Annotated in this window: 56 protein-coding genes and 4 tRNA genes (1 of these 60 cut by a window edge); 34 read left to right on the forward strand and 26 right to left on the reverse strand. The window is 66.8% G+C overall.

The genetic code is table 11. The annotated features are described in order from the left end of the window. Window positions 1-152 precede the first annotated feature (152 nt). The 10 genes from ACMZ91_RS18760 to ACMZ91_RS18805 form a co-directional block, all read right to left on the reverse strand. Window positions 153-229 (reverse strand) — tRNA-Arg (locus ACMZ91_RS18760). Between the two features lie 32 nt (window positions 230-261). Next, window positions 262-338 (reverse strand) — tRNA-Arg (locus tag ACMZ91_RS18765). A 69-nt stretch (window positions 339-407) separates the two neighbouring features. Continuing rightward, window positions 408-484, reverse strand: a tRNA-Arg gene (locus tag ACMZ91_RS18770). Next, window positions 475-1401, reverse strand: a complete 927-nt coding sequence (locus ACMZ91_RS18775) for an alpha/beta hydrolase family protein (RefSeq protein WP_049463691.1) — start codon at window positions 1399-1401, stop codon at window positions 475-477. The genes ACMZ91_RS18770 and ACMZ91_RS18775 overlap by 10 nt, the downstream gene beginning before the upstream one ends. Beyond that, complete coding sequence (gene thiD, locus ACMZ91_RS18780) at window positions 1398-2207, reverse strand: bifunctional hydroxymethylpyrimidine kinase/phosphomethylpyrimidine kinase (protein ID WP_049423499.1); 810 nt, start codon at window positions 2205-2207, stop codon at window positions 1398-1400. Before thiD ends, ACMZ91_RS18775 begins: the two co-directional genes overlap by 4 nt. A 64-nt stretch (window positions 2208-2271) precedes the next feature. Further along, entirely contained in the window at window positions 2272-2940 is a 669-nt protein-coding gene (locus ACMZ91_RS18785) for a YoaK family protein (protein WP_032128844.1), read from the reverse strand. A 12-nt stretch (window positions 2941-2952) separates the two neighbouring features. Continuing rightward, window positions 2953-3459, reverse strand: coding sequence for a hypothetical protein (locus ACMZ91_RS18790; protein ID WP_049463693.1), 507 nt, complete (start codon window positions 3457-3459; stop codon window positions 2953-2955). Next, entirely contained in the window at window positions 3456-4856 is a 1401-nt protein-coding gene (locus ACMZ91_RS18795; protein WP_010484287.1) for a PhoH family protein, read from the reverse strand. The genes ACMZ91_RS18790 and ACMZ91_RS18795 overlap by 4 nt, the downstream gene beginning before the upstream one ends. A gap of 84 nt (window positions 4857-4940) precedes the next feature. Further along, window positions 4941-5420: a peroxiredoxin gene (locus ACMZ91_RS18800; RefSeq protein ID WP_182267592.1), complete on the reverse strand. Its 480-nt coding sequence runs from the start codon at window positions 5418-5420 to the stop codon at window positions 4941-4943. Between the two features lie 79 nt (window positions 5421-5499). After that, window positions 5500-6060 (reverse strand): glycine cleavage system transcriptional repressor, encoded by a 561-nt coding sequence (locus ACMZ91_RS18805; RefSeq protein WP_005409051.1) that lies wholly within the window; start codon window positions 6058-6060, stop codon window positions 5500-5502. Window positions 6061-6224: 164 nt separating this feature from the next. On the opposite strand from ACMZ91_RS18805, the gene dapA reads away from it, so the two are divergent. Next, a complete protein-coding gene (dapA, locus tag ACMZ91_RS18810; protein ID WP_049423505.1) occupies window positions 6225-7118 on the forward strand; it encodes a 4-hydroxy-tetrahydrodipicolinate synthase in 894 nt (297 codons plus the stop codon). Window positions 7119-7150: 32 nt separating this feature from the next. Further along, a complete protein-coding gene (locus ACMZ91_RS18815) occupies window positions 7151-7666 on the forward strand; it encodes a hypothetical protein (RefSeq protein WP_006432432.1) in 516 nt (171 codons plus the stop codon). 266 nt (window positions 7667-7932) lie between these two features. Here the strand turns inward: ACMZ91_RS18815 and fdxA are convergent, their stop codons facing one another. Further along, a complete protein-coding gene (fdxA, locus tag ACMZ91_RS18820) occupies window positions 7933-8256 on the reverse strand; it encodes a ferredoxin FdxA (protein ID WP_004153066.1) in 324 nt (107 codons plus the stop codon). 192 nt (window positions 8257-8448) lie between these two features. On the opposite strand from fdxA, the gene ACMZ91_RS18825 reads away from it, so the two are divergent. Continuing rightward, the gene (locus tag ACMZ91_RS18825; RefSeq protein WP_071229267.1) at window positions 8449-9873 is read left to right on the forward strand and encodes a sugar porter family MFS transporter; all 1425 of its coding nucleotides are present in this window, start codon (window positions 8449-8451) and stop codon (window positions 9871-9873) included. A 518-nt stretch (window positions 9874-10391) separates the two neighbouring features. Here the strand turns inward: ACMZ91_RS18825 and ACMZ91_RS18830 are convergent. Further along, window positions 10392-10466, reverse strand: a tRNA-Glu gene (locus tag ACMZ91_RS18830). A gap of 52 nt (window positions 10467-10518) precedes the next feature. Between ACMZ91_RS18830 and pcnB the strand changes: the two genes are divergently transcribed. The 9 genes from pcnB to ACMZ91_RS18875 all read left to right on the forward strand — a co-directional run bounded on the left by pcnB (window position 10519) and on the right by ACMZ91_RS18875 (window position 20118). After that, on the forward strand, window positions 10519-11898 hold the full coding sequence (gene pcnB / locus ACMZ91_RS18835) for a polynucleotide adenylyltransferase PcnB (RefSeq protein ID WP_032128849.1): 1380 nt from the start codon (window positions 10519-10521) through the stop codon (window positions 11896-11898). A gap of 3 nt (window positions 11899-11901) precedes the next feature. After that, on the forward strand, window positions 11902-12387 hold the full coding sequence (folK, locus tag ACMZ91_RS18840) for a 2-amino-4-hydroxy-6-hydroxymethyldihydropteridine diphosphokinase (protein ID WP_414577837.1): 486 nt from the start codon (window positions 11902-11904) through the stop codon (window positions 12385-12387). 34 nt (window positions 12388-12421) lie between these two features. After that, complete coding sequence (gene panB / locus ACMZ91_RS18845) at window positions 12422-13237, forward strand: 3-methyl-2-oxobutanoate hydroxymethyltransferase (RefSeq protein WP_005416119.1); 816 nt, start codon at window positions 12422-12424, stop codon at window positions 13235-13237. Next, window positions 13234-14073 carry a pantoate--beta-alanine ligase gene (gene panC, locus ACMZ91_RS18850; protein WP_049463673.1) on the forward strand — a complete coding sequence of 280 codons (840 nt, stop codon included), beginning with the start codon at window positions 13234-13236 and terminating at the stop codon, window positions 14071-14073. Before panB ends, panC begins: the two co-directional genes overlap by 4 nt. Window positions 14074-14139: 66 nt before the next feature. Continuing rightward, a complete protein-coding gene (locus ACMZ91_RS18855; RefSeq protein ID WP_049463672.1) occupies window positions 14140-14637 on the forward strand; it encodes a hypothetical protein in 498 nt (165 codons plus the stop codon). A gap of 87 nt (window positions 14638-14724) precedes the next feature. Further along, the gene (panD, locus tag ACMZ91_RS18860; RefSeq protein WP_032128853.1) at window positions 14725-15105 is read left to right on the forward strand and encodes an aspartate 1-decarboxylase; all 381 of its coding nucleotides are present in this window, start codon (window positions 14725-14727) and stop codon (window positions 15103-15105) included. Further along, the gene (gene pgi, locus ACMZ91_RS18865; protein ID WP_414577840.1) at window positions 15102-16616 is read left to right on the forward strand and encodes a glucose-6-phosphate isomerase; all 1515 of its coding nucleotides are present in this window, start codon (window positions 15102-15104) and stop codon (window positions 16614-16616) included. The genes panD and pgi overlap by 4 nt, the downstream gene beginning before the upstream one ends. 316 nt (window positions 16617-16932) lie before the next feature. After that, a complete protein-coding gene (locus tag ACMZ91_RS18870; protein WP_010484314.1) occupies window positions 16933-17139 on the forward strand; it encodes a DUF6229 family protein in 207 nt (68 codons plus the stop codon). 81 nt (window positions 17140-17220) lie between these two features. Next, window positions 17221-20118 (forward strand): type 2 lanthipeptide synthetase LanM family protein, encoded by a 2898-nt coding sequence (locus ACMZ91_RS18875; RefSeq protein WP_414577842.1) that lies wholly within the window; start codon window positions 17221-17223, stop codon window positions 20116-20118. A gap of 18 nt (window positions 20119-20136) precedes the next feature. On the opposite strand, the gene ACMZ91_RS18880 is transcribed toward ACMZ91_RS18875, so the two are convergent. Then, window positions 20137-20706 carry a response regulator transcription factor gene (locus ACMZ91_RS18880; protein WP_012510702.1) on the reverse strand — a complete coding sequence of 190 codons (570 nt, stop codon included), beginning with the start codon at window positions 20704-20706 and terminating at the stop codon, window positions 20137-20139. Beyond that, on the reverse strand, window positions 20703-21929 hold the full coding sequence (locus tag ACMZ91_RS18885; RefSeq protein WP_032128856.1) for an ATP-binding protein: 1227 nt from the start codon (window positions 21927-21929) through the stop codon (window positions 20703-20705). The genes ACMZ91_RS18880 and ACMZ91_RS18885 overlap by 4 nt, the downstream gene beginning before the upstream one ends. A 114-nt stretch (window positions 21930-22043) precedes the next feature. On the opposite strand from ACMZ91_RS18885, the gene ispG reads away from it, so the two are divergent. From ispG to ACMZ91_RS18900, 3 genes are all read left to right on the forward strand, one after another. Continuing rightward, on the forward strand, window positions 22044-23309 hold the full coding sequence (gene ispG, locus ACMZ91_RS18890; protein ID WP_032128857.1) for a flavodoxin-dependent (E)-4-hydroxy-3-methylbut-2-enyl-diphosphate synthase: 1266 nt from the start codon (window positions 22044-22046) through the stop codon (window positions 23307-23309). Continuing rightward, window positions 23290-24039 (forward strand): phosphatase PAP2 family protein, encoded by a 750-nt coding sequence (locus tag ACMZ91_RS18895; RefSeq protein WP_032128858.1) that lies wholly within the window; start codon window positions 23290-23292, stop codon window positions 24037-24039. The genes ispG and ACMZ91_RS18895 overlap by 20 nt, the downstream gene beginning before the upstream one ends. A gap of 201 nt (window positions 24040-24240) precedes the next feature. Next, window positions 24241-24888: a response regulator gene (locus ACMZ91_RS18900; RefSeq protein ID WP_004153112.1), complete on the forward strand. Its 648-nt coding sequence runs from the start codon at window positions 24241-24243 to the stop codon at window positions 24886-24888. A gap of 330 nt (window positions 24889-25218) precedes the next feature. On the opposite strand, the gene eda is transcribed toward ACMZ91_RS18900, so the two are convergent. From eda to zwf, 5 genes are all read right to left on the reverse strand, one after another. After that, window positions 25219-25878, reverse strand: a complete 660-nt coding sequence (eda, locus tag ACMZ91_RS18905) for a bifunctional 4-hydroxy-2-oxoglutarate aldolase/2-dehydro-3-deoxy-phosphogluconate aldolase (RefSeq protein ID WP_032128859.1) — start codon at window positions 25876-25878, stop codon at window positions 25219-25221. Window positions 25879-26083: 205 nt separating this feature from the next. Further along, on the reverse strand, window positions 26084-28000 hold the full coding sequence (gene edd, locus ACMZ91_RS18910) for a phosphogluconate dehydratase (RefSeq protein WP_049460642.1): 1917 nt from the start codon (window positions 27998-28000) through the stop codon (window positions 26084-26086). Between the two features lie 58 nt (window positions 28001-28058). After that, complete coding sequence (gene pgl, locus ACMZ91_RS18915) at window positions 28059-28784, reverse strand: 6-phosphogluconolactonase (RefSeq protein WP_012510707.1); 726 nt, start codon at window positions 28782-28784, stop codon at window positions 28059-28061. Then, window positions 28781-29788 (reverse strand): glucokinase, encoded by a 1008-nt coding sequence (gene glk, locus ACMZ91_RS18920; protein ID WP_049400948.1) that lies wholly within the window; start codon window positions 29786-29788, stop codon window positions 28781-28783. The genes pgl and glk overlap by 4 nt, the downstream gene beginning before the upstream one ends. Next, window positions 29785-31221: a glucose-6-phosphate dehydrogenase gene (gene zwf, locus ACMZ91_RS18925; RefSeq protein ID WP_132809814.1), complete on the reverse strand. Its 1437-nt coding sequence runs from the start codon at window positions 31219-31221 to the stop codon at window positions 29785-29787. The genes glk and zwf overlap by 4 nt, the downstream gene beginning before the upstream one ends. 352 nt (window positions 31222-31573) lie before the next feature. Here zwf and ACMZ91_RS18930 point away from each other — a divergent pair, with 352 nt between their 5' ends. Further along, a complete protein-coding gene (locus ACMZ91_RS18930; RefSeq protein WP_414577848.1) occupies window positions 31574-32656 on the forward strand; it encodes an ABC transporter ATP-binding protein in 1083 nt (360 codons plus the stop codon). A gap of 87 nt (window positions 32657-32743) precedes the next feature. Here ACMZ91_RS18930 and ygfZ read toward each other — a convergent pair whose 3' ends face one another. Further along, entirely contained in the window at window positions 32744-33619 is an 876-nt protein-coding gene (gene ygfZ, locus ACMZ91_RS18935; protein ID WP_414577850.1) for a CAF17-like 4Fe-4S cluster assembly/insertion protein YgfZ, read from the reverse strand. Window positions 33620-33658: 39 nt separating this feature from the next. Between ygfZ and ACMZ91_RS18940 the strand changes: the two genes are divergently transcribed. From ACMZ91_RS18940 to ACMZ91_RS18985, 10 genes are all read left to right on the forward strand, one after another. Beyond that, window positions 33659-33829, forward strand: a complete 171-nt coding sequence (locus tag ACMZ91_RS18940) for a DUF1674 domain-containing protein (protein WP_005409075.1) — start codon at window positions 33659-33661, stop codon at window positions 33827-33829. Between the two features lie 56 nt (window positions 33830-33885). Further along, window positions 33886-34278 (forward strand): succinate dehydrogenase, cytochrome b556 subunit, encoded by a 393-nt coding sequence (gene sdhC / locus ACMZ91_RS18945; RefSeq protein ID WP_005409076.1) that lies wholly within the window; start codon window positions 33886-33888, stop codon window positions 34276-34278. Further along, window positions 34275-34661, forward strand: coding sequence for a succinate dehydrogenase, hydrophobic membrane anchor protein (gene sdhD / locus ACMZ91_RS18950; protein WP_005409077.1), 387 nt, complete (start codon window positions 34275-34277; stop codon window positions 34659-34661). Before sdhC ends, sdhD begins: the two co-directional genes overlap by 4 nt. A gap of 31 nt (window positions 34662-34692) precedes the next feature. Continuing rightward, window positions 34693-36483, forward strand: a complete 1791-nt coding sequence (gene sdhA, locus ACMZ91_RS18955) for a succinate dehydrogenase flavoprotein subunit (RefSeq protein WP_005409078.1) — start codon at window positions 34693-34695, stop codon at window positions 36481-36483. 66 nt (window positions 36484-36549) lie between these two features. Further along, window positions 36550-37335 carry a succinate dehydrogenase iron-sulfur subunit gene (locus ACMZ91_RS18960; RefSeq protein ID WP_005409079.1) on the forward strand — a complete coding sequence of 262 codons (786 nt, stop codon included), beginning with the start codon at window positions 36550-36552 and terminating at the stop codon, window positions 37333-37335. Window positions 37336-37433: 98 nt separating this feature from the next. Then, a complete protein-coding gene (locus tag ACMZ91_RS18965) occupies window positions 37434-37682 on the forward strand; it encodes an FAD assembly factor SdhE (protein WP_414577852.1) in 249 nt (82 codons plus the stop codon). Further along, window positions 37633-38082: a hypothetical protein gene (locus tag ACMZ91_RS18970; protein WP_414577854.1), complete on the forward strand. Its 450-nt coding sequence runs from the start codon at window positions 37633-37635 to the stop codon at window positions 38080-38082. The genes ACMZ91_RS18965 and ACMZ91_RS18970 overlap by 50 nt, the downstream gene beginning before the upstream one ends. 23 nt (window positions 38083-38105) lie before the next feature. Next, on the forward strand, window positions 38106-39347 hold the full coding sequence (locus ACMZ91_RS18975; protein ID WP_032128868.1) for a lipoprotein-releasing ABC transporter permease subunit: 1242 nt from the start codon (window positions 38106-38108) through the stop codon (window positions 39345-39347). Continuing rightward, complete coding sequence (gene lolD, locus ACMZ91_RS18980; protein ID WP_005409083.1) at window positions 39340-40053, forward strand: lipoprotein-releasing ABC transporter ATP-binding protein LolD; 714 nt, start codon at window positions 39340-39342, stop codon at window positions 40051-40053. The genes ACMZ91_RS18975 and lolD overlap by 8 nt, the downstream gene beginning before the upstream one ends. Before the next feature lie 204 nt (window positions 40054-40257). Next, window positions 40258-40707, forward strand: a complete 450-nt coding sequence (locus tag ACMZ91_RS18985) for a DUF6491 family protein (RefSeq protein WP_049460626.1) — start codon at window positions 40258-40260, stop codon at window positions 40705-40707. Between the two features lie 74 nt (window positions 40708-40781). Here the strand turns inward: ACMZ91_RS18985 and ACMZ91_RS18990 are convergent, their stop codons facing one another. The 3 genes from ACMZ91_RS18990 to ftsY all read right to left on the reverse strand — a co-directional run bounded on the left by ACMZ91_RS18990 (window position 40782) and on the right by ftsY (window position 43592). Beyond that, complete coding sequence (locus ACMZ91_RS18990) at window positions 40782-41051, reverse strand: oxidative damage protection protein (protein WP_049460624.1); 270 nt, start codon at window positions 41049-41051, stop codon at window positions 40782-40784. 5 nt (window positions 41052-41056) lie between these two features. Beyond that, window positions 41057-42181 carry an A/G-specific adenine glycosylase gene (gene mutY / locus ACMZ91_RS18995; protein ID WP_049460622.1) on the reverse strand — a complete coding sequence of 375 codons (1125 nt, stop codon included), beginning with the start codon at window positions 42179-42181 and terminating at the stop codon, window positions 41057-41059. A gap of 82 nt (window positions 42182-42263) precedes the next feature. Beyond that, the gene (ftsY, locus tag ACMZ91_RS19000; RefSeq protein ID WP_049463708.1) at window positions 42264-43592 is read right to left on the reverse strand and encodes a signal recognition particle-docking protein FtsY; all 1329 of its coding nucleotides are present in this window, start codon (window positions 43590-43592) and stop codon (window positions 42264-42266) included. A 129-nt stretch (window positions 43593-43721) separates the two neighbouring features. On the opposite strand from ftsY, the gene ACMZ91_RS19005 reads away from it, so the two are divergent. Beyond that, the gene (locus tag ACMZ91_RS19005) at window positions 43722-44021 is read left to right on the forward strand and encodes a hypothetical protein (RefSeq protein WP_049462304.1); all 300 of its coding nucleotides are present in this window, start codon (window positions 43722-43724) and stop codon (window positions 44019-44021) included. A gap of 325 nt (window positions 44022-44346) precedes the next feature. On the opposite strand, the gene htpG is transcribed toward ACMZ91_RS19005, so the two are convergent. Further along, window positions 44347-46236 (reverse strand): molecular chaperone HtpG, encoded by a 1890-nt coding sequence (gene htpG, locus ACMZ91_RS19010; RefSeq protein WP_049462305.1) that lies wholly within the window; start codon window positions 46234-46236, stop codon window positions 44347-44349. Window positions 46237-46972: 736 nt separating this feature from the next. Between htpG and rsmD the strand changes: the two genes are divergently transcribed. From rsmD to ACMZ91_RS19040, 6 genes are all read left to right on the forward strand, one after another. Beyond that, the gene (gene rsmD / locus ACMZ91_RS19015) at window positions 46973-47551 is read left to right on the forward strand and encodes a 16S rRNA (guanine(966)-N(2))-methyltransferase RsmD (protein WP_049400409.1); all 579 of its coding nucleotides are present in this window, start codon (window positions 46973-46975) and stop codon (window positions 47549-47551) included. 26 nt (window positions 47552-47577) lie between these two features. After that, window positions 47578-48087 carry a pantetheine-phosphate adenylyltransferase gene (coaD, locus tag ACMZ91_RS19020; protein WP_049463242.1) on the forward strand — a complete coding sequence of 170 codons (510 nt, stop codon included), beginning with the start codon at window positions 47578-47580 and terminating at the stop codon, window positions 48085-48087. Window positions 48088-48147: 60 nt separating this feature from the next. Beyond that, window positions 48148-48639, forward strand: coding sequence for a hypothetical protein (locus ACMZ91_RS19025; RefSeq protein ID WP_004153167.1), 492 nt, complete (start codon window positions 48148-48150; stop codon window positions 48637-48639). A gap of 132 nt (window positions 48640-48771) precedes the next feature. Then, on the forward strand, window positions 48772-49053 hold the full coding sequence (locus tag ACMZ91_RS19030; RefSeq protein ID WP_004153175.1) for a YfhL family 4Fe-4S dicluster ferredoxin: 282 nt from the start codon (window positions 48772-48774) through the stop codon (window positions 49051-49053). Beyond that, the gene (ggt, locus tag ACMZ91_RS19035; RefSeq protein WP_049463241.1) at window positions 49050-50780 is read left to right on the forward strand and encodes a gamma-glutamyltransferase; all 1731 of its coding nucleotides are present in this window, start codon (window positions 49050-49052) and stop codon (window positions 50778-50780) included. The genes ACMZ91_RS19030 and ggt overlap by 4 nt, the downstream gene beginning before the upstream one ends. A gap of 120 nt (window positions 50781-50900) precedes the next feature. Continuing rightward, complete coding sequence (locus ACMZ91_RS19040; RefSeq protein WP_049400411.1) at window positions 50901-51788, forward strand: MBL fold metallo-hydrolase; 888 nt, start codon at window positions 50901-50903, stop codon at window positions 51786-51788. 85 nt (window positions 51789-51873) lie between these two features. Here ACMZ91_RS19040 and ACMZ91_RS19045 read toward each other — a convergent pair whose 3' ends face one another. Both ACMZ91_RS19045 and upp read right to left on the reverse strand, forming a co-directional pair. Beyond that, window positions 51874-52167, reverse strand: a complete 294-nt coding sequence (locus ACMZ91_RS19045) for a PsiF family protein (protein ID WP_049463240.1) — start codon at window positions 52165-52167, stop codon at window positions 51874-51876. A 146-nt stretch (window positions 52168-52313) separates the two neighbouring features. After that, window positions 52314-52946: a uracil phosphoribosyltransferase gene (gene upp, locus ACMZ91_RS19050; protein WP_005409099.1), complete on the reverse strand. Its 633-nt coding sequence runs from the start codon at window positions 52944-52946 to the stop codon at window positions 52314-52316. 215 nt (window positions 52947-53161) lie between these two features. On the opposite strand from upp, the gene ACMZ91_RS19055 reads away from it, so the two are divergent. Next, window positions 53162-54685, forward strand: the 5' portion of a protein-coding gene (locus tag ACMZ91_RS19055; protein ID WP_414578464.1) for a TonB-dependent receptor. Its footprint extends 990 nt past the window's final position; only the first 1524 of its 2514 coding nucleotides appear in the window; its start codon is at window positions 53162-53164; its stop codon lies off the right edge, out of view.

Raw genomic sequence — 54685 nt, forward strand, 5'->3', positions numbered from 1 at the left:
GCCCCGCCAACCCACGGAATGCCAGCTTTTGCTTTTGCTTTTGCCGTTGAGGTTGCCGGCCAGCGGCCGGCACTACCAGGGTGCAGGGCGCAGCCCTGCCGAAAAACACACATAAAAAAAACAGCAGGCCGGGGCCTGCTGTTTCGGTGTAATGGTGCGCCCGGAGAGATTCGAACTCCCGACCGCCTGGTTCGTAGCCAGGTACTCTATCCAACTGAGCTACGGGCGCCAATTACATAAACTTGTTGTGCTGACTGTGTATGGTGCGCCCGGAGAGATTCGAACTCCCGACCGCCTGGTTCGTAGCCAGGTACTCTATCCAACTGAGCTACGGGCGCGCGGTACACAATCAAGTTACTGCTAAATTTTACTGCATTTCCAGCGGCGGATGCTGAAAACCTGTCGAGTGGTGCGCCCGGAGAGATTCGAACTCCCGACCGCCTGGTTCGTAGCCAGGTACTCTATCCAACTGAGCTACGGGCGCCCTGCGACAGGAGCGGAATTATGCGGATGTCGGCGCGTACCGTCAACAGTTTTGTGAAAATTTTCATCCAACTGAATGAAAAAGCTGTCAGCTACGGCCTCCGGCGCCTTCAGCCACGCGAAATGATCGGCGCGCGTGCCCAATTCCTGCACGGACAGCACGCGCAGCTGCGCGTCCACATTCGGCAGCTTCGCCAGCAGCGTCTGCATCGATCCGGTCGGTGCCAACCAGTCGTGCTCCATCAATACGGCCTGTGCGCTGCCATGCACGCGCGCCATCTGCGCATCGAGGTCTTCGTTCATGCCGGCCGCGGCGTAGTGGTTGTTCAGGCCAACGCGTGCCCAGTCGGCAATCAGCCCGCGCGCTTCGGTGCCACCAAAGCCGAGGCGCCGCCCATGCAGCACGCCCTGGCGTTGCGCGATCCACGGCAGGAAACGATAGACCAGTGGCAGCAGCCAGCCACGCGGTGGCGGGAAGCCGCGCCAGAACGGTGAGCCGCTGGCGGCCAGCCACAGCCGGTTGAAGTGCTGCGGGTTGCGGCCGGCATGCACGCAGGCCAGCTGCCCGCCCAGACTGTGTCCACCGATGATCCAGGGCAGGGCGTCGGTGGCGTCATCGGCTGCGGCCAGGACGGCCTGGCTGGCCGGCAGATCCTGTTCGAGTACCTCGCGATAGCCCCAGTCCTGCGTGCGCGAGGGGCGCAGTGAGCTGCTGCCGTTGCCGCGCCACTCATGCAGGTAGACCGCCACGCCCTTCGCCGCCAGCGCCAATGCCAGTGGCAGGTAGTGACGCGCGGCCACGCCCAGCGCTGGCAGCCACAGCAGGCGCGCGATGGGCTGTGCGGGCACGCAGGCGATCACTTCGTAGAGATGGCCGTCGTCGCACTGCACGGCGAGGACGCTCGACGTCAGGCTCATGCGTGCGGTGCCGCGCCGAAGTGATCGAGTACCAGCACCTCGCTGCGGCCAGGCGCGTAGCCCTGCTGCAGGCCGCGCGCAACGTAGTCGATGCCGGCTTCGCAGGCATTGGCCAGGCTCAGGCCGTTGCACAGCTGCGCGGCGATGGCCGAGGCGAGCGTGCAGCCTGTGCCATGTGCGTCCAGCGGCAGGCGGGCGTGGATGAATTCTTCGCTGCTGACGCCGTCGAAGTAGCGATCGATCACGCGGTTGCCTTCCTGCAGGTGGCCGCCTTTCAGCAGCACCGCACCGGCACCGAGATCGAGCAGGGCAGAGGCAGCCTGTTCGGCGTCATCGCCGTTGCCGATCTTCCGGCCGATCAGGAGTTCTGCTTCCGGGGTATTGGGTGTAACCAGCGTCGCCAACGGCAGCAGGCGTTCGCGCATGGCCTTGAGCGCACTTTCCTCCAGCAGGCGCGCGCCGCTGGTGGCGACCATCACCGGGTCCAGCACCACGTGCGGCGGGCGATGCTTTTCCAGTGCGTCGGCGACCGCATGGATCACCTCGGCGTTGGCCAGCATGCCGAGTTTCACGGCATGGATGTCGAAGTCATCGAAGCAGGCTTCGATCTGCGCCTGCAGGAATGCGATCGGTGGCACATGCACGGCGGTGACGCCACGGGTGTTCTGTGCAGTCAGCGCGGCGAACACGGCCAGGCCATGCACGCGGTGCGCGGCGAAGGCCTTGAGATCGGCAGGGACACCGGCGCCACCGCCGGAGTCGGAGCCGGCGATGGTGAGGGCGGAAACGGGAGTGGTCGGGCTCATCAGTTGATTGTGCCGTGGTCCCGCAGGGGAAGGTAGATCCACGCCATGCGTGGATGTCCTTGATTCAATGCCGCCAACGCGCCCACTGCTGGTACACCACATAACCCAGCCCGGTCAGGCCGGTCAGCAGGGCGGGGGCGAGCAGGGCGTCGTATTGCCAGCGCATGAACAACCAGGCGCCGAGGATGCCGCCGCCGAGGAAGCCGCTGATGATCAGGCCGCTGAGGGTCAGCCGTCGAACCTGCAGCGGCAGTCCACGCAGCAGGTGGCCCAGGCCGATGCCGAGGTCGGTGAACATGCCGCTGAGGTGGGTGGTGCGCACCACCGCGCCACTGAAGGTGGTGGCCATAGCGTTCTGCAGGCCGCAGGCCATGGCGGCGGCCAGTGCGCCCCAGATCTGATGCTGTTCGAACAGCGGAATGGCCACCAGCAGCAGTGCCGATTCCAGCGCCAGCGCGACACCGTAGCGGCGGCCCAGCTGCAATGCGCTGTCCTGGATCAGCAGGCCGCTGAGCATCGCGCCCAGCGAAAACGCGATCAGCAATCCCCACAGGTGGCCGACCGCGCGCCAGTCACCCTGGGCCAGCGCCATGCCCAGCTGGCTGGTGCTGCCGGTCATGTGGCTGACCGCCTGGTGCTCGAAACCGAGGAAGCCGACCACGTTGACCATCCCGGCCACGCACGAGAGCGCGACCGCGCCGATCCAGACCCAGGTGGGCAGGCGTATTCCCATCGGCGGGGCCCCTCAGGGCCCGCCGAAGCCGCCGTTGAACTGCAGCTCGCTGAAGGTGTTGCTGGCCGGGTCGAATACCGCGCCCCAGAACTGCGTGCCGCCGTCACAGACGCGGATCGCTTCCCGTGCCGGGTTGATGCCGCTGTCGTCGGGCAGATGGAAGGCGTTGATGTAGATCAGCCGCTTGCCGGTGCTTTCGATGCCGACGTATTGGCGGTCGAAGTCCAGCACCTTCGGTACCTGTGACTCCAGCGACGACAGCTGCGCTTCCAGCTGGTCGATCTGCTGCCGGCTGGGTGCCCAGTATCCGCTGACCCGCCCGGCCTCGCGGCCGGGACTGGGGCGCGAGCAGGTGTCGAGCACCTGCGCGGCGATGATCGGGCGGGTGACCACCCAGGATTGGCCGGTACGCTCGGCGGTCGGCACGCTGGCCGGGCCGCGCGTGGTGGTGCAGGCACCCAGGGCGGTTGCGAGGGCGATCGCAGCCGTGGGCAGCAGCAGGCGGGTGCAGCGGTTCACAACACCTCCGAAGCGTAATCGGCCAGGCGCGAGCGTTCGCCTCGGCGCAGGGTGATGTGCGCACTATGCGGCCAGTTCTTGAAGCGATCCACCGCGTAGGTCAAGCCCGAGGTGGTCTCGGTCAGGTACGGGGTGTCGATCTGCTCGACGTTGCCCAGGCAGACGATCTTGGTGCCGGGGCCGGCACGGGTGATCAGCGTCTTCATCTGCTTGGGGGTGAGGTTCTGCGCCTCGTCCAGGATCAGGTAGCGCGACAGGAATGTGCGGCCGCGCATGAAGTTCATCGAGCGGATCTTGATGCGGCTGGCGAGCAGGTCGTTGGTCGCCTGGCGTCCCCAGGTGCCGCCTTCCTGGTTGTGCGTGAGCACTTCCAGGTTGTCGGTCAGTGCACCCATCCACGGCGTCATCTTCTCTTCCTCGGTGCCGGGCAGGAAGCCGATGTCCTCGCCGACGCTGACCGTGGCGCGGGTCATGATGATCTCGCGGTAGCGCTGCTGGTCCATCGTCTGCGCCAGGCCGGCGGCCAGCGCCAGCAGGGTCTTGCCGGTGCCGGCGGTACCCAGCAGCGTGACGAAGTCGATCTCCGGATCCATCAGTGCGTTGAGGGCGAAGTTCTGCTCGCGGTTGCGTGCGCTGATGCCCCACACGGCGTGGCTGCCGTGGCGGAAATCATCGACCAGTGACAGCACCACCTTGCCGTCGCCGACCACGCGGCTGACGCGCAGCTCGACTTCATCTTCGCCAGGCAGGTAGACGTACTGGTTCGGGTACCACTCCTCGCCATCCTGCGCCAGGATTTCGTAATGCGTGCGGCCCTTGTCGCTCCAGCTGCGCAGGTCATCGCCGTGGCGCTTCCAGAAGTCTTCCGGCAGCTCGGTGGCGCCGGTGTAGAGCAGGCTGAAATCGTCCAGCGCGCGGTCGTTCTCGTAGTCCTCGGACACGATGCCGGCGATCGCGGCCTTGATCCGCAGGTTGATGTCCTTGGAGACGAACACCACCGGCAGGTCCGGGGTTTCTTCCTTCAGGGCCAGGATCGCGCCGAGGATGGCGTTGTCCGGAATGACCTTGCCGAAGCTCTTGCCGGCGTCGAAATGGCTGGTCTGGAAGCGCAGCTTGCCGGCGCTCTGCTTGCCGCGCAGCTGCAGCCCATTGGGGCGCTGCAGCGGAATGCCGTCGGCCAGGTTGTCCAGGCCGGATTCCTGCACCAGCTCGTTGAGGAAGCGGCTCACCTGGCGGGCGTTGCGGCTCGCTTCGGAGGTGCCCTTCTTGCCGTTGTCCAGCTCCTCGATCACCTGCATGGGCAGGTAGACGTCGTGCTCCTCGAATTTGAACAGCGCGGTGGGATCGTGCATCAGCACGTTGGTATCCAGCACGTAGATGCGCTTGCCTCGGGTCATCGTCGATTCCTGGTTACGGACAGGGAAAAACCACCACGGCCTGCTGCGGGGCAGGGTGATGGCAGACACAGTAGGCAGTGGGACTCACTTGGACTGGGAGGCCTTCAGTTCGGTGAGAACGGCATCGGCATGACCTGCAACCTTGACCTTGCGCCAGGACTGCACGATGCGGCTGTCGGGGGAAATCAGGAAGGTGCTGCGTTCGATGCCACGTACCTGCTTGCCGTACATGTTCTTCATCTTGATCACGTCGAAGGCGCTGCACAGCGCTTCGTCGCCATCGCTGACCAACGGGAAGTTGAAGCCCTGCTTGGCACAGAAGTTGTCGTGCGACTTCACCGAGTCGCGCGAGACACCGAGTACCACCGCGCCTGCCTTCTTGAATTTCGGCAGCAGTGCGTTGAAGTCGATGCCTTCGGTGGTGCAGCCGGGGGTGCTGTCCTTGGGATAGAAGTACAGCACCAGCCAGTGGCCGGCGTAGTCGCCGAGAGTGGCCTGTTCGCCACCGGACAGCGCCAGCGGCAGGGAGAGGGTGGTGCTGTCCAGGGTATCGCCGTTGTTCATGAGGTCCTTCTGTCGAGCCTGGGTTCTTTCTACGACAATTGCATGAAACGCCACGCGCCCGTGAGAGGCGCGCGAAGAATCAGAATTTCATCGGGTCCATGATCGCGTCCAGGTTCAGGTGGTCGCAGAATTCAAGGAAGTCGTCGCGCAGCGCGGCGATGTGCATGTTGGCCGGCACGCCGATGGTGACCTGCGCGCTGAACATCTCCGCACCGGTCTGCATGGCGCGGTAGCGCGTGCTCTGCAGGTTCTCGATGGTGATGCCCTGGCGGTCGAAGAAATCGGCCAGCTGGAACAGGATGCCCGGCTTGTCGGCGGCGATCACTTCGACGATGTACGGCAGCAGGTTGGACTGCGCCTGTTTGGCGGCGGTGCGGTACCAGACCAGTTTCAGGCCCTCTTCGCGCTCCAGCCGGGTCAGCATCGCTTCCAGCTTGGCCACCGAGTCCCAGGAGCCGGTGGCCAAGGCGGTGACCGAGACATCGCGGCCGACCGTGGCCAGGCGTGCGTCCACCAGATTGCAGCCGCTGTCGGCAATGCGGCGGGTGACGGACAGCAGGGGGGACTCCGGATGCGTCGTGTAGGCGTTGATCAGGAGGTGGTTTTCGCTCGGCGCGGGGCGCGGGGTGGTGTCGGTCAAGGCGATTCCGGGTAATGCATGCGTTAGTCTGAATGCCCGCCAGAGGCGGGGATCCACCGGTGTCCAGCATACTTGCCCGTGCTTTCGCGCCGCAAGTAACATTAAGGTCGCCCCCGGCCTTTCGTGGCGGGCGTTTTCCCTTTCCAGCCAAGAGCAGCACGTCCTTGTCCCTTTCCGGCCTCATCACCGCGCTGGCGACCCCGTTCCGGGCCGACGGCGCCCTCGATCCCGACGGTTGGCAGCGCCTGCTGCACCTGCAACTGGAAGGTGGCGTCCATGGCGTTGTCGTAGCCGGCTCGACCGGTGAAGCAGCGACCCTCACCGATGCCGAGTACGACCTGCTGCTGGCCAGCGCGGTCGAGCGCATCGGCGGCCGCATCCCGGTCATGGCCGGTACCGGCCTGTCGGGCACCGCCAAGACCATCGAACAGACCCGCCGTGCCGCCGCGCTTGGCGCCAGCCACGCGCTGGTGGTCACCCCGCCGTACGTGCGGCCGACCCAGGCTGGCCTGATCGCCCACTACCGCGCGGTTGCCGACCAGGGCGGGCTGCCGGTCGTGCTGTACAACGTGCCCGGCCGTACCGGGTGCGACATGCAGCCGGAGACCGTGGCCGAACTGGCCAGCCATCCCAACATCGTCGGCATCAAGGAGGCGGTGGGTGACACCGGCCGGGTGCAGGCGCTGCTCGCCCTGCGCAGCCCGCAGTTTGCCGTGTTCAGTGGCGACGACGGTACGGCGGCGCGCTCGATCCAGGCCGGTATCGATGGCCTGATCTCGGTCGGCTCCAACGTGCTGCCCGGCGCCTACCGCCGGATGTGCGAGCTGGCTGCCGCCCACGACCACGAAGCCACCGGGTCCTGGGATGCGCGCCTGCAGCCGTTCCATGATTTCTGCGGCGTTGAGCCGAACCCGATTCCGGTCAAGGCGTTGCTGCGCCGTATCGGCATCGGTCACGACCTGCGCCTGCCGCTGCTGCCGCTGTCGGTGGCGCACCATCCGGCGGCCGATCACCTTGCCGGCGACATCGCCGCCCTCGAAGCCCTTTCCAGCCACTGACCTTCCGTCTTGGTCTGACCCAGGAGATTCACATGCGTCAATCCGTATCCACCGTCCGCGTGCTGTCCTACGCCCTGCTTGCGGTGGCCGTTGCCGCCGGCACCACCGGCTGCTTCAAGCGTGGCGTCAAGGGCGACTACGCCCTGGCCCCGGAAATGCGTCCGCTGGAAGTGCCGCCGGACCTGAACCTGCCCAACGCCACCAGTGACAACAAGGTGCCGACCCTTGCCTCGGCGACCAAGCCGGCGGCCCCGGTGGCTGCGGCCCCGGCCGTGGGCAACACCGGTTTCACCATCGCCGGCGGCAAGGACGAGGCTTTCGCCAAGGTCGGCACCGCGCTGGAAGGCGTGGAAGGCGTGACCATCGCCAGCCGCGCGCAGCTGCTGGGCTCGTATGACGTGGCCTACGAAGGCAGCAACTTCCTGGTCCGCGTGGTCGCCGTCGATGCCGGCGCCTACATCTCCGCGGTCGACCCGCGTGGCCTGCCGGCCACTGCAGAAGCGCCGGTGAAGCTGATCGCCGCGCTCAAGGCAAAGCTGGCCCAGTAAGGGCCGGTCGGGTGGGTGCGGGCCCAGGTCCGCACGTGCCCGGGTAGAGGCCGACCTTGGTCGGCGCTTCTGTGCCAACCAAGGTTGGCACCTACCGGATCCTGCAGTTGGCACCTACCGGATCCTGCGGTTGGCAGCTACCGGATCTTGCGGTTGGCACCTACCGGATCTTGCGGTTGGCACCTATCGGATCGCGCGGTTGGTATCTGCCGAGCAACGAAAAAGGGCGCCATAGGCGCCCTTTTCGTTGCGGCAAGAGGCGCTTCTCAGCGCTCCAGCAGCTTCAGCTTGTCCGGCTTGCCGTCCCATTCGCCGGCGTCGGCGGGCGGGTCCTTGCGCACGGTCAGTACCGGCCACTCCTTCGCCAGCTCGGCGTTGAGGGCGACGAAGCTCTCCTGGCCGGCAGGAACATCGTCCTCCGGGAAGATCGCGTTGACCGGGCATTCCGGTTCGCAGAGGGTGCAGTCGATGCACTCATCCGGGTCGATCACCAGGAAGTTCGGGCCTTCGTGGAAGCAATCCACGGGGCATACTTCCACGCAATCGGTGTGTTTGCACTTGATGCAGTTTTCGGTGACGACAAAGGGCATGGGCTGGGGGTGGATCGATTCCTGAACCCGCCAATTCTAGAACAGGTTGGCCCCCGGTGTCGGCGCGGGGCGGAAATCGGGCGTCTGGCAGGCGCGGCCGTGGTGGTCGTTGGCGGCAGGGTGAGGCCTGTGCGACGCTGCGGGTCAGCCGGCTGCATTGGATGGCCGGACCCCTTCCCAGCAGGATCGTTCATGTCCCCAGCCCAGCCCAACATCGCCTCCCATGGTGGTGAGAACACTGCATTCATCGTCCTGATCAGCTGCGTGGCCACGCTGGGTGGATTCCTGTTCGGCTTCGACAGTGGTGTCATCAATGGCACGGTCGATGGCCTGCGCCAGGCCTTCAACTCCAGCGAGGCGGCGCTCGGTTTCGAAGTCGCCTCGATGCTGCTGGGCTGCGCGATCGGTGCCTTCCTGGCCGGCTGGCTGGGGGATCGCCTGGGCCGCCGTGGCGTGTTGATTGCCTCGGCACTGATGTTCCTGGTCTCGGCGCTGGGCGCCGGTGCCGCACACGCTTCCTGGCTGTTCATCGCCGCACGGGTGCTCGGCGGCTTCGCGGTGGGCGCTGCCAGTGTGATGTCGCCGGCCTACATCGCCGAAGTGGCTTCGGCACGCTATCGCGGTCGCCTGGCCACGGTGCAGCAGATGGCGATCATCTGCGGCCTGTTTGCCGCCTTCCTCAGCAATTACCTGCTGGCCCGCGCGGCAGGGGCCTCCACCGAGCCATTGTGGCTGGGGCATGAGGCCTGGCGCTGGATGTTCTGGATGCAGGCGCTGCCGTCCGGGCTGTTCCTGCTGTTGTTGCTGGTGATTCCGGAAAGCCCGCGCTTCCTGGTCCTGAAGGGGCGTCAGCAGCAGGCGAGGGCGGTACTGTCGCGGCTGTACGGCGAGGCGGCAGCGGCGACCAAGCAGGCCGAGATCGAAGCCAGCCTGGCCCAGGATCAGCACAAGCCGCGCTTCAGCGACCTGCGCGACACGGTCACCGGCAAGCTGCGCCCGATCCTCTGGGTAGGCATTGGCCTGGCCATGTTCCAGCAGCTGGTCGGCATCAACGTGGTGTTCTATTACGGCGCGGTGCTGTGGCAGGCGGTGGGCTTCTCGGAAAGCGACGCGCTGCTGATCAACGTGCTGTCCGGCGCGCTGAGCATCGGCGCCTGCCTGCTGACGGTACTGTTGATCGACCGCATCGGGCGCAAGCCGCTGCTGTGGATCGGCTCGGTTGGCATGTCGGTGGCGCTGGTGCTGATGGTGGTGGCGTTTGCCAGCGGCAGCCTGGCCGATGGTCGCCTGCAGCTGTCCGATGGCATGGGTCGGCTGGCGCTGGTTGCGGCCAACGTCTATGTGGTGTTCTTCAACATGTCCTGGGGCCCGGTGATGTGGGTGATGCTGGGCGAAATGTTCCCGAACCAGATCCGCGGCCCGGCGTTGGCCGTTGCCGGTGCGGCGCAGTGGACGTCGAATTTCGCGATCACCGTGACCTTCCCGATGCTGCTGGCCGGCATCGGCCTGGCCGGGGCCTACGGCATCTACGCTGTCGTTGCGATCCTCTCGATCTTCTTCGTGGTCCGTTACGTACGCGAGACCAAGGGCAAGGAGCTGGAGCAGATGGAAGGCTGACGGCCGGCCTGTGTTTCAGCGCCTCCTTTCTCCGTGGGGAGACTGCTGGCCAGCCGATCCAGGACACGCCGTAAACCCGTCCATGGGGGCTCGATGGCGCCTTGCTCGCGTGCGCTGTCCTGCGCACTCGGCAAGACCAGGGTTGGGCTCCTTGCCCAACCCGTCGGGCGCATGCGCCCAACCCATGGCGCCAACGGTCCTGGATCGGCGGGCCTGCAGCCTCTGGTCAGATCATGGGTTGCGCGGACGCGGCGCAGCACGTCGGGGTCGAGTTTGCCGCGAGTACGGAAACTGTGAAGAGTGCGGGCAAGGCCATCCAGGGCAGGACCGTGAGCGCCATGGATGGCGCGACCGAGCCCCCAGGGATGGGTTTACGGCGTGTCCTGCCCTGGATGGCCTTGCCCGAGCTCCTTTCGGGAGGGTTGGCGCTACAGCGATCAAGCGGGCGGGGTGCGCCAAATCCGGAAAACAGAAAAGCCCGCACAAAGGCGGGCTTTTTCGGTTCCTGCTGCGGCGACTGGCGCTCCCTAGGGGACTCGAACCCCTGTTTTAGCCTTGAGAGGGCCACGTCCTAACCACTAGACGAAGGGAGCGTAACTGTGTCGCTGCCGAGGCAGGAGCGCTAGTATATGCACCTCGATGCCATTGGGCAATCCCGAAACTTCAACCGGAAGCGCCAACATCATTTCCTCTGCTACATCACCGTTCAGCCTGCGCGTCATCCCGCGCGACCAGCACACGATCTCCCGCAAGGACATCAGCCCGAACGCCCTGCGCGTGCTTTATCGCCTGCGCGATGCCGGCTTCGGCGCCTACCTTGTCGGCGGCGCGGTGCGCGATCTGCTGGTCAATGGCCAACCCAAGGATTTCGACGTGGCCACCGACGCCACGCCCGAGCAGGTCAAGCAGCTGTTCCGCAACTGCCGCCTGATCGGTCGCCGGTTCCGCCTCGCCCACGTCGTGTTCGGCCGCGAGATCATCGAAGTCGCCACCTTCCGTGCCAACAGCGATGACGGCAGCGGCGACCGCGAGATGGAAAACGGCATGCTCGTGCGCGACAACGTGTACGGCACCATCGAAGACGACGCCATCCGCCGCGACTTCACCTGCAACGCCCTGTACTACGCCATCGAGGACTTCTCGGTGCGTGATTACACCGGCGGCTTCGAAGACGTCCAAGCGCGCCTGATGAAGTTGATCGGCGACCCCGAGCAGCGTTATCGCGAAGATCCGGTGCGCATGCTGCGTGCGGTGCGCCTGGCGGCCAAACTCGGCTTCCAGATCGAAGAGGGCACCGCCGCGCCGATCCCGCACCTGGCCGGCCTGCTCAACGAAGCCGCACCGGCGCGCCTGTTCGAAGAAGTGCTCAAGCTGTTCCTGTCCGGGCACGGCGTGGCCAGCTTCGAAGGCCTCGAACGTTACGGCCTGCTGGACGTGCTGTTCCCGGAGAGCGCCAAGGCGCTGAAGTCCAACCGCACCGGCGCGCTGCGCCGCATGCTGGTGGAGGGCCTGGCCAACACCGATGCCCGCGTGGCCAACGATGAACCAGTCTCGCCCGCGTTCCTGTTTGCGCTGCTGCTGTGGCCGGCGTTCTGCCGCGCCCAGGCAACCCTGCTCAAGCAGGGCGTGGCACCGGAAGAGGCGCAGCGCCGTGCCGCCGATCGCGTCACGGTGCAGCAGTTGAGCACCATCGCGCTGCCGCGCCGCTTCTCGCTGCCGATGCAGGAAATCTGGCTGCTGCAGTCGCGCTTCAGCTCGCGCCAGCGCAAGCGCGTGTTCCGTACCCTGACCCATCCGCGCTTCCGCGCTGCGTTCGACTTCCTCAGCCTGCGCCAGGTGGCCTCGGCCGAGCACGCCGCCGATGTCGAGTTCTGGCGTGAGGCGCAGGCGCAGTCCGGTCGCGAGCTGGAATCGTCGCTGGACGTGATGCACAGCGAAGAGGGGGATGACGAGAGCGGGGCACCGCGCAAGCGCCGCCGTCGCCGCCGTCGTCCGGGTGCCCCGGCCGGTGCGGCTGGCGAGTAAACGATGACCCTTGCCTGGATCGGCCTCGGCGCCAACCTTGGCGACGCGGCCGTCACCGTCGGCGCGGCGATTGCCGCGCTCGACGGCCTGCCCGATACCCGCCTGCGCCAAGCCTCAAGGCTGTACGCCACGCCGGCCTGGGGCAATGAAGACCAGCCGCCGTTCGTCAACGCGGTGGCCGCGGTCGAGACCACGCTGCCCGCCGATAGGCTGCTGCAGGCGATGCTGGCGCTGGAGCAGCGTTTTGGTCGCGTACGCGATCCGGCGGTGCACTGGGGCCCGCGCGCGCTGGACCTGGACCTGCTGCTGTATGGCGCGCAGGTGCTCGACCAGCCTGGTCTGCAGGTGCCGCATCCTTACCTGCACGAGCGTGCCTTCGTGTTGGTGCCGCTGGCCGAAATCGCGCCGGATCTGGCCATTCCCGGCCATGGCCGCGTGCGGGATGCAGTGATGCGGGTGGATGCCTGCGGGATTGCGCCGATAGGGTGATAATGCCCGGGTTATCTCCCCCGGTTATCAGCACATGAGCACCCACGCAGACAGCAAGCCCTGGACCGTTCCCGCCCTGGCCGAGGCCAAGCGCAATGGCCAGAAGCTGGTCATGTTGACCGCCTACGACGCCGGCTTCGCCCGCACTTTCGATGCCAACGGCGTCGACCTGATCCTGATCGGCGATTCGCTGGGCATGGTCGTGCAGGGCCATGATTCGACCTTGCCGGTGACCGTGGCCGACATGGTCTACCACACCCGCGCCGTGGCCCGCGTGCTGCAGCGTGCGTTGCTGGTGGCCGACCTGCCGTTCGGCGCCGATGCCACCCCGGAGCGCGCGCTGGATGCCTCGTTGCAGCTGCTGCAGGCGGGCGCGGAGATGGTCAAGATCGAAGGTGCCGGCTTCAAGGTCGACATCATCCGCTACCTGGTGGAGCGCGAGATTCCGGTCTGCGCGCATCTGGGCCTGACCCCGCAGTCGGTGCTGCGACTGGGCGGCTTCAAGATCCAGGGTCGTGGCGATGCCGCGCGCCAGCTGGTGGAAGATGCCAAGGCTGTGGCCGCTGCCGGCGCCAGCATCATGGTGCTCGAATGCGTGCCGACTCCGGTCGCCGCCGAAGTGACCGCTGCGGTGGATGTGCCGACCATCGGCATTGGCGCAGGCCCGCAGTGCGATGGCCAGGTGCTGGTGCTGCATGATTTCCTCGGCCTGGACAGTGGTCATCGCCGTCCCAAGTTCGTCAAGGATTTCCTTGCCGAAGGCGGTTCGGTGGCCGGTGCCACCCGCGCCTATGCCGACGCCGTGCGCGACGGCAGCTTCCCCGACGAACAGCACGCCTACGCCCAATGATCCAGACCTTCAACGAGCTCGGCGCACTGCGCGGGCAGATCGCCGAGTGGAAGCGCGAGGGCCTGCGCGTGGCGCTGGTGCCGACCATGGGCAACCTGCATGGGGGTCACCATTCGCTGGTGACCCTGGCCCGCCAGTACGCCGACAAGGTGGTGGCGAGCATCTTCGTCAACCCGACCCAGTTCGGGCCGAACGAGGATTTCAGCCGCTACCCGCGCACGCCCGAGGCCGACGTGGCCGGGCTGGAGCAGGCCGGCTGCGATGCGGTGTGGCTGCCCAGCGTCGAGGTGATGTACCCGCTGGGGGTGGACAAGACCACGCGCATGCACGCGCCGGGCGTGAGTGAAGTGCTGGAAGGCGCCAGCCGTCCGGGGCACTTCGATGGCGTGTGCACGGTGGTGGCGCGCCTGTTCCTGCAGGTGCAGCCGGATGTGGCCGTGTTCGGCCGCAAGGACTACCAGCAGCTGGCGGTCATCCGACAGATGGTGGCCGAGCTGTCGTTCCCGATCCAGATCGTCGGTGCGGACATCGTGCGCGACGAGGATGGCCTGGCCAAGAGCTCGCGCAACCAGTACCTGAGCGCCGAACAGCGCCCGGTCGCGACCAGCATCCACCGCACCCTGCTGGGCATGCGCGAGGGTTACGTGGCTGGCCAGTCGCGCGCGCAGATCGAGGCCGACGCAACGGCCGCGCTGCAGGCGGATGGTTTCCAGGTCGACTACGCCGTGTTGCGCACGCCGGAACTGGCCGAGCCGACCTTCGACGGCGGTGGCCGCGTGGCGCTGATCGCCGCACGCCTGGGCAGCACGCGCCTGATCGACAACCTGGAGTTCTGAGCCGCATGCGGCTCCGGGGCGCCCGCAACGGGCGCCTCTCGACTTCCCACGGACGGGAGACCGGAAATGAAGACCCCCAGCACTGATACCGGCCGTCTTGCCCAGGCCTCGATCCTGGCGGTGCTGGCCGCCGGCATGCTGCCGGCCCAGCTGTTTGGCGGGCTGTTGTTCGCGCTTGAATTCAGGCGCACGCCGATGCCTGCGCTCACCGGCGGTGGGCTGATGTTCGTGTTGGCCGTGTGCAATGCGATCACGGTGTTGCTGCCGATGGCGCTGATCCTGCAGTCTCAACAGCGGCTGCGCCGGACTGGATTCGTGCTGGTCGGCTTCGGACTGGGCGCGCTGGCCATGGCCACCTGCACCTGGCCGGGCGCGGACAATGGTCCGCTGCTGCAGCGCCTGCGCTATGTCGACACCTTCGACGTGATCAGCTATGCCTTGCAGGTGCTGGCCGCAGGTGGCTTCGGCCTGGTCGCCGGGCTGGCCTTCCATACGGTGTTCCGGCTGTCTCTGGAGGGCCGTTCCGGGCATGCCGCGCCGCCGCCGCCGGGGGAGGGGGCCTGAACAGCCCTCAGCGTCCTGCTGCGGCCCCCTGACGATGGCCAAGCGGGTGCTAGAATCCGCTCTTTCCTTTGCCGTTGCAGCGCCCCCATGCACCTGTCCCTGCTCAAGACCAAGATCCACCGCGCCACCGTCACCCATTCCGAGCTGAACTACGAAGGCTCGATCGCCATCGATGACAACCTGCTGGCTGCCACCGGCATCCGCGAGTTCGAGCAGGTGCACATCTGGGACGTGACCAACGGTGCGCGCTTCTCGACCTATGCCATCCGTGCCGAAGCCGGCAGCGGCGTTGTCTCGCTCAACGGTGGTGCCGCGCGCCACGTGCAGGTCGGTGACATCATCATCATCGCCGCGTTCGCCAGCATGACCGAGCAGGAAGCTGACAGCTTCAAGCCGAAGCTGGTGTACGTTGATGGCAAGAACCAGATCTCCCACACCAACGACACGATCCCGACCCAGGCCGCATGACAACGAACAACGGATTCGACTCGCTGCATTCCCACGCCCAGCGCCTGAAGGGCGCAAGCATTCCCAGCCTGCTCGCCGCCGAACCCGGCCGCGTGCAGGACCTGGCGCTGCGGGTCGGTCCGTTGTATGTCAATTTCGCGCGGCAGAAATACGATGCCGCGGCGTTGCAGGCCCTGCTCACGTTGGCCGCCGACCGTGATGTCGGTGGTGCCATCACCCGCTTGTTCCGTGGCGAGCAGGTCAACCTCACCGAAGGTCGCGCCGCGCTGCATACCGCGCTGCGCGGCGACGTGGTCGATGCGCCGGTGGCGGCCGAGGCCTATGCCACCGCGCGCGACATCCGCCAGCGCATGGGCGTGCTGGTGCGTGCGCTGGAAGACAGCGGCGTCACTGACGTGGTCAGCGTCGGCATCGGTGGTTCCGATCTCGGTCCGCGCCTGGTCGCCGATGCGTTGCGCCCGGTCACCGGCGCGCGCCTGCGCGTGCATTTCGTATCGAACGTGGACGGCGCCGCCATGCAGCGCACACTGGCCACGCTGGATCCGGCGAAGACCGCCGGCATCCTCATCTCCAAGACCTTCGGGACCCAGGAAACCCTGCTCAACGGCCAGATCCTGCACGACTGGCTGGGTGGCAGCGAGCGCCTGTACGCGGTCAGTGCCAATCCGGAACGTGCCGCCAAGGCCTTCGCGATCGCTGCCGATCGCGTACTGCCGATGTGGGACTGGGTCGGTGGCCGTTATTCGCTGTGGTCGGCCGTTGGTTTCCCGATCGCGCTTGCGATCGGCTTCGAGCGCTTCGAGCAGCTGCTGGACGGCGCCGCGCAGATGGATGCGCACGCGCTGGATGCACCGCTGGAGCGCAACCTGCCGGTGCTGCACGGCCTGACCGACATCTGGAACCGCAACGTGCTGGGCCATGCCACGCATGCGGTGATGACTTACGACCAGCGCCTGGCGCTGCTGCCGGCCTACCTGCAGCAGCTGGTGATGGAAAGCCTGGGCAAGCGCGTGCAGCGTGACGGCCAGCCGGTCACCACCGACACCGTGCCGGTGTGGTGGGGCGGCGCGGGCACCGATGTGCAGCACAGCTTCTTCCAGGCACTGCATCAGGGCACCAGCATCGTTCCGGCCGACTTCATCGGCTGCGTGCACAACGACGATCCCTACACGATCAATCATCAGGCCCTGCTGGCCAATCTGCTGGCGCAGACCGAAGCACTGGCCAATGGCCAGAGCAGCGACGACCCGCACCGTGATTACCCGGGAGGCCGCCCGAGCACGCTGATCCTGCTCGACGCGCTGACCCCGCAGGCGCTGGGTGCGCTGATCGCCATGTACGAACACGCCGTGTATGTGCAGTCGGTGATCTGGAACATCAACGCGTTCGACCAGTTCGGTGTAGAGCTGGGCAAGCAGCTGGCCAGTGGCCTGCTGCCGGCGCTGCAGGGTGAGGATGTGGCGATTGCCGATCCGATGACCCGCGAGATCCTGGTGCAGCTGAAGGGCTGACCCGGCCTGCGGATGTGCCGGCGCCGGCCGGCCATCCGATGCCTCTCCGGTTGCCTTCGATCCGGTCACGCAGGAATGGCGGCGCGGCCACTCATTCCACGTCACCTCCGTACTTCACGTGCAGCGTATTCGTGCGCCCTGCCGCAGCGCAGCTTGACGCACTTCACACGCGGATGCAGTGTGCACGGGCGGCTGTACCTGTCATCCAGTATCGCTCGCAGCATGATGTTGATGCCAGGGACTGGCCGTATCCGAAGGGACGTGGAATCGATCCATGTCCTCAACGCCTCATGTTGTGAATGACAGGAGATTGCGAATGGATCTGAACGACGATGTTGTGTCCGGCTGGCTCAATGGCTCGGACGATGTGGATGGGTGTGCCAACCCTGCGGGTTCGCTGTTCATCTACGGTGCGGCAGCCACCGAAGCGGCCCTCACCGGAGCTTCGGACACCATGATCACCGGGGGCACCAACGAGTGCACCACCACGGTATCGGTGATCAACCACTGCCTGTGTTGCTGATGTAACCCGAGCCGGCACGCAGAGGCATGCAGCTGCGTGCCGGCGACTGGAACAGACTCTCGATATCTCGCAGGGGGCGTAATGACCGCTTCTCCGGCTGCGGCCGCGTTTGCGTGCATCACCGAACATTTCCTTGCCCAGGCGCGCGCTGCGCTGGTTGCCGGCCTGCATGATCCCGCCATTGCTCTGCAGCCTGGCGAGCGCGATCTGCTGCATGCACGGGGCGATGCGGCACTGCGTGAGCATGCCCAGCTCAAGCTCAACCGCGTGCTGCTGCTGGAACTGCACGCCGCTGCGCGCAGCGGTGACATCGGCCCGCTTGACAGCGCTGGGGTGCTGGACGAATTCGTTGCCCTGGCCACCAGCGAGGGCTTCCGCACGCATCTGCAGCGACGCTATCCGGTGCTGCTGCCGCGCCTGACGCGCATGCTCGTAGGACAATGTGCGGCTGTGGTGGAGCTCGCTGTTCGCATCGGCAGCGATCGTGCGGCGCTGGCAGAGTTGCTGGGTGCGCCGGCGGGCACGCTGCATGCCGTTGCATTGGGACGCGGTGACCTGCATGGTGGCGGCCGGACTGTGGCACGGCTGCAGTTCGATGGCGGCACGGTGATGTACAAGCCACGCTCATTGCGCATCGATGCGACGCTTGATGGCCTGTTGTCCACGGTCTTCGGTGACGGCCCTGACCGCGTATGCGTGCCGAAGGTGATTGATCGTGGCAGCCACGGCTGGGCCGCCTTCGCCGCGCACCGCTACTGTGCCGATGACCTTGAACTGCGTGCCTACTACCGCGGTCTTGGCCATTGGCTGGCAATCCTGCGCCTGGTCGGTGGCACCGACATCCATCTGGAGAATCTGATCGCGGTCGGGCCGGTGCCGGTTGTGGTCGACGCCGAAAGCGTGTTCTCCCGGGTAATCGACATCGAGCCATCAGGGCTTGGCGATGCGTACGACACCGCCGTCAAGCTGATGCGTAATTCAGTGCTGCGTACCGGAATCGTGCCATTCCGTACTGCCGGCCTGGGCATGGAAGGCGTGGATCTGTCCGCAGCCGGCGCACTGCCGGGCGAGCAGCCGCGGGTACAGGTGCCGGTGATTGTCGAGGATGGGACGGAACCGGCCCGCTTGGGCATGGTTGAGGCCGAGGTCTCCGTTGCGCAGAATCATCCCAGCGCGCAGCCCGATGTGTCGTTGTACTGGGATCACATCAGCGAGGGCTTCATCGACGCCAGTGGGCGCCTGCGCGCGCTCGATGCGAAGGGTGAACTGATGCCGCTCCTGGCGGCTTTCGAGGGCTGCCAGGTGCGCGATGTGCGGCGGCCGACCATGGCGTACGCCGAGCTCGGGCGAATGCTCTGGCATCCGGCATCGCTGCACAACGAAGCCCAGGCGGTTGAACGCGCGATCGACCTGCTGGTGCGCAATGCGGCGGTGTCACCGGCCGCGCCATCGGACCTGGAGACCGTGCGCGGCGAAGTGGACGACCTGCGCCACGGTGACATTCCGATCTTCGCATCGCAGCTGGACGCGGCCCGCATCCGCTCCATCACCGACAACTGGCGTGCGATGCGCATCGACCTGGAAGACGTGACCATCCGCAGCACGCTGGTAGCCACCGACCTGAACCAGCATGCGCTGGCCCGCGCCGAGGCTAGATCCGGCCACAGCTATGCAGCACAGCATCCGCGTGCGGACGACCTGGATGCACGCCGTCGCACGCTGGCCGCGCGCGCGGTGGAGAGCCTGCTGCGGCTGGCGGTGCACGGCGAAGACGGTTCGATGACCTGGATCACGCCCGAGGTGACCCGTACCGGATGGACCGTCCAGCCGGTGCAGCCCGACCTGTATTTCGGGCTGGGAGGCATTGCGTTCGCACTGGCGGCCTACTGCCGGGAAGTGGAGCAGGGGCGTGCCGACCCGGTAGTGGGGCTGGCCCCGGCCATCGATGGCGCCCTCGCGGTGTTCCAGACCATGTGTGAGCGGCATCCCGCCGAGATCGATGGTGGATTCGTCGGAACCGGTTCGCAGATCTGGACATTGCTGGCATTGAACGACCTGTTGCAGCGACCGGCGCTGCTGGCGCTGGCGGAGCGCTGCGCAGAAGCCGCAGAGCGTCGCGGATTCCAGGAGGCGACGAAGTTCGAACTGATTGATGGCGTGTCCGGCATGATCCTGCCGTTGTTGTCGCTGGCCGGGGCTACCGGAAACGCGCGCTGGCTGGAGCTGGCGGCCGCAGCGGGACGTCGCCTGCAGGATGCTGCGATCGTCGACACGGACGGTGCGCGCTGGCCGACGCCACAGTTCCGCGAGCCGATTGGTGGCTTCGGCCACGGCGCGATGGGCATGGGCTGGGCGCTGGCACGGCTGGCGCGTTCGGATGCCGGCAGTGTGCCTGAGCGGGCCGCCTGGCGGCAGCTGGCCGAAGGAGCCTTTGCGTTCCAGGCGGCGCTGTTCGAGTCGCATACCGGGCGCTGGCGCGATATCCACCTGGAAGACGGGCAGAAGAACTTCCCGACCTGGTGCCATGGCAGCGTCGGCATCGGTCTGGCGGCGGCGGATCTGTATGCCCGCACCGGCGATCCCGCGCAGCTGCGTGACATGCGGCGGGCTGTGGCCGACGCGCGCGGCAAATGGGGGTTCAGCCACACCCTGTGCCACGGCGATGTGTCCACCCGGGAGCTGCTGGTGCTGGCGGCTGCGCTGGATCCGGAGGGATGTCCCTATCCGCAGGATGAGGCCGCCATCGAGATCGTTTCTTCGATCGAGGAGCACCAGGGCATGGTCGGCGGGTTGACCCGCGCGGCCTTTACTCCGGGCCTGATGATCGGTCTGGCAGGTACGATCTATGGCTTCCTGCGCATGCATCCGGCCTGCACGCTGCCGTCGCCGCTGCTGCAGGAGACGGTAGCGGCGCGGGTCGATGCGTCGGCGTCGCGCTCCAGCGCCGCGCAGGACCGAGCAGTGCTGGCCGAGGTCTGAGCCGGACGGGTCCGGCGATCAACGGCTGGGATCGCGTTCCGGGCTCGGCCGCTTGGCCAGCTTGCGCTGCAGTGAACGCCGGTGCATGCCGAGCAGGCGGGCGGCTGCGGACACGTTGCCGCCGGTCTCGTGCATCGCCTGCTGGATGTGTTCCCACTGCAGGCGGCTGATCGGCGTCATCGCATCAGGCACTTCCATTTCACCATCATCGGCCGGGCCGTCGTCTTCCTCGCCGAGCGCGCGCAGGATCATCGGCACCGTGGCCGGCTTCGGCAGGTAGTCGTCGGCACCGAGCTTGATCGCCTCCACCGCGGTGGCGATGCTCGCATAGCCGGTCACCAGCAGGATGCGCATGTCCGCGCGCAGGGCACGCAGCGGCTGGATCAGTGCCAGGCCGGAATCGCTGCCCAGCTTCAGGTCGATCAGCGCGAACGCCGGCGGATGCTGGCGGGCCAGCGCCAGCGCACTGGCGGCATCCTGTGCGGTCTGCGTTTCAAGCCCCTTGCGGGCCAGGCTGCGCTGCAGGGTACGCAGGTACAGCTCGTCGTCGTCGACCAGCAGGCCCAGGGTGGAGTGATGAAGGCTCATGGGGTGTCCTCACGTGGGGTCAGCGGCAGGCGGAAGCCGACGCGGCTGCCGGCCCCCTGGGCCGGGCGCATCCACATCTCGCCGTCGAGGCGTTCGATGGTGGCATGGGACAGGGCCAGGCCGACGCCCATGCCCTCGCTTTTGCTGCTGCCGAACAGCTTGCCCGGCAGCACCGCGGCACGGGCGTCGAAGCCGTGGCCGTAGTCGCGGACTTCGCCGATCAGGTCGTCGCCTTCGATGCGCAGGTCCAGGTCCACGCGCGGCCGGCCGGCCTGCTCGCCGGCATCGGCGGCATTGTTGAGCAGGACCATCAGCAGATGGCCCACGCCCGGGTCGAGTGGTAGCCGCAGCGGCGCATCGTCATTGCGATGCAGGTCGATGGTCGGCCGCACCAGGCGCCACTGTTCCAATACCTGCTGGGCGCTGGAGTGGCTGCGACCCGGTGCATCGGCCGAGGCCGGTGCGGCCAGCGCCAGCACGCGCTCGCGGCACTGCACCAGCAGCTCGCGCAGGGTTTCCATGTCTTCGCGTACTTCGGGCTCTTCGCTGCGCTCGGCGACGTCATCGGCGAGCAGGGTCATGGTCGCCAGCGGCGTGTTCAGTTCATGCGCCACCGAGGCGGCATGGGTGGCCAGGGCGACGATGCCCTCGTTGCGGGCGAAGCGTTCGCGCAGGGCCGACAGTTCCAGTTCGCGCTGGCGCAGCGCCAGTGCCAGGCGGGTGGAAAAGGTCAGCACGACCGCTGCGGAAATCAGGAAATTGGCGACCACGCCCCAGCGGTTGAGGTCCTGGGCGCGGAAATAGCCATCCGGCAGCGACTGGCCGAAGATGCCGCTGGCGGCGTAGCCGAGCAGGCAGGCCAGCGCCACCGCCAGTGCCCAGCGCAGGGGCAGGGCGAACGCGGCGAGCGCGATCAGGATCAGGAACAGCGAACTGAACGGGTTGGCCATGCCGCCACTCCAGCCCACCATCCAGGTCAGGATGATCACGTCCACCAGAATGTGGCCGAACGCGGTCAGTGGCGCGGTGTCGGCCGCCTCCGGGCGCAGCTGGGTGTAGATGTTGAACAGGGTCAGCACGGCCACGCCCGCCCACAATGGCAGTTGCGGCAACGGCAGGCCCAGCACCCAGGTGGCAACCAGGATGGTGGCGGCCTGGCCACCTACGGCAAGCCAGCGCAGGCTGCACAGGGTTCGGAGAAACGGGGCGTCGGGACCGGTCATTCACGTTCATCGTATGCGTTCACGCGTGACCGTGCCTGCGACAATCGGCCGCAGCCGTGCCGCCGGCTGAATGCGAGTCACCCGGAATGCGGAGGCGGGCGGTAGAATGCGCCCATGCACGACGCCGTTACCCGCCCGACGCCCCCTTCCGATGCCACTGCCTGGCCCCGCCGCCAGACCCATGCCGTCCAGATCGGCGGGGTCACCGTAGGCGGAGGCAAGCCGGTCGTGGTGCAGTCGATGACCAACACCGATACCTCCGACGTGGCCTCCAGCGTGAAGCAGGTGGCCGAGTTGTGGCGTGCGGGTTCGGAAATGGTGCGGCTGACCGTCAATACCGTGGAAGCGGCTGCGGCGATCCCGCGCATTGTCGACAAGCTGGCGATGATGGGCATCGACGTGCCGCTGATCGGTGACTTCCATTACAACGGCCATCAGCTGCTGACCGCCGAACCGGCCTGTGCCGAAGCGCTGGCCAAGTACCGCATCAACCCGGGCAATGTCGGCTTCGGCAAGAAGAAGGACCTGCAGTTCGCCCAGTTGATCGAGTTCGCGATCCGCTACAACAAGCCGGTGCGCATCGGTGCCAACTGGGGCTCGCTGGACCAGGCCCTGGCGGCAAAGCTGATGGACGAGAACAACCTGCGTGAGCAGCCGTGGGACGCCGGCCGCGTGCTGCGCGAGGCGCTGATCCGCTCGGCGCTGGATTCGGCAGAGCAGGCGGTGGAGCTCGGCCTGCCGCGCGACCGCATCGTACTGTCGGCCAAGGTCAGTGGCGTGCAGGAGCTGATCGCGGTGTACCGCGACCTGGCCCAGCGCTCGGATTTCGCCCTGCACCTGGGCCTGACCGAGGCCGGAATTGGCAGCAAGGGCATCGTCGCCTCGTCCGCGGCGCTGAGCGTGCTGCTGCAGGAGGGCATCGGTGACACCATCCGCATCTCGCTGACCCCGGAACCGGGCCAGTCGCGTACGCAGGAAGTGATCGTCGCCCAGGAGCTGCTGCAGACCACCGGCCAGCGCGCCTTCACGCCGCTGGTCACGGCCTGCCCGGGCTGCGGCCGCACCACCTCCGAGTTCTTCCAGGAGCTGGCCAAGGTGGTACAGAACCACGTGCGCGAGAAGATGCCGCTGTGGAAGATCCACCACCCGGGTGCGGAGAACATGACCCTGGCGGTGATGGGCTGCATCGTCAACGGACCGGGTGAGTCGCGCCATGCCAATATCGGCATCTCGCTGCCCGGCACGGGTGAAACGCCTGCAGCGCCGGTGTTCGTCGATGGCGAAAAGAAGGTGACCCTGCGTGGCGAGAACATCGCCCAGGAATTCGTCGCCCTGATCGACGATTACGTCGAACACAAGTATGTCCGAAGCGCCGGATAAGCCTGCGATCCTCGCTGCACCGGAGTCCGCCTCCGGCTTCCGCCACTGGATGGCGCGCAATGCCTGGCGCCTGGTCCTGCTGTTCGGTGGCGTGCTGCTGCCGCTGGCCGGCTTCGTCGCCCTGGCTGACGAGGTGCACGAGTTTGAATCGTTCCATTTCGATGCGCCGCTGCTGTGGCAGATGCATGGCCTGCATTCGCCGCTGCTGGACCGCTTCTTCGTGCTCATTTCCAGACTGGGCTACGAATGGTTCCTGATCCCGGCCGACGTGCTGATCATCGGCGTGCTGCTGGGCTACCGGCGGTGGCGCGAGGCGACCTTCGTGGCGGTCAGCTTCGTCGGCTCTGCGCTGCTGAACATGGGCAGCAAGCACTTCTTCCAGCGCCAGCGCCCCAGCCTGTGGGAATCGATCGCGCCGGAATCGACGTTCAGCTTCCCCAGCGGCCATGCGATGGGCTCGATGACCCTGGCAGTGACCCTGGTGCTGCTGGCCTGGAACACCCGCTGGCGCTGGCCGGTGCTGCTGCTGGCACCGGCATTCAGCCTGCTGGTCAGCGTGTCCCGGGTCTACCTGGGGGTGCATTACCCCTCCGATATCCTGGCCGGATGGTGTGCCGCGCTGGTTTGGGTGGTAGGGTGCTATCTGGTCATGTTCAGTCGCCGGCACCCATGGCGACGTCACGGCTCGCCGCCAGCGAAGGCCAGCGAAGCATCATCACAGGGGGATTGACGTGGATGGCCCTTGAGGGACGTCTACGTGATAGATCAGTTGTTTCGTTGCAGCAGGTTCTGCAAGACAGGGGGCAAGCACAACGCGCGGTAGTGTGATGCGCAAGGCAGATTGCCGGGGTCGCATTCCGAACGCGCTTGCAGGGGTATCGGCACCCTGCCTAGCTTGACCTGCAATGGCCGCATTCGAAGAGGTACGTGAATGACGATTCGAGTCTACCTGGTGGATGACCACGCGCTGGTCCGCACCGGGATGAAGATGATTCTGTCGGGGGAAACCGACATCGAGGTGGTGGGCGAAGCCGAGACCGGCGAAGACGCGCTGCGTGAAGTCCGCCAGCTGCTGCCCGATGTGGTGCTGTGTGACCTGCACCTGCCGGGTGTGAGCGGCATGGAAGTGACCGAGCGCATCGTGCGCAGCCACCGCAATACCCGCGTGGTGATCGTGTCGGTGCTGGAAGATGGCCCGCTGCCGAAGCGGCTGCTCGAGGCTGGCGCCGCCGGTTACATCGGCAAGGGCTGCGATGCGCAGGAGCTGTTGCGCGCGGTGCGTGACGTGGCCGGTGGCCGCCGTTACCTGGGCACCAGCATCGCGCAGAACCTGGCGCTGTCGACGGTGGAAGGCAACGGTTCGCCGTTCGACAGCCTGTCACCGCGCGAGCTGGAAGTGGCACTGCTGCTGACCCAGGGCCTGCGCCAGGAAGACATCGCGCGGCGGCTGAGCCTGAGTGCGAAGACGGTGAACACGCACAAGGCGCGGTTGTTCGAGAAGATGGGGATCCACGACAACATCGCGTTGGCGCGGATGGCCAGCCAGTACGGGCTGGTGGATCCGGCACGGCCGCTGTAAGGGTTTCGGCCAACGGCTGAGCCCCTCGCGGTGTGCGGCAGGATTCGTGGGGTTGGCCCTGCGGAGGGATTGCGCAGGGGACGCCGTGGATCCATCCCTGGAGGCTCGGGCGCGCCATCCATGGCGCTTACGCCCCTGCGCAATCCCTCCGCAGGGCCACGGACAGGTTCCGTGCGCGTCCACCGCGGAATGAAGAAGGAAGAGCAGGAGCGGGTCGCGCGCTGTGCGCGCTCGTCGCCCGGGGTCGGATCCCTTTCCCGGTGGGAAAGGGCTCTGACCCCTGATGATGCCGGAGCCGAGCGTGGGCGCGGCTCTACCCCTTTGCCGGGCTCAGTGGCCGCGCACGCGCTTGATGATCTTGGCGGCGTCTGCGGCACTGGCGCGCACCTTGTCCCATTCGCCGTCGGCGATCCAGTTGCCCGGCACCATCCACGAACCGCCGATGCAGACCACGTTCTTCTGCTCGAGGTATTCGGCGGCGGTGTTTTCGGTGATGCCACCGGTCGGGCACAGTTTGAGGTCGGCGACCGGGCCGGCCAGGCCCTTGATCATCGCCAGCCCGCCCACGGCCGTGGCCGGGAACAGCTTGCACACGCGGAAGCCGCGCGCGTACAGCGACAGCAGCTCGGTCGGGGTTGCCGCACCCGGCACCACCGGCAGCGGCGCAGCGGCCAGTGCATCGGCCAGCGCCGGCGGCGTACCCGGGGTCACCAGGAAGTCCGCGCCCGCATCGATCGACTGCTGCATCTGCTCCACGGTCAGCACCGTGCCCGCACCCACCACCACATCCGGCAGCTCACGCTTGAGCATCGCCAGCGCTTCCATTGCCACTGGCGTACGCAGGGTCAGCTCGATCGCCGGCAAACCACCTTCCAGCAGCGCCGCGCTGACCGCACGCGCCTGGTCCAGCGTATGAATCGTCACCACCGGCAGGATGCCCGCCGCACGCAACAGCTCCGCCGCCTTCACCTGATGTTGTTCGATACCCATGCTTTTGCCCTTGCCTTTGCTCTTCTTGATTCAGTGGCCGCAGCGCAAATGACGCGCCGGGAATTGTCCAAGGGCAGTAGAGCGCCCTGGCCGGGACCGTGAGCGGCATGGATGCCGCGATCGAGCCCCCATGGATGGGTTTACGGCGTGTCCCGGCCAGGGCGCTCTACTGCCCAAGCCGGGAAGCCTGCCGCGGCTTTTCGCTTCAGGCGTCTTTCGCCTCATGTGGCGCCGCCGCTGCCGCCGCATCGTGCCCCAGCTCGTATTCCGCGTCGTACTCCCACGGCCCACCATCAGCCGCCGCCGGCCCGCACGAAATCGAAATCGCCCCCTGGTCGGCCGGACCCACCACACGACGGTTGATCGCGAACAGGTTGCGGCCCAGATCATGCGCGGCAGGCGCGGTGTTCGGCGCCAGCGGACGTGCAGCCCATTCGGCTGCGTCCACCAGCACTTCCAGCGTGCCGGCCTCGCCATCGAGGCGGATCATGTCGCCCTCGCGAACCTTGGCCAGCGGACCACCCCGCGCCGCTTCCGGCGTCACATGGATCGCCGCAGGAATCTTGCCCGAGGCGCCGGACAGGCGGCCGTCGGTGACCAGCGCCACGCGCCGGCCCTGGTTCTGCAGCAGGCCCAGCAGCGGTGCCAGCGAATGCAGTTCTGGCATGCCGTTCGCACGCGGGCCCTGGTAACGCACCACCGCCACGAAATGCTCGGGCAACAGGCCGCCGGCATGCAGCTTGTTCAACACCTGCGGCGCATCGACCACCACCGCCGGTGCTTCGATCGTGCGGTACTGCGGCTTCACCGCCGACAGCTTGATCAGCGATTTGCCCAGGTTGCCGCGCAGCAGGCGCAGGCCACCCTGGTGCTCGAACGGATTGTCGACGCCACGCACCACTTCGTCATCGGCGCTGCGTTCCAGGCCCGGCAGGTAGACCAGCTGGCCGTCGCGCAGCTGCGGTTCGCGTGCGTAGTCGGCCATGCCGCCACGCGCCACGCTGACCAGGTCGCCGTGCATCAGGCCGGCCTTGATCAGTTCGCCGAACACGAAGGCCGGGCCGCCTGCTGCGGCGAAGCGGTTTACATCGGCTTCGCCGTTCGGGTAGACGCGGGCCAGCAGCGGAATCAGCTGTGACAGCTCGTCGAAGTCGTCCCAGGTCAGCACGATGCCGGCCGCACGCGCCACCGCGATCCAGTGGATGGTGTGGTTGGTCGAGCCGCCGGTCGCCATCAGTGCGATGACCGCGTTGATGATCGCGCGCTCGTCGATGATCCGGCCCAACGGGCGGAAGTCGTCGCCGAGCGCCGTGATGTCGAGCGCGCGCTCGGTGGCTTCACGGGTCAGGGCGTCGCGCAGCGGCGTGTCCGGGTTGACGAACGAGGCGCCCGGCAGCTGCACGCCCATCGCTTCCAGCAGCACCTGGTTGGAGTTGGCGGTGCCGTAGAAGGTGCAGGTGCCGGCGCCGTGGTACGACGCGGACTCCGCTTCCAGCAGTTCTTCGCGGGTGGCTTCGCCAGCGGCATAGCGCTCGCGCACTTCGGCCTTCTGCTTGTTCGGGATGCCCGGGGTCATCGGGCCGGCCGGCACGAACACCGCCGGCAGATGGCCGAAGGCCAGCGCACCGATCAGCAGGCCCGGCACGATCTTGTCGCACACACCGAGGTAGACGGTGGTGTCGAACATATCGTGGCTGAGCCCGATCGCGGTGGCCTGCGCGATCACATCGCGCGAGAACAGTGACAGTTCCATGCCGCCGCGGCCCTGGGTGACGCCGTCGCACATCGCCGGCACGCCGCCGGCCACCTGTGCGGTGGCGCCCAGCTCGCGGGCGATCTCGCGGATCTGCTCGGGATAGGTCTCGAACGGCTGGTGCGCCGACAGCATGTCGTTGTAGGCGGTGATGATGCCGAGGTTCGGCGTCACGCCACCGCGCAGGCGGCTCTTGTCGGTGCCGCCGCAGGCGGCGAACCCGTGGGCGAGGTTGCCGCAGCTCAGGCGGCTGCGGAACGGGCCTTCACGCAGGGAGGCGTCGATCGCGGCCAGGTAGGCGGCGCGCGAGGCGGCGCTGCGGCGGATGACACGCTCAGTGATGGCTTGCAGTTGCGGATGGAGGCTCATTGGCTACCGGCGTTCGTGGTGGCGAGAGGCAAGCGGCGGCACAGCGCCGCCGCCAACATCAATCAGCCCAGTGGACGCGCAGGCGCGCGCCTTCCAGGTTGATCGCATTGAGGATCGGGTACTGCTGGGCATCGTTGCTGTCCAGCGCCTGGCGCAGCACCTGCAGCTTCTGCTTGCCGCGCAGCAGCAGCAGACGCTGGCGGCACTGGCGCAGGCCGTGCGGGGTCAGGGTGATGCGCAGCGGCCACTGGTTCGCGCCCGGGCAGCCGGTGGCATCCAGCGCCGCGTAGGGCAGGGTGCTTTCCAGTGCGCGGGCCAGGTCCTTCGAGCCCGGGAACAGCGAGGCGGTGTGGCCGTCGTTGCCCATGCCCAGCGCCACCAGGCTCGGCGGTTGGCTGTGCTGCGCCTGCAGGTTGGCGGTGTACACGCATTCCGGAAGCGGCTTGCCGATGCGCACCAGCGGATCGAAATGCGCACCTTCGGCGCGCTTGAGCAGATTCTCGCGCACCAGCCAGGCATTGCTGTCGCGATCCTGCGGCGACAGCCAGCGCTCATCGGCCAGGCTCACTTCCACGCGGTCCCAGTGCACGTCCAGTTCGGCCAGCGCCTGGTATACCGGTGCCGGCGTGGTGCCGCCGGACAACAGGATGCGGGCGCGGCCCACTTCGTTGATGTCGTGGTTGAGGGTCTGCGCCATCTCGGCGGCCACCGCCTCGATCCAGCCATCGGCATCGCCGTGCTGGATGAACTCGATGCGGTCGTCGTGGAAGGTGGTGGGGCTCATGCGGCAACTCCAGGTGCGTCACGTTCGGCGTCGGCGGCATAGGCGGCGGCGCCCAGCAGTCCGGCGTGGGGGTGCATCACGGCCAACGAGGGCACCCGCGCCATGATCGAGGAGAAGCGGCCCTTGTGTTCGAAGCGCTGGCGGAACCCGGAGTGCTGCAGCGAATCGAGCATCTTCGGGGTCAGCCCGCCGGTCAGGAACACGCCGTCCCACGCGCCCTGGGTCAGCACCAGGTCGCCTGCGATGGCGCCGAACACGGCGCAGAACACATCGACGGTGCGCATCGCCTGCGGGTCACCGTGCAGGGCGCGGGCGGTCACGTCCACCGGCTGCAGTTGGCCCGGATCGATGCCGGCCATCTCGCATACCGCGCGATGGATGTTGACCAGGCCAGGGCCGCAGATCAGGCGCTCGTTGGAGACGCGGCCGAACTGTTCGGACAGGATCTCCAGGATGCGGATCTCCTCCGGGGTTCCCGGCGGGAAGCTGACATGGCCGCCTTCGGTTTCCAGCGGGTAGCAGCGGCCGTGGCGCAGGATCAGGCCACCGACACCCAGGCCCGTACCCGGCCCGATCACCGCGTAGTTGCGCGGCTGGCCGGGTTTGCCCGGCACCCAGGCGGCACCGCCGACCTGGACCACGTCATCGGGCTGCAGCAGCGAAATCGCCATCGCCTGTGCGGCGAAGTCGTTGATCAGGTGCAGTTCGTTGAAGCCGAGCATGGCGGCGGTGCGGCTGCGCGAGATCACCCACGGGTGGTTGGTGATGCGCGCTTCGTCACCGTCGACGCGACCGGCCACCGCGAACACGCCGCGGCTGGCCGTGGCGCCGATCTGTTCCAGATGGTGGCGCGCGGCATCACCCAGCGACGGGAACTCCGCCACCGCGTACTCGCGGATGCTGTCCTTCTGCAGCGGTGCGTCCTGCGAGGTGTCGGCCAGGGCGAAGCGGGCGTTGGTACCGCCGATGTCGGCGACCAGCACCGGCTGCGAGCTGGCACTCATGCCGACGCTCCGCTGTCCGGCGCGTCCACGCCCTGCGGCAGGAACTCGCCCGCGTTGGCCGGGCCCCACTGGCCGGCGGGGTAGGGTTCCAGCGGCAGCTTGGCATCCTTCCAGGCGTCGGCGACGCTGTCGATCCACGCCCAGGCGGCGCGCACTTCGTCATCGCGCACGAACAGCGTGTGGTTGCCGTTGAAGGCATCCAGGAACAGGCGTTCGTAGGCGATGCGGCGGTGCAGACCGGTCGGCACCGACAGTTCCAGTTCCAGCGGATGCAGCTCCAGCGCGCCCCATTCCGGGCCGGCCAGGCTGCTCATCAGGCCCAGTTCGATGTTTTCCTGCGGCTGCAGCTGGAACACCAGGCGGTTCGGTGCGGCCTGCGCGCGCTGCGGGCGCTCGAACAGCCAGTGGGTGACCGGCTTCAGCGTGACCACCACGCGGGTGGTGCGTTCGGGCAGGCGCTTGCCGGTGACCAGGTGGAACGGCACGCCGCTCCAGCGCCAGTTGTCGATATGCGCGGTGACCCCGGCGAAGGTCTCCACGTCGCTGCCTTCCGGCGGCTGGTAGGCCTGGGCCGGCTGGCCGTTGATGGTACCGGCGGTGTAGCGGCCACGGATGCTGTCACGCGCGGCGTGCCTGGCATCGAGCGGGCGCAGGGCGCGCAGCACCTTGACCTTCTCGTCGCGGATGCGGTCGGCTTCCAGCGAGGCCGGCGGCTCCATCGCCACCATGCACAGCAGCTGCAGGATGTGGCTCTGCACCATGTCGCGCAGCGCGCCGGAGCGGGCGTAGTAGGCGTCGCGGCCATCCACGCCTTCGCTCTCGGCCACAAGGATGTGCACCGATTCGATGTAGTTGCGGTTCCACACCGCTTCCAGCAGCGTGTTGCCGAAGCGCAGCGCGATCAGGTTCTGCACTGCGGCCTTGCCCAGGTAGTGGTCGAGGCGGAACACGCGGTCCTCGTCGATCCACTGGCCGATGGTGCTGATGATTTCCTCGGCGCTCTCGCTGTCGCTGCCGATCGGCTTCTCCAGCATCAGGCGTGCCGGTGCGGCGAGGGCGCCACCCTTGGCCAGGCCTTCGCAGGTGGAGATGTACAGGCCCGGCGGAATGGCCAGGTAGCTGACGCACTTGCGGTGCACCAGGTCGGAGACCGCGGCGGCAACCGAGTCGACGTCGCGCAGGTCCACCGAACGATAGTCGATGCGGCGCAGCAGGGCGCTGATGTCGTCCTGCGTGGCCATCGGCATGGCCTGCTGCAGGCGCGGCCGCAGGATGTCATGGAAGGCTTCGGTGTCATGCCCGGACAGGGCCAGCGCACGGATGCGGAAGTCCTCCGGCAGCAGGCCGTCGCCAAGCAGGCGAAGCAGCGAAGGGAACAGGTAGCGCTGGGCCAGATCACCTGTGGCACCGAACAGGAAGAGGGTGTCGTGCATCGCTCGAGTTTCAGATCCGGGTGACATCGTTGTCAATCGCTTCATGGCTGGGTTCGGGGGACATCCGCGCAACTGCCTGTCCGAGGTTCGTCAGGTGCGATCTCCGGGGTAGCGGAAGACCGTTCCATTCGAAACCACTGCCTCGGCGGAACCTTCGTTCAACCGCCGACGCAGATCGGTGCGCACCGATCATCGGATAGTGCCACGTGAAAACGTTTACATGGCAGAATGGGCAACTGTATTCGATTGCAGTGCTCGCCGTCATGCGGCAGGCGCGCAATCATCACTGCCATCGGGAGGGCCGAGGCAGTCCCAAAAGACAGCCCGGCTTCGGGCGGACCGGATAGGTGATATGGCAAAAGTGCAGTTGCAGGGTGTGCGCAAGGTCTATGACAACGGCCAGGTCGCGGTGAAGGACGCCAGCTTCGAGGTCGCCAATGGCGAGCTGATGGTGCTGGTCGGTCCGTCCGGCTGTGGCAAGTCGACCCTGCTGCGGATGGTGGCTGGCCTGGAGGAGATCAGCGGCGGCACGCTGACCATCGGTGACCGCGTGGTCAACGACGTGGCGCCAAAGGATCGCGACATCGCCATGGTGTTCCAGAGCTACGCGCTGTATCCGCACATGACCGTGGCCGAGAACCTGGCCTTCGGCCTGAAGCTGCGCGGGCATGACAAGGCGACCATCGACAAGCGCATCGCCGAAGCAGCGCAGACCCTGGGCCTGACCGATATGATGGACAAGCTGCCCAAGGCGATGTCCGGTGGCCAGCGTCAGCGTGTTGCGCTGGGCCGTGCACTGGTGCGCGAGCCGGCGGTGTTCCTGCTGGACGAGCCGCTGTCCAACCTCGACGCCAAGCTGCGCCACAGCGTGCGTACCGAGATCGCGCAGCTGCATCGCAAGCTGGGCACCACCATGATCTACGTGACGCACGACCAGGTTGAAGCAATGACCCTGGGCCAGCGCATCGTGGTGCTGAAGGACGGCATCATCCAGCAGATCGATACGCCGATGGCGCTGTACGACCGCCCGGCCAATCTGTTCGTGGCCGGTTTCCTCGGCAGCCCGGCGATGAACGTGCTGCGTGGCACGCTGCAGGGCGATGCCGGTGGCGTGACCCTGGTCGACGGCGAATGGCGGGCACCGCTGGGCCAGGCCACGATCGATCCGGCGTGGCTGCAGAAGCCGATCGCGGTGGGCGTGCGCCCGGAACACCTGCAGCCGGCCAGTGCCGATGATGCGCATGCATTTGCCGCACGCATTGAAGGCATCGAACCGGTCGGCAACGAGATCTTCGTCAACCTGAGCAGTGGCCAGCACGCGCTGACCATGCGCGTGGCGCCGCAGTCGCTGCCGGCGGTGGGCGAGCAGATCCGCGTGGCGATCCACCCGCAGGGCCTGCACTTCTTCAACCCGGAATCCGGCGAGCGCCTGTAACGGGTAGTGCCGGCCGCTGGCCGGCAACTTCAACCATGCATGGTTGCCGGCCAGCGGCCGGCACTACCATTCCTTCATTCACCGGGCTCAGCGCGCCAGGCCATCCAGCAACGGCATGCGCTGCGCGATCGCATCACCCACCTGCAGATCAGCGTCGCTGGCTTCCAGCGGCAGCACCGCCAGTGCCAGGTCGCCGGCCACGCAGGCAATCGTGCCCAGCGCTGCGCCATCCTGCTGCACGCCATCGCCGGCCTGCGCCGGTGCCGCGGTATGCAGCAGCTGCACCGCGCGCTTGGTTTTGCCGAGGAAGTGGGTGCGGGCGACGATTTCCTGGCCGGGATAGCAGCCCTTCTTCACGCTGTAACCGTTCAGGCGGTCCAACCCCAGCTGCTGCGGGGTCCACACTTCGCGCTGGCTTTCTTGCAGCCGGGGCAGGCCGTAGCGCAGATCGGCCTGGCGCCAGGCCAGTGCGAAAGCGGCCTCATCGGCTTCACTGCCGGCGGCGAAGGCATCGGCGCTGCCAATGCGCAGGGTCCGCGGCAGGGCGTCGCTGCCCAGGTCCAGTTCCCAGCCGTCACCTGCGGTCTGCGCAATCGCAGCGCCGCTGGCGGCTTCGGGCGCAGTGAACGCACCGGCCACGGCCAGATCGCTGCGCACCTGCACCTTCACCTTGCGGCGGAACACGAAGCGCTGCAGTTGCGACGCAATCGCATCGGCATCACCGTCGGCCAGCACCAGCATCACATGGTCTTCGGCCAGCCGAAGCAGCTGGAACACCGCCAGGGTGCGGCCCTTGGCGCTCAGCCAGGCGCTCCACTGCCAGTGCTGCAGGGGCAGGGCGGTGACATCGCTGCTGAACTGGGCGTGGGCAAAGACAGCCGCATCCGGGCCTTGCAGGCTCAGCAGCTGGTGGCCGGGCAGGCGCGGATATCCGACGAAAGCAGGGGGCAGGTTGTCAGGCACGTGAACGAGGTCTAAAATTTGTGCGTTGCGAGACCGAACATGATAGGCCAAACAACCCCCACTCCCGACGACGAATCTGAAGCCCCGCTGGTCCCCGCGGCACCCGTGCCCGTGGAACAGGAAAAAGCAGAGGAATTCGGCGGCCGCGGCGGACTTGATCCGGTGCGGTATGGCGATTGGGAGAAAAACGGACGCTGCATCGATTTCTGATCAGCATTGAGCCAACGCGGCCGTGTGCCGCCCAGCCGAGACAACGAGCCCAGCGAATGGCGACCAGACAACGCCCACTTTCCCCGCACCTTCAGGTGTATCGCTGGCAGATTCAGATGGCCACCTCGATCCTGCATCGAGCCACTGGCGTCTTTCTGTCTGTTGGTGCCCTCATCATCGCCGCCGGCCTGCTGGCCCTGATGATGGGGCCCGAGTCCTGGAACTGCTTCACCGGCCATGCCGGGGCCTGGTATGGCCGCGTGTTCCTGTTCGCGTGGACATGGTCGTTCGCCTATCACCTCTGCAATGGCATCCGCCATGTGGTGCAGGACTTCGCCATCGGCTTCAGCATCCCCGCCTTCATCCGCAGCAGCTGGCTGTCGGTCACCGGCAGCCTGGTGATCACCCTGCTGGTGTGGGCCTATGTGATGTTCGGAGGTGCCGCGTGAGCAAGTTCCGTACCCCGTTGAAGAACGTGCGTGGCCTTGGCTCGGCCAAGACCGGCACCGAGCACTTCGTGCATCAGCGCCTGACTGCCGCCGCGCTGGTCGTGCTGGGTATCTGGTTCCTGGTCTTCGTGCTGGGCCTGCTGGGCTCGGACTACGCGACCGCCGCCGCCGCCGTGGCCAAGCCGTGGAACGCAGTGCCGCTGATCGGCCTGCTGATCGCCATGTTCTGGCACGCGCAGCTCGGCATGCAGGTCGTGCTGGAAGACTACATCCACGAATCGCTGCTGGCCCTGGTGCTGCAGACCGCGGTGAAGTTCGTCGCCGTGCTCGGCATGATCGTCAGTGTGTTTGCGGTGGGCCGCATCGCCCTCGGCGTTGCCTGAGCCCAGGCACCTACACAGGAATCCAGATTAGATGTCCGCTTACAAGATCACCGAACACAAGTACGACATGGTCGTGGTCGGCGCCGGCGGCGCCGGCCTGCGCGCCACGTTCGGCCTGGCCGCCAAGGGCCTGCAGACCGTGTGCCTGACCAAGGTCTTCCCGACCCGTTCGCACACCGTTGCCGCCCAGGGCGGTATCTCGGCCGCACTCGCCAACATGGGCGAAGACGACTGGCGCTACCACTTCTTCGACACCATCAAGGGGTCGGACTGGCTGGGCGACCAGGACGCCATCGAATACATGTGCCGTGAGGCCATCCCGGCCATCATCGAGCTCGAACACTACGGCGTGCCGTTCTCTCGCACCGCCGAAGGCAAGATCTACCAGCGTCCGTTCGGTGGCATGACCACCAAGTACGGCGAAGGCCCGGCGGCGCAGCGTACCTGCGCGGCGGCCGACCGTACCGGCCACGCGATGCTGCACACCCTGTACCAGCAGTCGCTGAAGCACGATGCGCGCTTCATGATCGAGTACTTCGCGCTCGACCTGATCTTCGACGACGAAGGCGCCTGCCGCGGCGTGCTGGCCCTGGACATGTCCGACGGCACCCTGCACCTGTTCCGCGCCCAGGGCGTGGTACTGGCCACCGGCGGCTACGGCCGTGCCTACTTCAGCGCCACCTCGGCGCACACCTGCACCGGCGACGGTGGCGGCCTGGCCATGCGTGCCGGCATCGCCATGCAGGACATGGAGTTCGTGCAGTTCCACCCGACCGGCATCTACGGCGCCGGCTGCCTGATCACCGAGGGTGTCCGCGGTGAAGGTGGCATCCTGCGCAACAGCAGCGGTGAGCGCTTCATGGAGCGCTACGCGCCGCACTACAAGGATCTGGCCTCGCGCGACGTGGTCAGCCGTTCGATGACCATCGAGATCCGCGAAGGCCGCGGCGTCGGCGAGCACAAGGACCACATCCTGCTCGACCTGACCCACCTCGGCCCGGGCGTGATCGACGACAAGCTGCCGGGCATCGCCGAAAGCGCCCGCATCTTTGCCGGCGTCGACGTGCACAAGCAGCCGATCCCGGTCATCCCGACCGTGCACTACAACATGGGCGGCATCCCGACCAACTACCACGGCGAAGTGGTGCAGAAGGTCGGCGACAACGACAATGCCGTGGTGCCGGGCCTGTACGCCATCGGTGAAGCGGCCTGCGTGTCCGTGCACGGCGCCAACCGACTGGGCTCGAACTCGCTGCTGGACCTGGTCGTGTTCGGTCGTGCGGTGGCCAACCGCTGCGCCGAGACCATCAAGCCGGGCGCATCGCACAAGCCGCTGCCGGCCGATGCCTGCGACAAGGCGCTGGGCCTGCTGGACAAGCTGCGCCACGCCAACGGCGATACCCCGACCTCGGTCATCCGCGATCGCATGCAGCGCACCATGCAGGCCGACGCGGCGGTCTTCCGCACCAGCCAGACGCTGAAGGAAGGCTGCGAGAAGATGGACAAGATCTTCGACTCGTTCCAGGACGTGAAGGTCTCCGACCGTTCGCTGGTCTGGAACTCGGACCTGATCGAGACCTACGAGCTGAACAACCTGCTGCTCAATGCGGTGGCGACGATCAACTCGGCCGAACAGCGCAAGGAAAGCCGCGGCGCGCATGCGCACGAGGACTATCCGGACCGCGACGACGTCAACTGGCAGAAGCACACCCTGGTCAGCGTCGACGAGAAGGGCAAGTGCAGCTTCGACTACCGTCCGGTGCACATGTACACGTTGACCGACGACGTGTCCGTGGTGCCGCCGAAGCCGCGCGTGTACTGATCCGACCCCGCCTACCATGCAATCCGCGCCCACGGGCGCGGGCCGCCTGAGCCAACGAGAGCAGCCATGGCCGAGTTTTCACTCCCCAAGAATTCCAAGATCACGAAGGGCAAGCACTTCCCCGTCAAGAACGGCGGCAAGAACGTGCGCACCTTCAAGATCTACCGCTGGAGTCCGGACGACGACAGCAACCCGCGCACCGATACCTATGAAGTCGATCTGGACGCCTGTGGCCCGATGGTCCTGGACGCCCTGATCAAGATCAAGAACGAGATCGACCCGACCCTGACCTTCCGCCGCTCCTGCCGCGAAGGTATCTGTGGTTCGTGCGCGATGAACATCGACGGCACCAACACCCTGGCCTGCACCCGAGCCATCTCGGACTGCGGCAAGAAGGAAGTGCCGATCTACCCGCTGCCGCACATGAACGTGGTCAAGGATCTGGTTCCGGACCTGACCCACTTCTACGCGCAGTACGCCTCGATCAAGCCGTGGATCCGCACCCAGACCCCGGCACCGCCGGACCGTGAGCGCCTGCAGTCGCCGGAAGACCGCAAGAAGCTGGACGGCCTGTACGAGTGCATCCTGTGCGCCTGCTGCTCGACCAGCTGCCCGAGCTACTGGTGGAACGGCGAGCGTTACCTGGGCCCCGCGATCCTGCTGCAGGCCTACCGTTGGATCATCGACTCGCGCGATGAGGACACCGGTGCGCGCCTGGACGATCTGGAAGATCCGTTCAAGCTGTACCGCTGCCACACCATCATGAACTGCGCCCGGACCTGCCCGAAGGGCCTGAACCCGGCGCTGGCGATCGCCGAGATCAAGAAGCTGATGATGGAACGCCGCGCCTGATCAGGCCTGGCTGTACCCGGTAGAGCCACGCCACGCGTGGCTGTGCCACCCCAGTAGAGCCACGCCATGCGTGGCTTTGCTGTATCTGGAGAAACATGATGGAAGAAGACGTTCTGCTGAAGAAGCTGCGCTGGCGTTGCCGCCGCGGCATGCGTGAGCTGGACCAGCTGTTCGGTCGCTACCTGGACCACGAATGGAGCACTGCGCCGACCCAAGAGCGCGAAGTTTTCCTGTTCCTGCTCGACTGCGAGGACGATAAGTTGTGGCGCTGGTTCATGGGCTATGAGGCCTGTCCACATGCGCACGCGATCCCCCTCATGCAGAAGATCCTCGCCCTCAAGCCTTGAGTGGCGCCCCTCGCGGCTGCAGGCTGCCGCCCAGTTGGCGGTGCTGCTGGCTGCGCCCTGGCTGCTGCGTGCATCGGATCTGCCTTCACGGCTGCTGATGCCCGCGGTGGTGCTGGCCTGGGTCATCGGGTTGGCCGAACTGGCCTGGCGCCAGCGTAGGCCACGCGTGCAGGTGCTTCTGCCGCTACCACCTGAGCCGCTGCAGGTGGCCGGGCAGGACGCCGATGCACCCCAGCTGGTCGTGCGTGGCCCATGGCTGTTGTTGCTCTGGCGTGAGGATCGGCGCCGCCGGCGCCTGCTGTTCTGGCCGGATGTGCTCGATTCCGGGCAGCGACGTGAACTGCGACTGGCCGTGGCCGCAGGTGGCGTTTCCCGTAGGCCCCGGTCGATGGCACCATAAGCTGAATTGACCGGCGTGCCTGCATGTTCAAACCCATTCCCGTGGCCATTGGCCTGCGCTACCTGCGCGCCAAGCGCCGCAACGGCTTCATCTCCTTCATCTCGATGGCATCGATCCTGGGCATCGCGCTCGGCGTCACGGTGCTGATCACCACCTTGGCGGTGATGAGCGGTTTCCAGAAGGAAATCCGCAGCCGCCTGCTGCAGATGACCGCGCACACCACCATCAGCCGCGACGGCGAGCCGATGCCGGACTGGATGCGCGTAGTCGACGTGGCCCGCAAGGACCCGCGCGTGGCCGGTGCTGCGCCGTACATCGAGATCCAGTCGATGATCAGCGGCCCGCGCGTGCAGGGCGCGATCATCCAGGGCATCGATCCGGCGCTGGAGCCGAAGGTATCGGTGATCGACAAGAAGGTCACCAAGGGCAGCTATGACAGCCTCACGCCGGGCAGCTTCAACCTGCTGCTGGGCAAGGAGCTGGCGATCTGGCTGGGCGTGGACGTTGGCGATCAGGTGCTGGTGACGTTCGCCGAAGTGCAGGGCACGCCTGCCGGTGCGGTGCCACGGATGAAACGCTTTACCGTGAGCGGCATCTTCGAGGCCGGCTACAACGAGGTCGACCGCGGCGTCGGCTTCGCCAACATGAAGGACCTGGAGCGCGTGCTGCGTTCCGATGGCGCCACCGGCGTGCGGCTGAAGCTGCACGACATGGACCGCTCGCTGGAAGTGGGCGTGGACCTCGCGCAGAACCTCGGTGGTGCGTACCGCGTGAGTGACTGGACCCAGCAGAACGCCAACCTCTACCACTCGCTGCGCATGGAGAAGGTGGTGATGGGCATCCTGCTGTCGCTGATCATCGCCATGGGCGCGTTCAACCTGGTGTCCTCGCAGGTGATGCTGGTCACTGATAAGCAGGCCGACATCGCCATCCTGCGCACGCTCGGCCTGACGCCGGGCGGGGTGATGCAGGTGTTCATGGTGCAGGGTTCGCTGATCGGCATCTTCGGCACGCTGGCCGGCCTGATCGGTGGCATCACCCTCACACTCAACCTGGAGCGCATCCTCGGTGCCATCGAGAGCGTGTTCAACGTCAAGCTGATGCCGGAGGATGTGTACTACATCACCGGCCTGCCGACCGACATGCAGACCGGCGACGTGGTGGCGATCACCGTGGTCGCGCTGCTGATGAGCTTCCTGGCCACCCTGTATCCCGCCTGGCGGGCAGCACGCACCCAGCCGGCGGAGGCCCTGCGTTATGAATAAGGTCTTCAACCGGGGCGATGAAGTGATCCGCGCCGAAGCACTGGGCAAGACCTACGCCGAAGGACGCATGCAGACCCCGGTGTTCGATGGCCTGGACCTGACCGTGACCGCCGGCGAAACGGTGGCGATCATCGGTGCTTCCGGTGCCGGCAAGAGTACGCTGCTGCACCTGCTGGGTGGCCTGGACATTCCGACCGCCGGCGAGGTCTATGTGACCGGCCAGCGCATGTCAGCGCTGTCTGATACCGCGCGCGGCCTGCTGCGCAACCAGGCGCTGGGCTTCGTCTATCAGTTCCACCACCTGCTGCCTGAGTTCACCGCGCTGGAAAACGTGATGATGCCGGTGCTGCTGGCCGGTACTGCAGTGGCCGAGGCGAGCAGCCGGGCCACCACGCTGCTGGAAGCGGTCGGCCTTGGCCATCGCCTGGACCACAAGCCCGGCGAACTGTCCGGTGGCGAACGCCAGCGTGCCGCAGTGGCGCGTGCGCTGGTCAATCATCCGGCCTGCGTGCTCGGGGACGAGCCGACCGGCAACCTGGATGACCGCACGGCTGCAACGGTGTTCGAGCTGATGCTGGAACTGAATCGTGCGCGGCATACCAGCCTGGTGCTGGTGACCCACGACCGCAGCCTGGCACGGCGCCTGGACCGGGTGCTGGAGCTGCGCGAGGGGCGCCTGCACGCGCTGGCCCACGCCGACGTCTGAGGCGCCGGGCCCGCTTTGGTGGAAGCCGACCTTGGTCGGCTGCTCTTGCAGGGCAAGCGCCAACCAAGGTTGGCGACTACCGGAATCCGGAGCCTTGGGCCTGCTTGGGGCGACCGCCGACCGGCTGCTGAATGGGGTACTGGCTTTCGCGCCGGCGTTGTCTGCGCAGGCGCATGATGGCGACAGTTCCCCGAGGAGATCGCCATGAAGACCCCGATCCTGATGGCCGGACTCTGCCTGGCGCTGGCCGCCTGCGCGACCACCGGCCGGCTCAGCTCTGCCGAGAAACTTGACCTGTACCGTGCCCATGCCGGCGCGCCGCAGAACGACATGCAGTTCTTCGGCAGCCTCAACGGCTGGACCGAACTGGGTGACAGCGCGTTGGCGGTGTGGACGCGTCCCAGCGAGGCCTATCTGCTGGAATTGAGAGGTCCCTGCCAGGACCTGCCGTATGCCACCGCCATCGGCCTGACCAGCCAGATGAACCGTGTTTCGGCGCGATTCGACAAGGTGCTGGTGCGCGACCCTGCCGGTGGCCCGCGCATGCCGTGCTTCATCGACAGCATCCGCAAGCTGGACGTGAAGGCGCTGCGAGCCTCCGAGCAGGAGCTGCGCCAGGCGCAGGTGCAGGAGCGCGAGGAAAGCACGAAATAGCGTGGTAGTGCCGGCCGCTGGCCGGCATCGCGCAGATGCCAGGTTGCCGGCCAGCGGCCGGCACTACCTGTGTGTCAGGCTTCCGGGGTGAAGCCGGCCGGCTTTTCCGCGTCCTTCTCGAACAGGAACCTGACCAGTTCGCCTTCAAGGAACGCGCGATGCTCCGGCGTGCGCGGCGACAGGCGGTTCTCGTTGATCAGCATGGTCTGGTGCGCCAGCCACGCAGCCCAGGCCTGCTTGCCGATGTTGTTGAAGATGCGCTGGCCCAGTTCGCCGGGGTAGGGCACGAAGTCCAGGCCCTCGGCATCGCGTTGTTCGTACTGGCAGAAGACGGTTCGGGACATGGCATTCACTCGTGGTTGCGGGGTTTCTTGGAATTTCGTTTCGGCGTCTTGATCGTTGCGCCGTCGAGCAGTTTGCGGATCGGTGCCGGCAGGCCCAGCGCGTGCAGTTCGTCGCTGGCGACCCAGCGCAGCGTGGGTTCTTCCACGCGCAGGCCGTGTACCTGCCGCGACAACACCTGCAGATGCAGCTTGTAGTGGCTGAAGGTGTGCTGCAGCACTGGCAGCTCTTCGGCCTCTTCCAGCGAGCCGTCGACGTGCACGTCGAACCAGTCCTGCAGCACGCTGCCGGCATCGGCCTGCGGCAGCGTCCATAGCTGCGCCCAGATGCCGGTGTCCGGCCGCTTCTGCAGCAGCACGCGCTGCTGGGCGTCGCGCAGCAGCAGCGCAACGGCCTCGCGCTCGGGCAGGGTCTTGCTGGGCCTGGGCGTGGGTAGTTCAGCGGTGCGGCCTTCGCGCCGTGCCACGCAGTCATCCTGCAACGGGCAGATCACGCAGGCCGGTTTGGCACGGCTGCACACCGTCGCGCCCAGGTCCATCTGCGCCTGCGTGTAGTCGGCCATGCGCCCGGCCGGCACCTGCGCCACATGCGCCTCGGCGATCGCCCACAGCTGCTTCTCGATGGCCGGCAGCCCGGGGAAGCCATCGATGCCGTGGTAACGGCTGAGCACCCGCTTGACGTTGCCATCGAGGATCGCGAACGGGTCGTTCCAGGCCTGGCTGAGGATCGCACCGGCGGTGCTGCGGCCGATGCCGGGCAGGGCATGCAATGCATCGAAATCACGCGGCAGGTCGCCGTCGTGCAGTTCCACGCAGCGCTTCGCAGCGGCATGCAGGTTGCGTGCGCGGGCGTAGTAGCCGAGCCCGGCCCACTGCGCCATCACCGCGTCGTTGCTGGCGGCGGCGAGGTCGGGCAGGGTCGGGAAGTGCTGCAGGAACCGCTGGAAATACGGGATGACCGTACTCACCTGTGTCTGCTGCAGCATGATTTCCGACAGCCAGACCCGGTAGGGACTGCGTGGGTGCTGCCAGGGCAGGTCGTGGCGGCCGTGGTCGTCGAACCAATGCAGCAGGTGGGCGACGAAGTCGTCAGTCTGCGTGGTTCCGGCGCTGGCGTGCGGCTGGCGGGGCATCGGTGTTCCAGAGAGGCAGCCACCCGTGGGGTGGCTCTACTGGATTGCAGTAGAGCCACGCCATGCGTGGCTGCACGGTGTATCAGGCGCCCAGCGCTTCGGGCAGCAGGGCGTCGACGAAGGCTTCCGGGTCGAACACGCGCAGGTCTTCCGGGCGCTCGCCGATGCCGGCGAAACGGATCGGAATGCCGAACTCGCGGGCCAGCGCGAACACCACGCCGCCCTTGGCGGTGCCGTCCAGCTTGGTCACCACCAGGCCGGTCACGTTCACTGCGGCATTGAACTGGCGCAGCTGCGACAGCGCGTTCTGGCCAGTGGTGCCGTCGATCACCATCAGCACTTCGTGCGGGGCGGTGGGGTCGATCTTGCCGAGCACGCGGCGGATCTTGCCCAGCTCGTTCATCAGGCCGGACTGGGTATGCAGGCGGCCGGCGGTGTCGGCGATCAGCACCGAGGTGCCACGGGCCTTGCCGGCCTGCAGCGCGTCGAATGCCACCGAAGCGGCATCGGCGTTCTGCCCCTGCGCGACCACGGCCACGCCGTTGCGCTCGCCCCAGGCCTGCAGCTGGGCCACGGCGGCGGCGCGGAAAGTGTCACCGGCGGCCAGCATCAGGCTGTGGCCATCGTCCTTGAAGCGCTTGGCCAGCTTGCCGATGGTGGTGGTCTTGCCAACGCCGTTGACGCCGACGGTGAGCACCACGAAGGGCTTGGCGTTGCGGTCGATCACCAGCGGCTTGGCCACCGGCTGCAGGATCGCGATCAGCTCCGCGCGCAGCGCGGCCAGCAGCGCATTGGCGTCGGCGAACTCGCGCGACTTCATGCGCTTGCGCAGGCCCTCGACCAGGTCGGTGGTGGCACCGACACCGACGTCGGCGGTGATCAGTGCGGTTTCCAGCTCGTCCAGCAGGTCGTCGTCAAGCTTGGGGTTGCGCGAGAACAGGCCACCAAAGCTGCGCGCGATGACGCTGTTGCGCAGGCGCTCGCGCCAGCCGGGCTTGCCAGCCGGCGCCGGAACGGCGTCGATCGAGGCGGCGGCAGGCAGGTCGTCGGTGACCGGTGCCGGTGTCGGTGCCGGGGTGGGCTCAGGCAGCGGTACGGGGGCCGGTTCGATGGCCGGAGTCGCGATAGGGGCGACGTCGATCTGAGCCGTCGGCGCAGGAGCTGCCGGAACCGGTGCGGCTGGGGCCGGAATAACCGGGGTGGGCTCGACAGCGACCGGAACGGCGGTTGCTGGGGGCGGCTCGACCGGTACAGGCTCGGCCGGTACTGCTACCGGCGCCGGCTCCTTGTCCTCGACCGGCGCGGCCGACGGGAATGCCGCCGCCAGCTCTTCAGCCGAGTAGTGCTGGGTCTTGGGTGCCTCCGTTACGGGGGCATCCTGGGGCTTCTTGCGGCGGAAAAAACTGAGCATTGGCAAAAGGCGCTGAAATCAGAGGGATATGCTACCACTCGGGCCTGTCGGGCCGATGTGGACTCAAGGTCGCGGCCCGTCGGCCGTTAACCGGTCCGGAGGGCTGCGCAGGGCGGCCCGGAGACCGCCATGGACAACGTGATGGGAATCGCCCTCAGCGGGATGCGTGCGGCCCAGCAGGGCGTGCAGGTGGCCGCGCACAACGTGGCCAACCTGGCGACCCCGGATGCCCAGCACCTGCAGTTGCAGCGCAATACCACCGAGCAGGGTGGGGTGCAGGCTTCGGTGGCGTCCATCGGCGCCGATGCCGGCGCGCCGCTGGGTGATCTGCTGGCCGCGAAAGCCGAGGTCGTGGCCTTCGCCGCCAATGCCACGGTGATCCGTCGCCAGGACCAGATGCTGGGCTCACTGCTGGATCGGGACGCCTGAGCAACACCGTTTTGGCAGGTGCCAACCGCCGCCCCTGGTGGGTGCCAACCTTGGTCGGCACGCTTCGGCCCAGCCTGGTAGGTGCCAACCTTGGTCGGCACGCTCGACCCGCCCTGGTAGGTGCCAACCTTGGTTGGCACGCTCGACCCGCCCTGGTAGGTGCCAACCTTGGTTGGCACGCTTTTGGGGCGCCAACCGAGGTTGGCCTCTACCAGGGCAACAGTGCCAACCAAGGTTGGCACCTACCAGAGCAGGAATGCCAACCAAGGTTGGCATCCACCAGCACCCGGTAGCGCCGGGCCACGCCCGGCGACCACCGCCTCGATCAGACCGACAGCTCCAGCAGCAGCTTGTTCAGGCGCGCCACGTAGGCACCCGGGTCCTTCAGGCTGTCGCCGGCGGCCAGCGCAGCCTGGTCGAACAGCACCCGACCGAGGTCGTCAAAGCGCGCGCCATCGGCTTCGGCATCGAGCTTGGCAATCAGCGGGTGGCCCGGATTGATCTCCAGCACCGGCTTGCTGTCCGGCACCTTCTGCCCGCTGGCCTCCAGGATCTGGCGCATCTGCAGGCCCAGGTCCTGCTCGCCGATGGCCAGCACCGCCGGCGAATCGGTCAGGCGGTGCGAGACGCGTACTTCGGCCACGTCATCGCCCAGCACCGTCTTCAGGCGCTCGACCAGGCCCTGCTTGTCCTTGGCCGCCGCTTCCTGTTCCTGCTTGTCCGCTTCGGTTTCCAGCGCGCCCAGGTCGAGGTCACCACGGGCGATGTCGACGAAGCCCTTGCCGTCGAAATCGGTCAGGTAGCCCATCAGCCACTCGTCGATGCGGTCGGTCAGCAGCAGCACTTCCACGCCCTTCTTGCGGAACACTTCCAGGTGCGGGCTGTTGCGCACCTGGCTGTAGCTCTCGCCGGTCAGGTAATAGATCTTGTCCTGGCCTTCGGTCATGCGGTCGAGGTAATCGGCCAGCGACACGCTCTGCGCATCGCCGTCGCCACGGGTGGAAGCGAAGCGCAGCAGGCCGGCCACCTTCTCGCGGTTGTTGTAGTCCTCGGCCGGGCCTTCCTTCAGCACCTGGCCGAATTCCTTCCAGAACGTGGCGTACTGCTCCGGCTTGTCGGCGGCCAGCTTTTCCAGCATGTCCAGCGAGCGCTTGGTCAGCGCGGCCTTCATCGAATCGATGACCGGACCGGACTGCAGGATCTCGCGCGAGACGTTCAGCGACAGGTCGTTGGAATCGACCACGCCCTTGATGAAGCGCAGGTACAGCGGCAGGAACTGCTCGGCCTGGTCCATCACGAACACGCGCTGCACGTACAGCTTCAGGCCCTTGGGTGCATCGCGGTGATACAGGTCGAACGGTGCGCGGCCGGGCACATACAGCAGCGAGGTGTACTCGAGCTTGCCTTCGACCTTGTTGTGGCTCCACGCCAGCGGATCGCTGTGGTCGTGTGCCACGTGCTTGTAGAACTCGGTGTACTCGGCGTCGCTGATCTCAGTGCGCGGGCGGGTCCACAGCGCGCTGGCGCGGTTGACGGTCTCCCACTCGCCGGCAGCGCCGTCTTCGCCCTCCTTGGGCATCTGGATCGGCAGGCCGATGTGGTCCGAATACTTCTTGAGAATGCTGCGCAGGCGCCAGCCATCGGCGAAGTCGTGCTCGCCTTCCTTCAGGTGCAGCACGATGCGGGTGCCGCGCTCGGCCTTGTCGACCGTGGCGACTTCGAAATCGCCTTCGCCGCGCGAGGTCCAGCGCACGCCTTCGCCTGCAGCCAGGCCAGCGCGGCGCGAGGTCACTTCCACTTCGTCGGCGACGATGAAGGCACTGTAGAAGCCGACGCCGAACTGGCCGATCAGCTGCGAATCCTTCTTCTGGTCGCCGGACAGCTGGCGCAGGAAATCGCCGGTGCCGGACTTTGCAATCGTGCCGAGGTGGGCGATGGCTTCGGCGCGGCTCATGCCGATGCCGTTGTCTTCGATGGTGATGGTGTGGGCGGTGGGGTCGAAGCTGACGCGCACGCGCAGTTCGCTGTCGCCTTCCAGCAGGGCCGGCTGGGTCAGGGCCTCGAAACGCAGCTTGTCGGCGGCGTCGGCGGCGTTGGAGACCAGCTCGCGGAGGAAGATCTCCTTGTTGGAGTACAGCGAGTGGATCATCAGTTGCAGCAGCTGCTTGACTTCGGTCTGGAAGCCAAGGGTTTCGGTCTGGGTGGTCTCGGTCATCGATAAGGCTCCGTGTGCAATGCCGCGCCAGCGCGTGCGGCCTCGCCAAGGGGTATGGCTGATTGTCCCGAAATCAAGGGGTTGGTCGGCCGGGCTGCGCCCGGCACCCGCTCAGTGCAACTGCAACTGCCAAAGCCAGGGCCAGAGCGGCATCCCGTGGGATGGCGGGGCACTGTGGGTTCGCGGGGGCGGCGCAAGTACGTCCATGTAGCCTTGGTCGCCGCATCCATGCGGCTCACACCCCGCGAACCCACAGTGCCCCGCCTCTGACAGGTTCACGCGGCTGTTGGTGGGGGCCGACCGTTGGTCGGCACATCTGTCAGATATCGAATGAATTCATCCACGCATGGCGTGGATCTACTGGCAACGGCGGCTGTTGGTAGGTGTCGACCTTGGTCGACACGATTTTTCCATAAGACATCGATATCCAACCCAGTGCCGACCAACGGTCGGCACCCACCAGAGCAGAAAGCCCTTTCGACAGATCGCAGGAAACTGTCGAAGGCGGGGTGGGTCCGGTTGTGGGGGCGTGAGCGCCATGGATGGCGCGACCGAGCCTCCATGGACGGATTCACGGCGTCCCCCGCAGCCGGACCCACCCCGCCATCCCGCAGGAAACCAGCCTTTGAAGTTGCTTCGGCTGTTGCTTCGGCCTCTGCGGGTGCCGGGCGCCGCCCGGCCGAACTACAATCCCGCTCATGCTGAAATTCTCGAATACCTCCCGCCGGGGGAGCCGATGAGCGGCCGTGGCGGCAATGAAGGCCAGGTCCGCATCATCGGCGGGCGCTGGCGCAATACCCGCCTGCCGGTGCCGATCCTGCCGGGGCTCCGCCCCAGCAGCGACCGTGTGCGCGAAACCCTGTTCAACTGGCTGATGCCCAGGCTCGGTGGGGCCCGCGTGCTGGACCTGTTCGCCGGCAGTGGCGCACTGGGCCTGGAGGCGGTCTCGCGCGGTGCCGCACACGCCACCCTGGTCGAACGCGACGCGCAGCTGGGACGCAATCTGACCGCTGCCGTGGCCAGGCTGCAGGCCTCCGACCAGATCAGCGTCGTGCAGGCTGATGCCCTGCGCTGGCTGCAGGGCGCGCCGGCGCAGCAGGCCGATCTGGTCTTCATCGACCCGCCGTTCGCCGACGGCCTGTGGCAGGACGTGCTGGCCCAGCTGCCGCGGCACCTGGCCGCCGATGCCTGGCTGTACCTGGAATCGCCGGCCGGCCACGTGCCGGTGCTGCCACCGGACTGGCTGCTGCACCGCGAGGGTGGCACCCGCGAGGTGCGCTTTGCCCTGTACCGCCGCGCCACTGCTACACTTTGACCTCATCTGAACATCTGCATCCGCCCATGACCGTGGCCAACCGCCGCATTGCCGTCTACCCCGGCACGTTCGACCCCATCACCAACGGCCATATCGACCTGGTGAGCCGGGCCGCGCCGCTGTTCGAAAAGGTCGTGGTCGGCGTGGCGCAGAGCCCGTCCAAGGGCCCGGCGCTGCCGCTGGAGCAGCGCGTGCAGCTGGCGCGTGGCGCGCTGGCCCACCACAGCAACGTCGAGGTCATCGGCTTCGATACCCTGCTGGCGCATTTCGTACGTTCGGTCCAGGGCGGGGTGCTGCTGCGCGGCCTGCGCGCGGTGTCCGACTTCGAGTACGAGTTCCAGATGGCCAGCATGAACCGGCACCTGATCCCCGAGGTCGAGACCCTGTTCCTGACCCCGGCCGAGCAGCACAGCTTCATTTCGTCCTCGCTGGTCCGCGAGATCGCGCGCCTGGGCGGCGACGTGTCCGGCTTCGTGCCGGCCGCGGTGCTCGAAGCCCTGCGCAAGGTCCGCGAAGCGAAGGCGGCACAGTCGTAAGCCCCGCTGTACCCGCACCCCATTACGTACAACACCACGCACCATTCCGGGAGGAAACCCATGAACACCACCATGCGCGCGATGCTGATCGCTTCGTTGGCCCTGGCCTTCACCGCCTGCAAGAAGGAAGAGGCCGCTCCGGTCGACGAGGCCAAGCAGGCCCTGGTCGCTCCGTCCAAGGACGACGATGCAGGCTGGAAGAAGTACCTGCAGGAAGTGGCGATCCAGAACATGGGCAACATCACCAACAGCCCGTTCCTGTACTACCTCTCGCCGGAATCGGACCCGGACTTCCAGGCCAAGTACGAGCGCCAGACCGAGAGCGCGACCCAGGCCGTGGCCCGTGGCGTGCAGCCGGGCAACATGCTGGCCTTCGGTTCGTCGGCCTCGGGCAAGATGGCTGACATGATCCAGGCCGTGTTCAAGGACGTGTCGCCGGATTCGATGAAGGGCGTGCGCGTCGTCTTCATCGGCCAGTCGGCCGACAACGCCCGCGTACAGGCTGCGATCCAGCCGACCGGTGCCGAGTACATTTTCGTCGAAGCCAAGTAATACCGAGCCATGGCGGCCATGCTCCGGCATGGCCCGGGCGGCGTCCTGCAAGGGCGCCGCTGATGACCTGACCGGCCCGCGCGCCCGCGCTGGCCGGTCCTTTGTCCCAGGGCGCGGGCGAGGAGTATCGCCGTGTCGCTGAAAATCAACGAGCTCTGCGTCAACTGCGACGTATGCGAGCCGGCCTGCCCGAACCAGGCCATTGCGATGGGTGAAACCATCTACGTGATCGACCCTGCGCGCTGCACCGAATGCGTGGGTCATTTCGACGAGCCACAGTGCGTGGTCGTCTGCCCGGTCGAGTGCATCGACCCGGACCCGGAGATCGTGGAAACGGAAGACCAGCTGCTGGCCAAGCTGCGCCAGCTGCAGCACGATCACCCCGAACTCTACGCGGAGCCCCCATCCGAATGAAGACGCTGATCGTCCGCCCCCTGTTGCTGCTCGGCCTGCTGCTGAGCCCGATTGCCTGGGCCGACAGCCCGGCCCGTGCCGAGCGCCCCGATGGCGCGGCCATTGCCAGCGGCCATGCGCTGGCCACCCAGGCGGGCATCGACATCCTGGCGCAGGGCGGCAACGCCTTCGATGCCGCGGTGGCGGTATCGTCCACGCTGGCGGTGGTCGAGCCGATCAGTTCCGGCCTGGGCGGTGGTGGCTTCTTCCTGCTGCACGATGCGGCCACCGGCAAGGATGTGATGCTGGATGCGCGCGAGACCGCGCCGGCCGCTGCGACCCCGCAGGCGTTCCTCGACAAGCAGGGCAACCTCGACCGTGACCGCTCGGTCAATGGCGCCTGGTCGGCCGGTATCCCGGGCCTGCCCGCAGCGCTGGTCGAGCTGTCGGCCAAGCACGGCAAGCTGCCATTGGCGACCTCGCTGCAGCCGGCCATCCGCATCGCGCGCGAAGGCTTCCCGGTGTACGACCGCATGGCCAAGGGCTATGCCTCGCGCCGTGAAGTGATGGAGCGCTATCCCGGAACGCGCGAGGTCTACCTGCGCAACGGCAAGCCGATCGCCAGCGGTGACCTGTTCAAGCAGCCGGAGCTGGCACAGACGCTGGAGCGCCTGGCCACAGGTGGCTTCGATGGCTTCTACAAGGGCCAGACCGGAACGCTGTTGTTGGCCGGCGTGAAGCAGGCCGGCGGCAAGTGGACCGCTGAAGAGCTGGCCGGTTACCGCGTGAAGCAGCGCGAGCCGATCGTGTTCAACTACAACGGCTGGAAGATCACCACCGCGCCGCCGCCGTCGTCCGGTGGCATCGCGCTGGCCAGCATGCTGCAGATCCTGGAAGGCTGGGATATCAAGAAGATGGACCCGGCGCACCGCACCCACCTGGTGGTGGAGTCGATGCGTCGCGCCTACCGTGACCGCACCTTCTTCCTCGGCGATCCGGACTTCGTGCAGATCCCGCAGAAGGTGCTGACCAGCAAGGACTATGCACAGGGCCTGCGGGCGACCATCCATCCGGAGAAGGCCACGCCCAGCGACCTGCTGTCAGGCAACCCGACGCCGCTGGAAGACGACGAGACCACGCACTTCTCGATCATCGACCGCGACGGCAACCGCGTCGGCGCCACCCAGACCGTCAACCTGCTGTACGGCTCGGGGCTGATTCCCAAGGGCACCGGCGTGCTGCTGAACAACGAGATGGACGACTTCGCGCTGAAGCCGGGCACGCCCAATGCGTTCGGCGTGATGGGCTATGAAGCCAATGCGCCGAAGCCGGGCAAGCGCATGCTCAGCTCGATGACGCCGACCTTCATGGAGAACGCCGACAAGGTGGTGGTGCTGGGCACCCCGGGTGGCAGCCGCATCATCACCATGGTGCTGCTGGGCATCCTCGGCTACGACGACGGCCTGGATGCGCAGCAGGTTGCCGCACTGCCGCGCTACCACCACCAGTGGCTGCCGGACCTGATCGAAGCCGAGGACGATGCGTTCGACGCGGCGACGGTGAAGCAGCTGCAGGCGATGGGCCACAAGATCGACCTGCCGGGCAATGTCGCCGCGGGTGGCCGCGGTTCCAGCCACGTGTGGGGCAACCTGCAGACCGTGGAATGGGACCGCAGGGCCAACAAGCTGTTCGGTGGCAGTGACCCGCGCAACCCGGTCGGCAGTGCCCAGGTGGTGCCGGCACACTGATCCGGTGGTGCCGGCTGCTGGCCGGCAATCCGGCTGATTATCGAAACCCCGCCTTTGCCGGCGGGGTTTTCTGTTTCCCTTCTAGCGATTATTTAACGAGCCGGCGCCGATAATCGACACATGAAACTCTGGTCTATTCGTGGAAACTCGCAGCGCCTTGATGGCGGCGCGATGTTCGGCAACGCGCCGCGCGCGTTGTGGGAAAAATGGGCGGCACCGGACGAGCTCAATCGCATCGAGCTGGCCTGCCGTGCGCTGCTTGCCAGCCCGCTGGAAGGCAAGACGGTGCTGTTTGAAACCGGTATCGGGGCGTTCTTCGATCCGCGCATGCGCGAACGCTACGGTGTGCAGGAAAGCCAGCACGTGCTGATCGATTCGCTGCGCGAAGCCGGCTTCGAGCACGAGGATATCGACGTGGTGGTACTCAGCCACCTGCACTTCGATCATGCCGGTGGCCTGCTGGCGGCATGGAGCGAAGGGCGTGAGCCCGAGCTGCTGTTCCCCAACGCAACCTATGTGGTCGGTGCGCAGCATTGGCAGCGCGCCGTGCAGCCACACCCGCGCGATCGCGCCAGCTTCATTCCGGAACTGCCGGGCCTGCTGCAGGCCAGTGGCCGGCTGGAAGTGGTGGACGGGGAGTACTCGAAGGCGCTCGGCCGCAGCGTGCGCTTCAGTTACAGCGACGGGCATACACCGGGGCTGATGCTGGCCGAGATCGTCGGTCACGCGCATCCAGGCGAAAGTGCGCATGGTGGCGTGGTGTTCTGTGCCGACCTGATCCCGGGCCGCTCATGGGTACACGTGCCGATCACCATGGGCTACGACCGCAATGCCGAGCTGCTGATCGACGAGAAGCGGCAGTTCCTGGAAGACAAGCTGGCGCGCAACGTGCGGCTGTTCTTCACCCACGATCCGCAGGTGGCATTGGCGCAGCTTGGCAGGGATGACAAGGGGCGTTTCGTGACCCTGCACGAGCAGGGTGAGCTGAAGGCACGCGCCCTGGGGTAATGGCATGGCCGGGCAATGCCCGGCCTTTTACTGATGTCCGTGGATCCACGCCATGCGTGGATGGCGTTTTATCCGGATGCGACCATTACGACACCTTCAGGCAGCTGCTCATGAAGGTCTTGCGCGCATCACCGGCCAGCTTTTTGGCGCCCGCGTCAGCGTTGCACTTGCGCATGCGTTCCTGCTGCGTATTGACCGGCTTGGCGTCGGCGGCGTGGCCGCTGAGGCAGGAACTCTGTGCAGTCTTGTAGGCATCGCCCTTCAGCCCCTTGTTCTTGGCCGAGCATTCGGCCATGCGCTGCTGCTGCGGAGTGGTGGCATTGGCCGCCAGGGGCAGGCCGACCAGCAGGACGGCGGCCAGCAGAAAAGAGGCTTTCATCGGGAGCTCCAAGGGTGGCGGGTGCGCGGAGCATTCGCTTCCCGGCGCCAAGAGCACGTGAAGAATCGCAACGCGGCCGCGATGGCCTGCGCTGTTGGGGTCAGACCCCTTTCGCGGCGAAAGGGCTCTGACCCCGGTTCTTCGGATCAGCCGACGCGGGTACCGAAGATGCGGTCACCGGCATCGCCCAGGCCCGGCAGGATGTAGCCCTTGTCGTTGAGCTGGGCATCGATGGCCGCGGTGTAGATCTCCACGTCCGGGTGCACGGCCTTGACCGCCTCGATGCCTTCCGGCGCGGCGACCAGGAAGATGCCCTTGATGCGGCGGGCGCCGGCACGCTTGAGCATGTCGATGGTGGCGATCAGGGTGCCGCCGGTGGCCAGCATAGGGTCCAGGATCAGCGCGTCGCGCTCTTCCAGGCGCCCGGTCAGGCGCTCGAAGTAGGGCACCGGCTGCAGGGTTTCCTCATCGCGCTGCAGGCCGACCACGCTGACGCGGGCCGCCGGGATCAGCGACAGCACGCCGCTGAGCATGCCCAGGCCGGCGCGCAGGATCGGCACCACGGTGATCTTGGCGCCCGCAATGCGCTGCACGGTGACCGGGCCGGCCCAGCCGGGCAGGGTGTGCGGCTCGGTGTCCAGGTCGGCGGTGGCCTCGTAGGCCAGCAGCGTACCCAGCTCGTTGGCCAGTTCGCGGAAATCCTTGGTGCTGAGCGCAGCGTTGCGCATCAGGCCAATCTTGTGCTGCACCAGCGGGTGGCGCACTTCGACGATCTTCATGGTCGGGAAGGGGAAAAGGAGAGAGGGCGCCATTTTGCCGGATCGGCGGGCCGAACCCAAACCTGGCCCGGAGCGGCGTTACTCGAAATGTGCAGGCGCATGTCACGGCCATGCAACCTTGCGGACATACCGTGCAGACCCATTCTTAACAGGAATGGGGATTCCCAGTGCATATCAAGACTCCGTTGGCCGTTGCCATCACGCTGACCCTGGCGATGGGGGCCGCAGCCCCGCTGCAGGCGGCCGGGCAGCAGGCGGTAGCCGCCACCGGCGCCGTGGCCGCTGATGCGGTCGACCTGGACCGCATCGAAGTGCGCGCCCAGCTCGAATCGCAGATCCGCGCGGTCGACCTCAAGCGCAGCAGCGACGCCATCGAGGATGCGGTGTCCTCCGATGCCCTGGGTCAGTACCCGGACAAGAACGTGGCCGAGTCGCTGCAGCGCCTGCCGGGCATCAGCGTGACCCGCGACCAGGGCGAGGGGCGCTTCGTGGTCATCCGCGGTCTGGACGCCAACCTCAACAGCGTCAGCGTGGATGGCATCGCCATCGGTACGCCGGAGGATTCCAGCCGCGCCGCACCGCTGGACGTGATCCCGTCCGACTCCACCGAGCGCCTGCGCGTGGTCAAGTCGCCGACCCCGGACATGCCCGGTGATGCCATCGGCGGCGCCGTGCTGGTGGAATCGGCCTCGGCCTTCGACCGTGACGGTCGCAGCCTGCGTGGCAAGATCGAAGGCAGCCACCAGCAGTTGTCCGGCGAGACCAGCCCCAAGGCCGCCTTCAACTACAGCGAGGTGTTCAACGACACCTTCGGTGTGGCGCTGGGCGTGAACTACCAGAAGCGCAGGTTCGAGTCGGACAACACCGAAGTGGAGTATGACGGCAAGGACGATGCCGTCCCCGGCGATGTCACCGCGATCAACCTGCAGCACCGCAAGTACGAGATCGAGCGCAAGCGCATCGGTGCCAGCCTCAACCTCGACTGGCGCCCGAATGAAGACAGCAAGTACTACCTGCGCACGCTGTACAGCCAGTTCGACGATGCGGAGACCCGCCAGCGCGTGATCTTCAACTTCGACGACGCGAAGATGGTCAAGACCGGCACCGACCAGTACCGCCTGGATGGCATGCCGAAAGATTCCATCGACAAGCGCATGCGCTACCGCACCAAGAAGGAGAACACCTTCGCGGCCAGTCTCGGTGGCGAGAACAAGCTGACCAACGCCGTGGTCGATTACCGGATCGGCTACACCCGTACCGAAGAGCGCGTGAACGACGAGATGGAGGCGCGCTTCAAGCTCAACGGCAAGGCCTTCAACGGCACCCTGGACCAAAGCAGCCGCCTGCCCAGCTACAGTTTCGACAACCCGCAGTGGCTGGACAACAGCAACTACGCGTTCGACCGCTTCGTGCTCTCGCCCAAGCAGGTGAACGACAAGGAGCACAGCGCGCAGGTCAACGTGCGCTTCGACGGTGACAGCAGCAGCATCAAGTTCGGCCTGCTGGGTCGCTGGCGCGACCGCGACGTGAATGTGGACGAGCGCGAACTGCGTGTCGGCCCGAAGGTGGCGCTGTCGAGCTGGAGCACCTCCTCGCCGGAGCACCGCCACGGCAACCTGGGTGACGGCATGGATTCGGCCGCGATGCGTGCCTTCTGGGCGGCCAATGGCGGACAGTACAGCGCTCGTCCGCAGGACGTCGGTGGCAACGCGATGACATCGCTGGAAGAGGACTACGTG

It is taken from the genome of Stenotrophomonas sp. FR024 (assembly GCF_047500745.2).
Lineage (GTDB): Bacteria > Pseudomonadota > Gammaproteobacteria > Xanthomonadales > Xanthomonadaceae > Stenotrophomonas > Stenotrophomonas maltophilia_A.

What these genes read in the sequence shown, in the direction of transcription:
- ACMZ91_RS18895 (WP_032128858.1), top strand. Translation starts at nt 23,290, where the DNA reads ATGTCCGAAGCGCCGGATAAGCCTGCGATCCTCGCTGCACCGGAGTCC.
- ACMZ91_RS18795 (WP_010484287.1), bottom strand. Translation starts at nt 4,856, where the DNA reads ATGACCCGAGGCAAGCGCATCTACGTGCTGGATACCAACGTGCTGATG.
- panC (WP_049463673.1), top strand. Translation starts at nt 13,234, where the DNA reads ATGATCCAGACCTTCAACGAGCTCGGCGCACTGCGCGGGCAGATCGCC.
- fdxA (WP_004153066.1), bottom strand. Translation starts at nt 8,256, where the DNA reads ATGCCCTTTGTCGTCACCGAAAACTGCATCAAGTGCAAACACACCGAT.
- ACMZ91_RS18875 (WP_414577842.1), top strand. Translation starts at nt 17,221, where the DNA reads ATGACCGCTTCTCCGGCTGCGGCCGCGTTTGCGTGCATCACCGAACAT.
- ACMZ91_RS18885 (WP_032128856.1), bottom strand. Translation starts at nt 21,929, where the DNA reads ATGACCGGTCCCGACGCCCCGTTTCTCCGAACCCTGTGCAGCCTGCGC.
- pgl (WP_012510707.1), bottom strand. Translation starts at nt 28,784, where the DNA reads ATGAGCCCCACCACCTTCCACGACGACCGCATCGAGTTCATCCAGCAC.
- ggt (WP_049463241.1), top strand. Translation starts at nt 49,050, where the DNA reads ATGAAGACGCTGATCGTCCGCCCCCTGTTGCTGCTCGGCCTGCTGCTG.
- thiD (WP_049423499.1), bottom strand. Translation starts at nt 2,207, where the DNA reads ATGAGCCCGACCACTCCCGTTTCCGCCCTCACCATCGCCGGCTCCGAC.
- rsmD (WP_049400409.1), top strand. Translation starts at nt 46,973, where the DNA reads ATGAGCGGCCGTGGCGGCAATGAAGGCCAGGTCCGCATCATCGGCGGG.
- ACMZ91_RS18940 (WP_005409075.1), top strand. Translation starts at nt 33,659, where the DNA reads ATGATAGGCCAAACAACCCCCACTCCCGACGACGAATCTGAAGCCCCG.
- ACMZ91_RS18990 (WP_049460624.1), bottom strand. Translation starts at nt 41,051, where the DNA reads ATGTCCCGAACCGTCTTCTGCCAGTACGAACAACGCGATGCCGAGGGC.
- eda (WP_032128859.1), bottom strand. Translation starts at nt 25,878, where the DNA reads ATGGGTATCGAACAACATCAGGTGAAGGCGGCGGAGCTGTTGCGTGCG.
- panD (WP_032128853.1), top strand. Translation starts at nt 14,725, where the DNA reads ATGCACCTGTCCCTGCTCAAGACCAAGATCCACCGCGCCACCGTCACC.
- ACMZ91_RS18970 (WP_414577854.1), top strand. Translation starts at nt 37,633, where the DNA reads ATGCGCACGCGATCCCCCTCATGCAGAAGATCCTCGCCCTCAAGCCTT.
- ftsY (WP_049463708.1), bottom strand. Translation starts at nt 43,592, where the DNA reads ATGCTCAGTTTTTTCCGCCGCAAGAAGCCCCAGGATGCCCCCGTAACG.
- pgi (WP_414577840.1), top strand. Translation starts at nt 15,102, where the DNA reads ATGACAACGAACAACGGATTCGACTCGCTGCATTCCCACGCCCAGCGC.
- ACMZ91_RS19045 (WP_049463240.1), bottom strand. Translation starts at nt 52,167, where the DNA reads ATGAAAGCCTCTTTTCTGCTGGCCGCCGTCCTGCTGGTCGGCCTGCCC.
- upp (WP_005409099.1), bottom strand. Translation starts at nt 52,946, where the DNA reads ATGAAGATCGTCGAAGTGCGCCACCCGCTGGTGCAGCACAAGATTGGC.
- ACMZ91_RS18880 (WP_012510702.1), bottom strand. Translation starts at nt 20,706, where the DNA reads ATGAGCCTTCATCACTCCACCCTGGGCCTGCTGGTCGACGACGACGAG.
- ACMZ91_RS19025 (WP_004153167.1), top strand. Translation starts at nt 48,148, where the DNA reads ATGAACACCACCATGCGCGCGATGCTGATCGCTTCGTTGGCCCTGGCC.
- mutY (WP_049460622.1), bottom strand. Translation starts at nt 42,181, where the DNA reads ATGCCCCGCCAGCCGCACGCCAGCGCCGGAACCACGCAGACTGACGAC.
- ACMZ91_RS18800 (WP_182267592.1), bottom strand. Translation starts at nt 5,420, where the DNA reads ATGAACAACGGCGATACCCTGGACAGCACCACCCTCTCCCTGCCGCTG.
- ACMZ91_RS18965 (WP_414577852.1), top strand. Translation starts at nt 37,434, where the DNA reads ATGGAAGAAGACGTTCTGCTGAAGAAGCTGCGCTGGCGTTGCCGCCGC.
- ACMZ91_RS18960 (WP_005409079.1), top strand. Translation starts at nt 36,550, where the DNA reads ATGGCCGAGTTTTCACTCCCCAAGAATTCCAAGATCACGAAGGGCAAG.
- folK (WP_414577837.1), top strand. Translation starts at nt 11,902, where the DNA reads ATGACCCTTGCCTGGATCGGCCTCGGCGCCAACCTTGGCGACGCGGCC.
- zwf (WP_132809814.1), bottom strand. Translation starts at nt 31,221, where the DNA reads ATGCACGACACCCTCTTCCTGTTCGGTGCCACAGGTGATCTGGCCCAG.
- htpG (WP_049462305.1), bottom strand. Translation starts at nt 46,236, where the DNA reads ATGACCGAGACCACCCAGACCGAAACCCTTGGCTTCCAGACCGAAGTC.
- sdhA (WP_005409078.1), top strand. Translation starts at nt 34,693, where the DNA reads ATGTCCGCTTACAAGATCACCGAACACAAGTACGACATGGTCGTGGTC.
- ACMZ91_RS19005 (WP_049462304.1), top strand. Translation starts at nt 43,722, where the DNA reads ATGGACAACGTGATGGGAATCGCCCTCAGCGGGATGCGTGCGGCCCAG.
- ACMZ91_RS18975 (WP_032128868.1), top strand. Translation starts at nt 38,106, where the DNA reads ATGTTCAAACCCATTCCCGTGGCCATTGGCCTGCGCTACCTGCGCGCC.
- ispG (WP_032128857.1), top strand. Translation starts at nt 22,044, where the DNA reads ATGCACGACGCCGTTACCCGCCCGACGCCCCCTTCCGATGCCACTGCC.
- coaD (WP_049463242.1), top strand. Translation starts at nt 47,578, where the DNA reads ATGACCGTGGCCAACCGCCGCATTGCCGTCTACCCCGGCACGTTCGAC.
- sdhC (WP_005409076.1), top strand. Translation starts at nt 33,886, where the DNA reads ATGGCGACCAGACAACGCCCACTTTCCCCGCACCTTCAGGTGTATCGC.
- lolD (WP_005409083.1), top strand. Translation starts at nt 39,340, where the DNA reads ATGAATAAGGTCTTCAACCGGGGCGATGAAGTGATCCGCGCCGAAGCA.
- ACMZ91_RS18855 (WP_049463672.1), top strand. Translation starts at nt 14,140, where the DNA reads ATGAAGACCCCCAGCACTGATACCGGCCGTCTTGCCCAGGCCTCGATC.
- ACMZ91_RS18825 (WP_071229267.1), top strand. Translation starts at nt 8,449, where the DNA reads ATGTCCCCAGCCCAGCCCAACATCGCCTCCCATGGTGGTGAGAACACT.
- ACMZ91_RS19040 (WP_049400411.1), top strand. Translation starts at nt 50,901, where the DNA reads ATGAAACTCTGGTCTATTCGTGGAAACTCGCAGCGCCTTGATGGCGGC.
- ACMZ91_RS18985 (WP_049460626.1), top strand. Translation starts at nt 40,258, where the DNA reads ATGAAGACCCCGATCCTGATGGCCGGACTCTGCCTGGCGCTGGCCGCC.
- ACMZ91_RS18870 (WP_010484314.1), top strand. Translation starts at nt 16,933, where the DNA reads ATGGATCTGAACGACGATGTTGTGTCCGGCTGGCTCAATGGCTCGGAC.
- edd (WP_049460642.1), bottom strand. Translation starts at nt 28,000, where the DNA reads ATGAGCCTCCATCCGCAACTGCAAGCCATCACTGAGCGTGTCATCCGC.
- ACMZ91_RS18815 (WP_006432432.1), top strand. Translation starts at nt 7,151, where the DNA reads ATGCGTCAATCCGTATCCACCGTCCGCGTGCTGTCCTACGCCCTGCTT.
- ACMZ91_RS18930 (WP_414577848.1), top strand. Translation starts at nt 31,574, where the DNA reads ATGGCAAAAGTGCAGTTGCAGGGTGTGCGCAAGGTCTATGACAACGGC.
- ACMZ91_RS18785 (WP_032128844.1), bottom strand. Translation starts at nt 2,940, where the DNA reads ATGGGAATACGCCTGCCCACCTGGGTCTGGATCGGCGCGGTCGCGCTC.
- ACMZ91_RS18900 (WP_004153112.1), top strand. Translation starts at nt 24,241, where the DNA reads ATGACGATTCGAGTCTACCTGGTGGATGACCACGCGCTGGTCCGCACC.
- panB (WP_005416119.1), top strand. Translation starts at nt 12,422, where the DNA reads ATGAGCACCCACGCAGACAGCAAGCCCTGGACCGTTCCCGCCCTGGCC.
- ACMZ91_RS18775 (WP_049463691.1), bottom strand. Translation starts at nt 1,401, where the DNA reads ATGAGCCTGACGTCGAGCGTCCTCGCCGTGCAGTGCGACGACGGCCAT.
- glk (WP_049400948.1), bottom strand. Translation starts at nt 29,788, where the DNA reads ATGAGTGCCAGCTCGCAGCCGGTGCTGGTCGCCGACATCGGCGGTACC.